The organism is Streptomyces sp. NPDC031418 (assembly GCF_055581605.1).
Window position 1 is genome coordinate 56294 of the sequence record NZ_JBVIJC010000017.1, and the last position, 55737, is coordinate 112030.

Sequence of the window (55737 nt, forward strand, 5' to 3'; positions counted from 1 at the left end):
TCCTCGACGGGGAAGCGGCGGATGGCGAGCAGGACCGGGCCCTCGTAGCGGATCAGTTCCTCCACGGCGGCCGGGATGCCCGCCGGGTCCTTGCGCAGGGCGGCGAGCTGGTCGGGGTGGTCGAGGAGGGCGAGGACGGCGTTGCCGATGAGCTGGACCGTGTTCTCGTACCCGGCGAAGAGGATGAGGAAGGCCAGCGACATCAGCTCGTCCTCGCTGAGCCGGTCGCCCTCGTCGCGTACCGCGATCAGGTCGGAGAGCAGGTCGTCGGCGGGGGCGGCCCGCTTGGCGGCGAGCAGGTGGGTGAAGAAGTCGAGCATGGCGCCGACCGACTCGCGGGCCGCCTCGGGGCGTGCCGGGTCGGGGGCGACGAGGGTGTCGGTCCAGATCCGGAAGTCCAGCCGGTGTTCCTCGGGCACGCCGAGCAGGTCGCAGATGACGGTGATGGGCAGCGGGGCGGCGTAGGAGGCGATGAGATCGGCGCTGCCGTGGGGGCCGAGCGCGTCGAGGAGCCGGTCGGCGGTACGGCGGATGGGCGCGCGCAACTGCTGGACCCGGCGCGTGGTGAAGGCGCGGCCGACCAGGCGCCGGATGCGGGTGTGGTCCGGCGGGTCCATGGTGAGGAGGTTGGCGTCGAGGGCGGGAGGCAGCGCGAAGCCCTTGTAGGTGCCGGGTGCGGCGTGCCGCTTGTCCAGGGAGAGACGGGGGTCGGCGAGCGCGGTCCGGACGTCCTCGTACCGGGTGACGAGCCAGGCGGGGGTGCCGTCGGGTCCGGTGATGCGGTGGACGGGCGCGGTGTCGCGCAGGCGCCGGTAGGCGTCGTAGGGGTGCTCGATGAGGCCGTCCGTGAGGTCCATGGCAGGGAGCCTACGGGCTCGGGTGGCGCGCTCCCGACCACGCCGCCCGGGCCATCGTCGGCCGCCAACTCCCCTGCGGCGGCGGCCACATCGGCGGTGCGCAGACCGTGCCCGGGCTAGGCCGCGATCGGCAGCGGCACCTCCCGCTCCCCCAACGCCTCGAGTGCCTGGCGCAGTTGCCGGAGGTGGCGGGGGGTGAGGCGGCCGGTGTCGTCGAGATGGACCGCGCAGGCCGTGGTGGTGTCCACGAGCCGTTCCAGGGCGTCGGCCACCGTCTCCGTTCCCTCGGTGTGCCGGGCGAGGGCGGGCAGTTCGGCGGCGGCGAGGGCGATGGCGGTGCGGGCCTCGCCGAGGGTGCGGTAGGCCTCGCGGCGCAGCGCCCAGCGCTCGGTGCGGGTGTCTCCGGACCCGCCGTCCTCGGCGGGTGCTCCGGACTCGTACTCGCCGAGGACGTGGGTGAGATAGGCGTGCGCGGCGTTCCGGGCCGTCGTGAGGCGGGCCCGGACCTGGGCGCCCCGCTCGCCCGGCATCGGCAGATGTCCGACGACCAGGACGAGCGCGCAGGCGAGCAGCGTCTCGCCGATCCGGCCGGCGGAGGCCTGCGGCTCACCGCCGACCATGACGAGGGCGAGCACCAGGACGGTGACGACGGCGGTCAGCGCGGCGAAGTGCCGGGTGGCCACCGGTACGAGCGCTCCGCACACCGCGACCAGCGCGATCAGCCCGGCCGGGCGGGGCAGCAGCGCGGCGAACCCGGCGAACACCAGGGCGCCCAGCACGGTCCCGGCGGCCCGGCACAGCACCCGGGAGACGAGCGGCCCGAGGTCGGGCTTGACGAGGAAGACGGTGGTGGCCGGAAGCCAGTACCAGTGCTGGTGGTGGCCGTACCAGCCGGTGTGGTGCAGCGCCTGGGCGATGGCGGCACTGGCGCCGAAGCACAGGGCGACGCGCAGCCCGTACTCGCGTCCGCCGACTCCGTACGCGGCCCGCGCGGCGTCCCGGAGACCGCGCGGGCGGCCGACCGGTTCGCGATCGGCGGCCGTGCCCCCGTCGAAGGCCTCGGCGGCGTGCAACAGGGCGTCGTCCAGGGCGCGCAGGGCGGGTGCGGACCGGTGCGGCGCGGGCAGCGGGCCGGTGCCGGTGTTGCCGCGCACGGCCGCGGCGAGCCGGCGTGGTCCCTCGGCGGCGCGGGGCGTGACGGGCTCCCCGGCCCAGAACAGGGCGGTGGCGGCCTCGGCGAGGGGCAGCGCGGCGGTGTACTGGGCGCGCAGCCGGCGCTCGGCGGCGGAACTGGCGTACCGGCGCAGCCGGGGTCCGGCGAGGGCGTCCTGGGCGTGGTCGAGGGCGGCGGTGAGCGCGGCCCGCCGGGCGGTGGCCTGCGGACCGCCGGCCGCGTCGAGCAACGCGGCGATCGCGTCGTACACGGCGGCGACCGCCGACCGCTCCCCGTCGAACCGGAAGTCCCCGGCGAGCGAACCGGGTGTGGGCAGGGCGAGCCGCAGCAGGAGCAGCCAGCCGGCCCCGGCGGTGAAGGCGAGGGCCCGTTGCCAGCCGCTGTCGGCCGCCGGAGTCCCGGCGCCGATGGCCGCGGTGACCAGCAGCTGGGTGCCGGCGGCGGAGGCGACCGGCCCGACGGCGCTGATGCCGCCGGCGAGCAGCCCGAGCCCGGTGAGCACCAGGGTGAGCGGTACGGCGCCGACCAGCTGACCGGCGTACGAGCCGACGAGCAGCCCCAGCGCACCGGCCAGCGCGGGCACGCCGAGCCGCTTGACGGAGGCGCGCCTGCTGCCGGGACGGTCGTTGATGCCGGCGAGCATCGCGGCGATGGCGGCGATGACGCCGTGGGAGACCCGGCCGGTGAGCACTCCGGCGAGCGCCAGCGGCCCGGCGGCGAGCGCACCCCGGGTCACCGCGTTCCATGGCACGGGTCCGCGCTGGGCACGGAGGGCATGGGTGAGCCAGAGGGGTGCGGCGGGCCGGGACACGGGGCTCCTGTTCACGGTTGGGGTCGTACGAGGGGCACGGTTCAGGTCGTACGAGGGCGGGCGGGGCCTTCGGACGACGGTGGCCGGCGGGCCGTGCTTCCACGGTAGGTCCCCTACCCGGCGGGAACGGGGCGATCATGTTTCGGAGGCGTGAAAGGTGGCGGGACGGGGTGGTTTCTTTATGAACGCAATCCTGAACGCAATCGGACGCGGTCAGCGGTGAGCCGGCTCATCGCGCCCGCCCGGCCCGCCAGCACTTCAGCGAACTCCGGCAGCGCGTGGTCGCCGACTTCCCGCTCGATCCCGACGAGTTGGAGGTCCGCCCGACGGCGAACGAGACCAAGGGGCAGAACACCTGGGTGTGGCAGACCTCCGACTGTGTGCTCGCCGGAATGCTCGTCAAACGCAACGGCATCTGGTCGGCGACCGGCCTCGCCCGGCAGCGCCTGAAGACCCACTCCGACCCCGAGGGGTTCTTCGCCGGGGGCAGACAGGCCTTCACCTACTGGCGGGCGCACCAGCTGGGTTACGCCTGTGCGGCCATCTGGTCCACGCCCGGGGCGGCGCGCCCGAGACCCGGCACACGGTCCGCGGCACCGGCACGGTGATCGTCCAGCATGCCCTGGAGCTGGACGCGGAGCCGTCGCACGTCCTGGCGGCGGTGCACCGCATCGCGGCTCGATGGTGGCCGGCGGCGAGGAACCGGCGCGGGGTACGGCGGTCCGGGGCGTCGTCGGGCCGCGGACACCCCAGGCCGCCTCCACCGCCTGGGCCTCGTCCGACCGCGGACACCGCAGGCGTCCTCCCCCGCCTGACCTCATCCCCTGCTCACGGGCGGTCGGCCCGCTCGACGAGTGCCTCGGCCCGGGCGACCGCCTCGGTCAGGGTGTCCGGCTCCGGTCCCTGGGAGAGTGCCGCGAGGATGCCGTCCACGGTGCGCAGGCCGGCGCGTTCCAGCAGCCGCTTCTCGTTCGTCACCCACTCCCCGCGGGCGGCGAGGACACCGTGGGCGGCCTGGGCGGCGGCGGTGGCGATGGCGCCGGCGGTTTCCGTGAGGCGGCCGTAGGGGGCGTGGTTCGCCTTCGCGTAGGCGAGGGTGGCACGGGCGGTGCCGTGCCAGCGCTCGCTCGCGGTCCGGCGCAGCCTCTCCGGATAGGCCGTTGGGCGGGGCAGATCGCCGGTGAGGGTCCGGTTGAGGGCGAGTTCGGCGACGAGCAGGTAGGTGGGGATCCCGGCGAGATGGAAGAGCAGCGGTTCGACCCGGAAGCGGCCCTGGTCGGCCTCGGCCAGCTCGTGCTCGACCACGTCGAGGTCGCGGTAGTGCACATCGACCCGCCGGCCGTCGATGCTCAGCCAGGCCCCGCCGTTGAAGACGCCGCCGCCCCAGCCGCCGACCTCGAAGACCTCGCCCGCCCAGCCGAGGGCGCGCAGGTCGTCCGGGTCGAAGGGGCCGCGGTAGTAGACGGCCAGGTCCCAGTCGCTGTCCGGGCGGTGGGTGCCCTGGGCACGGGAGCCGCCGAGGGCGACCGCGCGGACGGTGGGCAGGGCGGCGAGGCGGTCGGCGGTGGCGGCCAGGAAGTCCTGGTCGGGGTCGGACGGATCGGACGGCGTGCACGGCAGGGACGGCATGGACACTCCGCGGGTCGGTCGGATTCCCGCCGGAGCGTACGCCCCGGTCAGCGGTGCCGGCGGGCATTTTCCGGGCGGCGAGCCCGACGGAACGGGGGCACGGGGGCCGCTCGCAGCGGGCCGGGTGCGCGGGAAATCCGGATGCGGTCGCGGGCGATGAAGGCGATCCTCGGACGGTTGCCCGCCGTCCGTTCGAGGAGCAGCCCAGTGATCCGACGCGTCACCGCCCCCGCTCTGTTCCCGCCCCCCGTCTACTCCCATGCCTCGGTCGTCGCGGCGGGGACGAAGCTCGCGTTCCTGGCGGGGGCCGTGCCACTCGACGAGAAGGGGGAGATCGTCGGCCCCGGTGACCCGGTGGTCCAGGCCGGGCAGGTGATCGCCAATCTGACGGAGCAGCTGCGCGCCGTCGGCAGCGACCTGGCGCACGTGGTCACGACCGATGTCTACGTCGTCACCGACCAGCCCGCGGTGCTGTCCTCGGTCTGGGAGGTGGTCGAGGCCTCGGGCCTGAGCACGGGACCACACTCCTCCACGCTGCTCGGCGTCAGCTGTCTCGGCTACCCGGAGCAGCTGGTGGAGATCACGGCGACGGCCGTGGTGCCGGAGGAACGGGAACAGGGGACGCCGTCATGACCGAGGCCGTACTCCGGCGGGCCGTCGCGGCCGACGCGCCCGCCGCCGCCGATGTCTGGCTGCGGTCCTTCGCCGCGGCCCTGCCGACGGTCGTCCGGCCGCGCACCGACGACGAGGTGCGCGAGCACTTCCGTCGGGTCGTGGTGCCGCTGCGGGAGACCTGGGTGGCGGAGGCGGCCGGCGCGGGGATCGTCGGTGTGCTGGTGCTGGACGGCGAGCTGCTGTCCCAGCTGTACCTTGCTCCCGAGTGGCGGGGGCGGGGTCTCGGGGACCGGTTCGTCACGCTGGCCAAGGAGCGCTCCCCGGGCGGGCTGACCCTGTGGACCTTCCAGGTCAACAAGCCCGCCCACCGCTTCTACGAGCGGCACGGCTTCACGGCCGTCGAGTCCACCGACGGGAGCGGCAACGAGGAGCGCGAGCCGGACGTGCGCTACGTCTGGCGGCCCTGAGCGCTCCCCCGGCGAACCGCCCGCTGTGCCCTGCAACCGGCGGGCTACGGCAGCCCCGCCGCGCCCGCCGCCGTACGCAGCACCTCGCGCAGCATCTCGGCGGTGAGCCGGCCGGTGAAGGTGTTGCGCTGGCTGACATGGAAGCAGCCGAAGAGGTCCAGCCCGTCGAGCGCGACCCGGGTGCCGTGCGCGAACGCCGGGCGGGGCCGGGGCACGGTCCAGCCCGCCTCGGCGAGCGCGGGCAGCGCGGCCTGCCAGCCGAAGGCGCCGAGCACGACCACGGCTTGGAGCGTCGGACGCAGCAGGGTCAGCTCCTGCACCAGCCAGGACCGGCAGGTGTCGCGTTCGCCGGGGGTCGGCTTGTTCGCCGGCGGGGCGCAGTGCACGGGGGCGGTGACGCGGACGCCGTACAGTTCCAGGCCGTCGCCGACGCGGACCGAGGTGGGCTGCGAGGCCAGCCCCACGTCGTACAGCGCCTGGTAGAGCACGTCTCCGGAGCGGTCGCCGGTGAACATCCGGCCGGTGCGGTTGCCGCCGTGCGCGGCCGGGGCCAGCCCGATGATCGCCAGCCGGGCGTCGGCGGGGCCGAAGCCCGGCACCGGGCGCCCCCAGTACGTCCAGTCGGCGAACGCGGCGCGCTTGGTCCTGGCCACCTCCTCCCGCCACTCGACCAGCCGGGGACAGGCCCGGCAGCCCGCGATGCGCCGATCGAGCCGGGCAAGGGCGCTGCTGTCGTCCATACGGCCACGGTATGCCCGATCTCCGCCGGTCCCTTCCCTGGCACCGATGCCTTTCCCCGGCACCGGCCCCTTTCTCTTCTCCGGCAGGGGCCCCTTCTTCAACTCGGGTCGCCGGAAAACCCGTCCGGGTCGCCGGGCTCGGCGCGTTAAGGTCGGACCATGGCTTCCGAGAACGCGGACGAGAACGACAACCGTGGGACCGGCACACCGGGCGAGGTGAAGGCCGCCCCGGACGCCGCGGCCCCCGGTGCCTCCGACGGGCAGCCGCTCGACCCCAAGATCGCCGCGGCGGTGGCCGCCGCCGAGGCCGCGGGACCCGCAGCCGGTGAGACGGTCCGGATCGACAGCTGGATCTGGGCGGTACGCCTGATCAAGACGCGTTCCCTGGGCGCCGCCGCCTGCCGGGGCGGGCATGTGCATGTGAACGGCGAGCGGGTGAAGCCCGCCTACTCGGTGCGCATCGGGGACGAGGTCCGGCTGCGCCACGAGGGCCGGGAACGGGTCGTGATCGTCAAGCGCCTGATCCGCAAGCGGGTCGGGGCGCCCGTGGCCACCCAGTGCTATGTCGACAACTCGCCTCCGCCGCCGCCCCGGGAGGCCGTCGCCCCCGCCGGTCTGCGCGACCGCGGTGCCGGCCGCCCCACCAAGCGGGACCGCCGCGACATGGAACGCCTCCGTGGCCTCGCCGCCTTCGGCCGCACGACCGGGTTCACCGGCGCCGCCGGCCCCGACGGTCCGGGCGGATCCGGTGGCGGCGAGGGAACACGCCGGGGCCGCTGAGCCGGCCCGGCACGCCTCGCTCCCAGTCCTCCCGCAGCCCGTTGCTGCGCCGCGTTCTCGAAGAGTACGTTGCAGGGAGGAGTGGTGATCCGATGCGTACAGGCAGTGAACCGGCGACCGCGCGCAGTGCTCTGCGGGCCCGGTTCTGGCTGAGCGTATGGGGTGTGACCTGGGCGATCTTCGGGACAACGGCGTTCGCGCTGGCCGGCCGCCCGGGCTGGGCCGCGGCCTGCGGGGTGCTGTGGCTGGTGGCCACCGTCGACCTGACCATGATCGTCAGACATATCCGGCAGGGCCCGCACTACCAGCCGGGCCGGGACATACCGCCGTACCGGCCGCCGGACAGCGGACCTCCGTATCCCGGACCGCCACGACACCGGCACCCCTGACCGCCCCGCATGTCCGACAGACCCGCTCAGTCCTCGAAACGGGCCGCCTTGAGGTAGTCCGGGTTGGGGTCCAGCGCGGCCGCCAGCCGGAAGTGCCGTCTGGCCTGGTCGGGGCGGCCCTGCCGTTCATAGGTGCGGGCCAGCGCGAAGTGCGCGAAGGCGTTGTCCGGCTCGCGCTCCAGCACGATGGTGAACTCGAGCTCCGCCGGCCGCAGTTGCGCGGCGGCGAAGAAGGCACGCGCGCGCAGGAGGCGGGCCGCGGTGTTCTCGGGGTGCGCGGCGATGACGCCGTCGAGCAGCTTCACCGCACCCCGCGGGTCCCGTGCGTTGAGCAACTGCTCGGCGGCACGGAAGTCGATGACATGCGTCTCCGGACTGCTTCCGGTGGAACCGCTGGTCTCGGGCACGGCAGAGATCCTTCCCTCGCTGCGCCGGTTCAACGCCCCAGCGGGAACGGGTATTCCGCCCCGGACCTCTGCCCCGGACCTCTGCCCCGGACCTTCGCCCCAGACCTCTGCGGGCCTACCGCGCGGCGCCCTCGTGCGCCCGGCGGACGAGCGTGTCCCACACCTCGGCGACCCGCTTCTCCAGCGCGTCCAGCGGCACGTCGTTGTCGATCACGATGTCCGCGATCTCCCGGCGCTGTTCCCGGGTCGCCTGCGCCGCCATGCGCGCGCGTGCGTCCTCCTCGGTCATCCCGCGCAGCCGGACGAGCCGGTCGAGCTGGGTCGCGGGGCTCACGTCCACGACGACCACCAGGTCGTAGAGCGATGCGAGACCGTTCTCGGTGAGCAGGGGTACGTCGTGGACGACCACGGCGTCATCGGCCGCGGCGGCCTCCAGCTCGCGGGAGCGGGCGCCCACCAGGGGGTGCACGATCGAGTTGAGGACCGCGAGCTTGTCGGGGTCGGCGAAGACGATCGAGCCGAGCCGGGGGCGGTCCAGGCTGCCGTCGGCGGCGAGGACGTCCGTCCCGAAGGCGTCGACCACGGCCGCGAGGCCCGGGGTGCCGGGCGCCACGACCTCGCGCGCGATGCGGTCCGCGTCGATCAGCACGGCCCCGTGCTCCACGAGCAGCCGCGACACCTCGCTCTTGCCGGCGCCGATCCCACCGGTCAGACCCACTGTCAGCATGAGCGGAAGCTTAGGCCCTTTCTTTCGGATCTTGCCGGCGTCGCCCAGAAGGCGCCGGCGCGGCAGCCGACCTGATCCGAAAGAAGGACCCTAGGCCCTGCCGCCGGCGGCCGAACCGGCGGCGGTCAGTTCTCGCCCTCGCGCTCCGCCAGGAACCGCTCGAACTCGCGCCCGATCTCGTCCGCCGACGGGAGGTCCGCCGGCTCGGCGAGCATGTTGCCCCGGGTCTCGGCGCCCGCCGCGGCGTCGTACTGGTGCTCGAGGCCCTGAACGAGAGCGGTGAGTTCCTCCTCGCCCTGCCGGACCTGCCGGTCGATCTCGGTCTGTGTGCGGTGCGCGTCGGTGCGCAGGGCGTGGGCGACGCCGGGCAGGACCAGTCCGGTGGCGGCCGTGATCGCTTCCAGGGCGGTCAGTGCGGCGTCCGGGTACGGAGAACGCGCGACGTAGTGCGGGACGTGCGCGGCGACGCCCAGGACATCGTGTCCGGCCTCCATCAGCCGGTACTCGATCAGCGATTCGGCGCTGCCCGGTACCTGGGCCTCCTCGAAGGGGCTGCGGTGGCCGGGGACGAGGTCGGTGCGGTTGCCGTGCGGGGTGAGGCCCACGGGGCGGGTGTGCGGGACACCCATGGGGATGCCGTGGAAGTTGACCGAGAGACGCACCCCGAGCCGCTCCACGATCTGCCGTACCGCGACGGCGAACCGCTCCCACTCCACGTCCGGCTCGGGACCGGACAGCAGCAGGAAGGGGGCGCCGGTGGCGTCCTGGACGACGTGGACCTCGATGGCCGGGACCTCGTAGTCGGTCCAGCGGTCGCGCTTGAAGGTCAGCAGGGGCCGGCGGGCCCGGTAGTCCACGAGCCGGTCGTGGTCGAAGCGCGCGACGAGCTGGTGGGGCAGTGAGTCGAGCAGCCGGTCGACGATCAGTTCGCCGGTGTCGCCCGCGTCGATGTATCCGTCGAAGTGGTAGAGCATGACCAGGCCGGCCGACTCCTGGGCGAGCGCCATGTCGACCACGGCGAGGCCCTTCGGCTCCCATGCGTACAAACCCTGCGGATCAAGCACTGTGACCGCTCCTCCTCGTGTCCGTTCATCGACAACACGGCTTCGGGAGCAGACATTCCCGCGGACGCCCTCTTGATCAGGGAGCGGTGGTCCCCGGTCCACGGAGAGCTGCGCGGGCGGAAAAGACCGAGGGGCCGCACCTCGAAAGGTGCGGCCCCTCAGGACCAGCTATCGGCTAGGCCGAGCGGCAGGCGCTCAGCTCTGGCCGCCCGCCAGCTTCTCGCGCAGCGCGGCCAGCGCCTCGTCCGAGGCCAGCGCGCCGGAGGTGTCCGCACCCTCGGAGGAGTACGAACCGCCGGTCGCGGCCGGAGCGGCAGCCTCGCCACCCTCGGCGGCAGCGGCAGCGTCCGCCTCGCGGGACTTGACGACCTGCTGCTGGTGCTGCTCGAAGCGGGTCTGCGCCTCGGCGTACTGGCGCTCCCACTCCTCGCGCTGCTTCTCGTAGCCCGGCAGCCAGTCGTTGGTCTCCGGGTCGAAGCCCTCGGGGTAGATGTAGTTGCCCTGGTCGTCGTAGGACGCGGCCATGCCGTACAGGGTCGGGTCGAACTCGACCGCCATCGGGTCGGCACCGAAGGACTCGTTGGCCTGCTTCAGCGAGAGGCTGATGCGACGACGCTCGAGGTCGATGTCGATGACCTTGACGAAGATCTCGTCGTTGACCTGGACGACCTGCTCCGGGATCTCCACGTGGCGCTCGGCCAGCTCGGAGATGTGGACCAGACCCTCGATGCCCTCGTCCACGCGGACGAACGCACCGAACGGAACCAGCTTCGTGACCTTACCGGGCACGACCTGGCCGATCTGGTGGGTGCGGGCGAACTGCTGCCACGGGTCTTCCTGGGTCGCCTTCAGCGACAGGGAGACACGCTCGCGGTCCATGTCGACGTCGAGAACCTCGACGGTGACCTCCTGGCCGACCTCGACAACCTCGGACGGGTGGTCGATGTGCTTCCAGGACAGCTCGGAGACGTGGACCAGACCGTCGACGCCACCCAGGTCCACGAAGGCACCGAAGTTGACGATCGAGGAGACGACGCCGGAGCGGACCTGACCCTTCTGGAGGGTCGTGAGGAACGTCTGGCGGACCTCGGACTGGGTCTGCTCGAGCCAGGCACGGCGGGACAGGACCACGTTGTTGCGGTTCTTGTCCAGCTCGATGATCTTGGCCTCGAGCTCCTTGCCGACGTACGGCTGAAGGTCGCGGACACGGCGCATCTCGACCAGGGAGGCCGGAAGGAAGCCACGGAGGCCGATGTCGAGGATGAGACCACCCTTGACGACCTCGATGACGGTACCGGTGACGATCCCGTCCTCTTCCTTGATCTTCTCGATGGTGCCCCAGGCACGCTCGTACTGGGCGCGCTTCTTCGAGAGGATCAGGCGGCCTTCCTTGTCCTCCTTCTGGAGGACCAGGGCCTCGATCTCGTCGCCCACGGCGACGACCTCGTTCGGGTCGACGTCGTGCTTGATCGAGAGCTCGCGGCTCGGGATGACACCTTCGGTCTTGTAACCGATGTCGAGCAGGACCTCGTCCCGGTCGACCTTCACGATGACGCCGTCGACGATGTCGCCGTCGTTGAAGTACTTGATCGTCTCGTCGATCGCGGCGAGGAAGGCTTCCTCGTTACCGATGTCGTTGACCGCTACCTGCGGGGTGGTGGCGGTGGTCTCGGTGCTGCTCGTCATGTGGGAAAGGGCTCCGGTACGGACATTGAAGTCGTAGGTACTGCTTACGCCGGGAGCCCGTTTCGCTCTGATGAAGCCGGACAGCCAAGGAAGCGCCACTTGAGCACCGGGTGCCCGGTGGCGCCTCGAGAACCGAGGGGACATACAACAGATGCGAGCGCAGCCTGCTAGGTCTGAGGTGCGCAGGCCCGCAGCGCAACTTGTAGCATACGGGGGCAGCCGGACAGGGTCAATGCGCGACAGCGCACCCCAGGGCGGATCGCCGCATTCCCGGCGGAAAAAACGTCCCAACTGGCCGCGCAGGCCTGGGCAACCCTTCCGTGAGACACCCCCGGCGGGTTGGACGGAAGAGTACGACGAGGGAGCCGATCATCCAAGAGTCGGAGACGGAACAGCACGGCGGGCCCGAGGGGTCCGAACCGGAGGCCACCCGGCGTGACGCCGGTGTGACGGAGAGCGCGCGGGCCAATCGGGGCTGGTGGGACCGGAACGCGGACGAGTACCAGGTCGAGCACGGCACGTTTCTCGGGGACGACCGCTTCGTGTGGGGCCCGGAGGGGCTGGACGAGGTGGAGGCCGAGCTGCTCGGCCCGCCGGAGGAGCTGAAGGACCGGGCGGTCCTGGAGATCGGCGCGGGTGCGGCGCAGTGCTCGCGCTGGCTGGCCGCGCAGGGCGCCCGCCCGGTGGCCCTGGACCTCTCGCACCGCCAGTTGCAGCACGCGCTGCGCATCGGCGGATCGTTTCCGCTCGTCTGCGCGGACGCGTCCGCGCTGCCCTTCGCGGACGGCACCTTCGACCTGGCCTGCTCGGCGTACGGGGCGCTGCCCTTCGTCGCCGACCCGCGGCTGGTGCTGCGCGAGGTGCGCCGGGTGCTGCGGCCGGGCGGCCGGTTCGTGTTCTCGGTGACCCACCCGATCCGGTGGGCCTTCCCGGACGAGCCGGGCCCCGAGGGTCTGTCGGTGGCCGCCTCCTACTTCGACCGCACGCCCTACGTCGAGCAGGACGAGCAGGGCCGCGCGGTCTACGTGGAGCACCACAGGACGGTCGGCGACCGGGTCCGGGACGTCGTGGCGTCCGGGTTCCGGCTGGTGGACCTGGTGGAGCCGGAGTGGCCGGCCTGGAACACCGCGGAGTGGGGCGGCTGGTCCCCGCTGCGCGGCCGGCTGATCCCGGGGACGGCGATCTTCGTGTGCGAGCGGGACTGACCGGCCTCTGCGGATCATCGGGGGCACACGCGCGTAGGGGCCGTTTCCGCCGTCGTACGACACTGGGGGCGTGATCCGTTACGACGCCCTGGACGCACTGCCCGTGCGCTCCGCCCTGCCCGCCCTGACCGACGCCCTGGACGGCGCCGGCACCGCCGTGCTCGTGGCGCCGCCCGGCACCGGCAAGACGACGCTGGTGCCGCTGGTGCTGGCCGGGCTGGTCGGGGACGGTCCGGCGCGACGGGTCGTGGTGGCCGAGCCGCGGCGGATCGCGGCGCGTGCGGCGGCCCGGCGGATGGCGTGGCTGCTGGGCGAGCGGCCCGGCGAGAGCGTGGGCTTCACGGTGCGCGGGGAGCGGGTCGCCGGCCGGCGCACGCGCGTGGAGGTCGTGACGACCGGCGTGCTGCTCCAGCGGTTGCAGCGGGACCAGGAACTGGCCGGGGTGGACGTCGTCGTGCTCGACGAGTGCCACGAACGGCATCTGGACGCGGACACGGCGGCCGCCTTCCTGTGGGACGTACGGCAGGCGCTGCGGCCGGAGCTGCGTCTGGTGGCCGCGTCGGCGACCACGGACGCGGAGGGCTGGGCGCGGCTGCTCGGCGGGGCTCCGGTGGTGGAGGCGGCGGGGGTCGCCCATCCGGTGGAGGTGGTGTGGGCCCCGCCCGCCCGTCCGGTGCGGCCGCCGCACGGGATGCGCGTGGATCCGGCGCTGCTGGCCCATGTGGCGTCGGTGATGCGGCGGGCGCTCGCGGAGCGGGACGGGGACGTGCTGTGCTTCCTGCCCGGGGTCGGGGAGATCGCGCGCGTGGCGGGACAGCTGGGCGGGCTGGGCGACGTCGACGTGCTCCAGGTGCATGGGCGGGCGCCGGCCGCCGTGCAGGACGCGGTGCTCGCACCCGGGGAGCGGCGCCGGGTGGTGCTGGCCACGTCGGTGGCGGAGTCGTCGCTGACCGTGCCGGGGGTGCGGGTGGTGGTCGACTCGGGGCTCGCGCGGGAGCCGCGGGTGGACCACGCGCGCGGGCTGAGCGGTCTGACGACGGTACGGGCGTCGCGGGCGGCCGGGCGGCAGCGGGCGGGCCGGGCCGGGCGTGAGGCGCCGGGGGCGGTGTACCGGTGCTGGTCGGAGGCCGAGGACGGGCGGCTGCCGGCGTTTCCGGCGCCGGAGATCAAGGTGGCCGATCTGACCGCGTTCGCCCTTCAGGCGGCGTGCTGGGGCGATCCGGACGCCTCGGGGCTGGCCCTGCTGGATCCACCGCCGGGCGGGGCGATGGCGGCGGCGCGCGCCGCGCTGGCGGCGGTGGGGGCGGTGGACTCCGCCGGACGGGCCACGGAGGTCGGGGGGCGGTTGGCCCGGCTGGGGGTGCACCCTCGGCTCGGGCGGGCGCTGCTCGACACCTCCGGCGCGGGTGCCGAGGTGGTCGCCCTGCTCTCCGAGGAAGTGCCCCGGGAGTACGGCGATGATCTCGCGGGGGCCCTGCGGCGGGCGCGGCGTGGGGGTGACGCGTACGCGGAGCGCTGGGCCGCTGAGGTGCGGCGGCTGCGGGCCCTGTCGAGGGAGGTTTCCCACCCGGCGGAGCCTTCCCATCCGGTCGGGCTTTCCCACTCGCCCACGCGGGACCGTCGGCGGGACGGCGCCGGCCCGGCCGGAGCCGTCGGGGTGGCGGGTGGTGGTGAGGAGCGGCTTGTCGGAGTCGTGGCTGCGCTGGCCTTTCCCGAGCGGGTCGCCAGGCTCGACGGAGGGTCGTACCTCATGGTGTCCGGGACACGGGCCGAGCCGGTGGACGGGTCGGCGTTGCGCGGGGCGCCCTGGATCGTCGTCGCCGTCGCCGACCGGCCCGCCGGGAAGGGCCACGCGCGCGTGCGGATCGGCGCCGCGGTGTCCGAGGACGTCGCACGGGCCGCGGCCGGGGCGCTGCTGACGGAGCGGGACGAGGTGCACTGGGCCGACGGGGACGTCGTGGCCCGGCGCGTCGAACGGCTGGGCGCCGTGGAGCTGGCCGTACGCCCCCTGAAGGAGGTCGAGCCCGGTCTGGTGCGCGCCGCTCTGCTGGACGGGCTCCGGCAGGAGGGGCTCGGGCTGTTGCGCTGGGCGCAGGAGGCGGTCGGGCTGCGGCAGCGGCTGGCGTTTCTGCACCGGCATCTCGGTGCGCCCTGGCCGGACGTGTCGGACGAGGCGCTGCACGCGCGCGTGGACGAGTGGCTGGAGCCGGAGCTGGGCCGGGCCCGGCGGCGGGCCGATCTCGGGCGGATCGACGCCGGGCAGGGGCTGGCGCGGCTGCTTCCGTGGGCGAGCGGGGACGCCGCGCGGCTGGAGGAGCTGGCGCCCGAACGGATCGCCGTACCGAGCGGGTCCAGGATCCGGATCGACTACGCGGACCCCGAGCGCCCGGTGCTCGCGGTGAAGCTCCAGGAGATGTTCGGCCTGGAGGAGACGCCGGTCGTCGCGGGTGTGCCGCTGCTCGTGCACCTGCTCTCGCCCGCCGGGCGGCCGGTCGCCGTGACGGCCGATCTCGCGTCCTTCTGGAAGGACGGTTACAAGGGCGTACGGGCGGAGCTGCGCGGCCGGTATCCCAAGCACCCCTGGCCGGAGGACCCGGCGACCGCGGAACCCACGCGGCACACCAACGCGCGGCTCAGGCGCTGACCGGTTCGGCTTCCGCGCGCGGTGCGGAGTCCGCCGGGTCCCGGGGGCGCCGGCCGCGTGCCTCCAGGTACAGGGACAGGGACAACAGCAGCAGGCCGAGGAGCAGCGAGCCCCGGGGGACGTACGAGGTGAGCGTCAGGACGAGGGTGCGGTTGTGCCTGACCAGCGCGACCGTGTGCTCGATGTAGTCCTCGCGCATCTTCACGTGCCCGGCGAACGCGGTGACCCGGTCCCGGCCGCCGAGCAGGGTGCCGCCGCGCAGCTCCTCCCGGTGGATCTCCTCGCCGTAGACGGGCGCCCCGGTGACCGGTTCGACCCAGAACCGGCGGACGGTGGTGTACCAGCGGGTGGTGCCCGTCCTCGCCACCGACTCGGGGGTGATGCCCTGCACGGGCATGGCCTTCGGGAAGGGCACCTTGGTCCAGGGGACGGTCTGCTCGAAGACGTAGACGGTCAGTCCGCGGAAGGTCCGGGTGCCCTCGTAGTGGATGGGGCGGGTGGTGCGGGTCTGCGCGTCGAAGTACTCGTAGTCCCGTTTCCGGGTGAGGAAGGGCCATTTGAACTCGATGCCGTCCCGCCTGACCGGGTCGCCGTCGACCATCTCGCCGGTGGCGTGCACCGGGTCCTGGCTGTGGGCGTCGAAGATGTAGCGCTCGGGTATCCGGGAGACCATCCTGCCGTCGGGGCCCTGGACGTAGGAGAGGCCGTCCCAGACGACGACCGGCCGGCCCGCCGCCTTCCCGATCCTGCGCGCGGCCGCCGTGTCGCCCTTGAGGGTCTGCACGATGGTGACCTTGGAGACCTTCTTCGCGCGCATGGTGCCGTAGTCGAGCAGGGTGGCGTCCTTCGCCTCCAGGACCATGTCCTGGTACTGGTTCGCGGGGATCCTGGCCAGGCGCGGGAAGGCGTACCAGCGCAGCAGCGGGGACAGCGCCGCGCAGAACACGGCACAGGCGAGCAGGACCAGGCTGGCCTTGCGGCGCATTCCGGCCTCCCTCCCGGACGGGCCCGGTCACGGGTGCGCGGGCACGGTCGTCAGCAGCGGCTTGGGGGATGTGGGGCCCGTCGGCGCGCCCGTCGCGCAGATCGTGAGGACCAGGGCGAACGCGAGGGCGAGACCGGTCGCGGCGGCGATGAGGGCGCGCATGCGGGGCCTCCCGGCGGAGCGTTCCTGATGGTGTGTCAGACCCGGCACCGTAGCAACGGGCGGGCGAGATGAGAACAGCGCTGCACGCACGAACGAGGGCGCCCTCCCCGCCGGTGCGGAGAGGGCGCCCTGGAGCCGCCGGGTCAGGACGAGGCGGAGGGAGACGGGGACGAGGTCGGAGTCGGAGTCGGGCTCGGGCTCGGGCTCGCCGAGGTGTCGTCCGCGGAGACCTTCAGCTCGACGGTGAGCGTGCCGCCGCCGGGGGTGGTGATGCGGAGCAGGAAGGTGCCGGTGGTGTCGTCCGCGTACAGCTTCGGCAGGGTCAGCAGGCCCTTGGCGTCGGTCGTCAGGCCGGTCAGGGTGCGGACGGGCTTGCCGTGGGCGTCCTTGAAGTACGGGCCCTTGTCGTTCTCCGTGGGGTCGTCGGTGGACTTGATCAGGGTGGCGGTGGCCGCCACCCGGTCCGCGACGGCGCCCTTGTACGTCGCCTTCACCTGGACCTGGTCGGCGAACTCGCCGCCCGGGGTGCAGGTCAGGTCGGTGTCGCTGGTGCGGGCCAGGGTGTCGGCGACCCGCTCGGTGACGGTGGCGGTGTAGGCGACGCCCCTGACCGCGCGGCCCACGACGGTGGCGACGACCTTGAAGTCGCCGGTCTTCCGGCCCGCTTGGAGCGCCGGCGCCTTGGCCACCCCGTGGGCGTCGGTGACGGCCGTGGCGACGGTCTCGCCGCCGGTGAAGGTCGCGTCCGTGTCCCCGGCGATGGTGAACCTGACCCTGACCTTGCCGACGGACGCGCCGGCCTTGGTCTCGGCACGGGTGGCGATCTGCTCGGCGAAGGCGTCGCCGGTCCGCGCGGTGAGCTTGCCGGTGCCGGCGTCCGCCAGGTGGTCCACCGTGTCGGTGGGGGTCTGCGGGGGCGTCGGGACCGGCTTCGGGTCCGGCTTGGGATCCGGCTTCGGGTCCGGCGCCGGCTTCGGGTCCGGCTTGGGATGCGGCTTGGGGGCCGGCTTCCCGCCGTGCGGCTCCGAGGACTTCGGGGACTTCGTGTGCGGGGTGCCGCTGCCGCTGTCGCTGCGGTGGGACGGGACGTCGCCGGTGCCGTCGGGCACGGAGTGGGTGCCCTTGCGGTAGTACTCCATCCACGACAGGACGGTGTTCAGGTAGTCCTGCGAGTTGTTGTAGCTGAGGATCGCGCTGTGCAGGCCGGCCGTGCTGGACAGGTCCCAGTCGTTGCGGCACAGGTAGTGGCCGGCGGCGAGGGCGGCGTCGTAGACGTTGTTGGGGTCCTTCTTGCCGTCGCCGTTGCCGTCGCGGCCGGCCCAGGCCCAGGTGGACGGGATGAACTGCATGGGGCCGATGGCCTGGTCGTACTGGCTGTTGCCGTCGTACGCGCCGTGGTCGGTGTCCTTGATGAGCGCGAAGCCGTTGCCGTCGAGCACCGGGCCGAGGATCGGGCGGAGCGTCGTGCCGTCGGCGTCCACGCGCCCGCCGCGCGCCTGGCCCGACTCCACCTGGCCGATCGCGGCGAGGAGTTGCCAGGGCAGGTTGCAGCCGGGCTTGGCGGTGCGCAGTTCGGCCTCCGCCTTCTTGTACGCGTCGAGGACCGTGGCCGGGATGCCCGCCTCGCCGGTTCCGGTGCCGTGAGGCAGGCCGGTGGTCGGCGAGGGGCTCGGCTTGGGGCTGTGCAGCGGGGGGAGGTCCGTGTAGTACGGCGAGTTGCCGGTGGCGTTGTCGTCGGAGGTCCGGTCCGGTACGGGGGTGGAGGCGCCGGCGGTCGTCTGTCTGCCGTGGTCCTCGCCGGTCGCTCCCGGAGCCTGGGACGCGGAGAGAGCCGCTACCGCCGCCGCGGCCACCGCTGTGGTCGCCGCTCCCTTGCGCAGCCGCCTGCCGAAGTGCGCCGCCATAGAGTGAACCCCTCCCGTGGACGTCCGTGCGTCCGTCTTCCGCCTGTCTGCCTCGCTCTGGTGTGACGGTTGACGTGGTGCTGTGGTTGCCCCTGTTTCCGCGCCTCCCGCGGGGGCCCAGGTGACCCTACGACAACTTGGTTGACACGGACAGCCATTCCTGCCCGATTTTCACCAGTTGGCCAACTTGTCGTTGCCATGCATGTGTGGACCGCCGTCCCATATACCGGACGGCCCGATGATCAACGGTTGGGGGCGCGGGGCGCGTTGGCGGGCGGGGTGCTTCCGTGCGCCGGCGCGGGGTCAGGCTCCGGGGTCCGGTTCCGACGGCCGGGCAGCGGCCGGCCGCTCGCCGAGCGACGCGACGAAGACGGTCACGGTGGGCCGGGGGCGGGAGCGCGGGACGAGCGTGAGGGCGAGCGCGAGATAGCCGCGGGCCAGGTCGGCCCACTGCTGCCAGTCGGGTCTGCGAACCGCGCGGAGGGGGCGGCGCAGACCGGCGGCGGCCCGGCGGACGGTCGCGGCGCGGTCGGCCGGGATGCGGGCGGTGCTCGCGTCGGCCGCGAGGGCCGCCACCGGCGAGGCCGGCAGGGCCCACGCCGAGGCGGTGTCCGCCCAGGCCCGGGTGACTGCCTTGGGCGTCCGGCGGTGGAGCATGCGTATACCCATGCCCGCAGTGTTGCGGCTGCGGACGCCCCGGGGCGTTTTGACGGGGGCCACGTGAGTGAAGCCCCCTCCGCGGGTCCGGCCGGTTGGGAGGCGGGGGTGGCAGTCCGGCCGGTTGTGTGGTGCGGGTAGGGGTCCGGCCGGTTGTGGGGTGCGGGCGGGGCTCGGCGGGAGGGCTTGCCCACGCACCAGAGGGCCCCGCGCGGGGGCCGGGGCCCGGGGGCGGGGGCGGGGCCCGCACCCCCGGGCTGAGGCGCCGCAGGTCAGTGTGCGGCGGACTCCCAGTCCGGGCCCACGCCGACCGAGACGTCCAGGGGGGCCCTGAGCTGGACCGCGTTCGCCATTTCGCGGCGGACGATCTCCTCCGCGGCCGCCCGCTCGCCGGGGGCGATCTCCAGCACGATTTCGTCGTGGACCTGGAGGAGCATGCGGGACTTCAGGTCCGCCGCCCGCAGGGCGCTGTCCACCTTGAGCATGGCGATCTTGACGATGTCCGCCGCCGTGCCCTGGATGGGCGCGTTGAGGGCCATGCGCTCGGCCGCCTCCCGCCGCTGGCGGTTGTCGCTGTTGAGGTCGGGGAGGTACCGGCGGCGGCCGAAGAGCGTCGCCGTGTAGCCCGTGGCCCGGGCCTCGTCGACCGCCCGGCGCAGGTAGTCGCGGACCCCGCCGAAGCGCTCGAAGTAGGCGTCCATCAGGGCGCGGGCCTCCGCCGCCTCGATGTTCAGCTGCTGGGAGAGGCCGAAGGCGGACAGGCCGTACGCCAGACCGTACGACATCGCCTTGATCTTGCGGCGCATCTCCGCGTCGACCGCGGCCGGCTCGACGCCGAACACCTGGGAGGCGGCCGTGGTGTGCAGGTCCTCGCCGGAGGTGAACGCCCGGATCAGGCCCTCGTCCTCGGAGAGGTGGGCCATCACGCGCAGCTCGATCTGGCTGTAGTCGGCCGTCATCAGGGACTCGAAGCCCTCGCCGACCACGAAGCCCCGGCGGATCGCCCGGCCCTCGTCCGTGCGGACCGGGATGTTCTGGAGGTTCGGGTCCGTGGAGGAGAGACGGCCGGTCGCGGCCACCGTCTGGTTGAAGGTGGTGTGGATACGGCCGTCGCCCGCGATGGTCTTGATCAGGCCCTCGACGGTGACCCGCAGCTTCGCCTGCTCACGGTGCCGGAGCATGATCACCGGCAGCTCGTTGTCGGTCTGGGTGGCGAGCCAGGCCAGGGCGTCGGCGTCGGTGGTGTAGCCGGTCTTGGTCTTCTTCGTCCTGGGCAGGGCCAGCTCGCCGAAGAGGACCTCCTGGAGCTGCTTGGGCGAGCCCAGGTTGAACTCGTGGCCGGCGGCCGCGTGGGCCTCCTTCACGGCCTGCTGCACGGCGCCCGCGAACATCTGCTCCATCGCCTCGAGGTGCGCGCGGTCGGCCGCGATGCCGTGCCGCTCCATGCGGGCGAGCAGCGCGGAGCTGGGCAGCTCCATGTCCCGCAGGAGGTCCGCGGCGCCCACCTCCTCCAGACGGGCCTCGAAGGCCTCGCCGAGGTCCAGCACCGCGCGGGCCTGGATCATCAGGGCCTCGGCCTCCGCGCCCTCGTCCGTGCCGAAGGCGAGCTGGCCGTCGGCCGCGGCGGCCGGGGCCAGCTCGCGGTGCAGGTACTCCAGGGAGAGCGCGTCCAGGTCGAAGGAGCGGCGGCCCGGCTTGACCAGGTACGCGGCGAGCGCGGTGTCCATGGTCACGCCCTCGACGCTCCAGCCGTGCTCGGCGAAGACGCGCATGGCGCCCTTGGCGTTGTGGAACACCTTGGCGCGGCCGGCGTCGGCCAGCCAGGCGGCGAACGCGTTCTCGTCGGTCTGGTCCAGCTCGGCGGGGTCGAACCAGGCGGCCGCTCCCCCGGCCGCGGCGAGCGCGACCTCGGCGACCGAGCCGGCGCCCAGCGCCCAGGTGTCCACGGTGGCGACGCCCAGGGTGCCGGTGCCGTGCTCGGCGAGCCAGCCGGCCAGCTCGCCGCTGCCGAGGATCGCGCCGTCCAGTTCGATGCCGTCGGCGGCGACCGGGGTGGTCTCCGCCTCCTCGGAGCCGGGGTCGACGGCGAAGAGGCGCTCGCGCAGCGACGGGTTGCGGATCTCCAGGGTGTCCAGGATCATCGCGACGGCCTTGCGGTCGTACGGCGCCCGCTCCAGGTCGGCGACGGTCTTGGGCAGCTCGACCTGGCGCTCCAGCTCGGTGAGGACGCGGTTGAGCTTGACGGCCTCCAGGTGGTCGCGGAGGTTCTGCCCGGCCTTGCCCTTGACCTCGTCGACCCGCTCGACCAGCTCCGCGAAGGACCCGAACTGGTTGATCCACTTCGCGGCGGTCTTCTCGCCGACGCCGGGGATGCCCGGCAGGTTGTCGGACGGGTCGCCGCGCAGCGCCGCGAAGTCCGGGTACTGGGCGGGCGTCAAGCCGTACTTCTCGAAAACCTTCTCCGGGGTGAACCGGGTCAGCTCCGAGACGCCCTTGGTCGGGTACAGCACGGTGATGTGGTCGGTGACCAGCTGGAAGGAGTCGCGGTCACCAGTGACGATCAGCACCTCGAAGCCCGCGGCCTCGGCCTGGGTGGCGAGGGTGGCGATGACGTCGTCCGCCTCGAAGCCGTCGACGGCGAAGCGCGGCGCGTGCATGGCGTCCAGCAGCTCGCCGATCAGCTCGACCTGGCCCTTGAACTCGTCCGGGGTCTTGGAGCGGTTCGCCTTGTACTCGGTGAAGCGCTCGGAGCGCCAGGTCTTGCGGGAGACGTCGAAGGCCACCGCGAAGTGCGTGGGCTCCTCGTCACGCAGGGTGTTGGCCAGCATCGACGCGAAGCCGTAGATCGCGTTCGTCGGCTGGCCGGTCGCGGTCGTGAAGTTCTCCGCGGGCAGCGCGAAGAACGCGCGGTAGGCCAGCGAGTGCCCGTCCATGAGCATCAGCCGGGGACGGGTGCCGCCGGGGGTCTTGTCGGTCTGCTTCGGTGCTGTCTCTGCCACGTCCCCGATCCTGCCACGCCGCACTGACAGTCCGGGCCGCTCGGCTCCGGCGGCTGTGAGGGGCGCCACAGGACCGGCGGACCGGCGGCGGCCCGGAGCGCGAGTCCACCGGTGCGGTGGGCAACGGTTCCGGTCCCCGCACGCCCGCCCGGGCCCGTTGTCGGTGCCTCGTGGGAGGATCGTCGGCGTACTTCTCACACCCAGCCGAAGGGGAGCGGGCGATGGCGACGAAGCCGCCCAAGGGAGACCCGGTTCAGGACGCGCCGCAGGTCGCGGAGCCGAAGCACGCGGCCGCCGGGCTGCCGGCCATCGGGCACACCCTGCGCATCGCCCAGCGGCAGATGGGTGTGAAGCGCACCGCGCTGACGCTGCTGCGCGTGAACCAGAAGGACGGCTTCGACTGCCCGGGCTGCGCCTGGCCGGAGCCGGACCACCGGCACAAGGCGGAGTTCTGCGAGAACGGCGCGAAGGCGGTGGCCGAGGAGGCCACCCTGCGCCGGGTCACCCCCGAGTTCTTCGCCGCGCACCCCGTCGCCGACCTGGCCGGCCGGAGCGGGTACTGGCTGGGGCAGCAGGGCCGGCTGACCCACCCCATGTATCTGCCCGAGGGCGGGGAGCACTACGAACCGGTCACCTGGGAGCGTGCCTTCGACATCATCGCCGAGGAGATCGCCGCCCTCGGCTCCCCCGACGAGGCCGTCTTCTACACCTCGGGCCGCACCAGCAACGAGGCGGCGTTCCTGTACCAGCTCTTCGCGCGCGAGCTGGGCACGAACAACCTGCCGGACTGCTCGAACATGTGCCACGAGTCGTCCGGCTCGGCGCTGAGCGAGACCATCGGCATCGGCAAGGGCAGTGTCCTGCTGGAGGACCTGTACAAGGCCGACCTGATCATCGTCGCCGGCCAGAACCCGGGCACCAACCATCCGCGCATGCTGTCGGCGCTGGAGAAGGCCAAGGCGAACGGGGCGCGGATCATCAGCGTCAACCCGCTGCCCGAGGCGGGCCTGGAGCGGTTCAAGAACCCGCAGACCCCGCAGGGACTCCTCAAGGGTGCCGCGCTCACCGATCTGTTCCTCCAGATCCGCATCGGCGGCGACCAGGCCCTCTTCCGGCTCCTCAACAAGCTGGTGCTGGAGACGGAGGGCGCGGTCGACGAGGAGTTCGTCCGCGACCACACCCATGGCTTCGAGGAGTTCGCCGAGGCGGCCCGGGCCGCCGACTGGGACGAGACGCTGACCGCGACCGGTCTCACGCGCGCGGAGATCGAGCGGGCGCTCGCCATGGTGCTCGCCTCGAAGCGGACCATCGTCTGCTGGGCGATGGGGCTCACCCAGCACAAGCACGCCGTGCCGACCATCCGCGAGGTGGTCAACTTCCTGCTGCTGCGCGGCAACATCGGCCGTCCGGGTGCCGGTGTGTGCCCGGTGCGCGGCCACTCGAACGTGCAGGGCGACCGCACGATGGGCATCTTCGAGCGGCCCGCGCCGGCCTTCCTGGACGCGCTGGAGAAGGAGTTCGGGTTCGCCCCGCCGCGCGAGCACGGTTTCGACGTGGTCCGGGCGATCCGCGCGCTGCGCGACGGCACGGCGAAGGTGTTCTTCGCGATGGGCGGCAACTTCGTCGCGGCCTCCCCCGACACGGAGGTCACCGAGGCCGCGATGCGGCGCGCGCGGCTGACGGTTCATGTGTCGACCAAGCTGAACCGCTCGCACGTCGTCACGGGCGCGCGTGCGCTGATCCTGCCCACGCTGGGGCGCACCGAGCGGGATGTGCAGGCCGGCGGCGAGCAGTTCGTGACGGTCGAGGACTCCATGGGCATGGTGCACGCCTCGCGCGGCCGGCTGGCGCCGGCGGGTCCGCGGCTGCTGTCCGAGCCGGCGATCGTGTGCCGGATGGCCCGCCGGGTGCTGGGCGAGCGGAGTGTGGTGCCGTGGGAGGAGTTCGAGAAGGACTACGCGGCGATCCGTGACCGCATCGCGCGGGTGATCCCCGGTTTCGAGGACTTCAACGCGCGCGTGGCCCGGCCCGGCGGCTTCACGCTGCCGCACGCCCCGCGCGACGAGCGCCGTTTCCCGACGGCGACCGGCAAGGCCAACTTCACGGCAGCGCCGGTGGAGTTCCCCGAACTGCCCGCGGGGCGGCTGCTGTTGCAGACGCTGCGCTCGCACGACCAGTACAACACCACGATCTACGGGCTCGACGACCGCTACCGGGGCATCAGCAACGGCCGCCGGGTGGTGCTGGTGAACCCGGAGGACGCGCGGGCGCTCGGGGTCGCCGAGGGGGCGTACGTCGACCTGGTGAGCGAGTGGCGGGACGGGGTGGAGCGGCGTGCGCCCGGTTTCCGGGTCGTGCTCTATCCGACGGCCCGGGGATGCGCGGCGGCGTACTACCCCGAGACCAATGTCCTGGTGCCGCTGGACGCGACCGCCGACACCAGCAACACCCCGGCCAGCAAGTCCGTCGTCGTACGCCTGGAGGCGCGCACGGAGGACGGCCGCGAGGCACGTGCGGAGGACGGCCAGGCGCGCGCGGAGGGCCGTCTGGAACAATCGGCGACCGACTGAGCGTTTGCTCAGCGCCGCGATGTGAGAGCCGTACGACGAACGGAGCAGGGCCGATGGGTGAGCAGCAGCAGGTGAAGTTCCCGCAGGAGGTCCTCGAGGAGTACGCCGCGCTCGGTGTCGACCTCCCGGCCCTGTTCTCGGCCGGGCACCTGGGCACCCGGATGGGTGTGCAGATCCTGGAGGCCTCGGCGGAGAAGGTCGTCGGGACCATGCCGGTGGAGGGCAACACCCAGCCGTACGGCCTGCTGCACGGCGGCGCCTCCGCGGTGCTGGCGGAGACCCTGGGGTCGGTCGGCTCGATGCTGCACGGCGGCAGCTCCAAGATCGCGGTCGGTGTGGATCTCAACTGCACGCACCACCGCGGGGTCCGCTCGGGCCTGGTGACCGGCGTGGCCACGCCCGTGCACCGGGGCCGGTCCACGGCGACGTACGAGATCGTGATCAGCGACGAGGAGGGCCGCCGGGTGTGCACGGCCCGGCTGACCTGCCTGTTGCGGGATGTGCGTCCGCAGGACGGCGACCGGGCGAGCGCCTCGGCCTGACGCCCCGCACCCCGCCGCACGGGCCCGGTACCGCTCCCCAACAGGAGCCGGACCGGGCCCTTTTGGCTGGGGAATTTCTCTTTTCCGGGTGTAACACTCCGTAACGTGCGTGCAATACACACGGCCTTCTCCTCTGCAAAGATGCGCCCTTATGGATCTTTCTGGAGCGCGCGGAAATTCCGCCAAACCGGCCGAGACCTTCCTGGCCGGAAGTCAGGCGTCCACGTCGTCATAACAAGAAAGTCACAAGGAAGCGCACGGCGCTGCCCAGGTCTCCACACCGGGCTTAGAGTCACGGCCAGTCACCGCTCCAACGGGAGTTCGGTACCGGCGCGGCACCCGCTGACCCTTCAGGGGACTGGTGTGCCTGCGGAAAGGATCGATTGTGCGACAGCGTTCTCTGGTGATTCTTACCTCCGTGCTGACCACCGGAGCTCTGACTCTCACCGCCTGCGGCTCCCGCAACAGCGACGGCAAAGGCAGCGGCGACAACGGCAACGTGACGGTGACGATCGGCGTCGACGCCCCGCTGACCGGCCAGAACTCCGCCACGGGCCTCGGCATCCAGTACGGCGCGCAGATCGCCGTGGACGACGCCAACAAGAACAAGACCGTCCCCGGCGTCACCTTCAAGATCAAGGCCCTGGACGACAAGGCGATCCCGGCCACCGGCCAGCAGAACGCCACCCAGCTCGTCTCCGACAAGAGCGTCCTCGGCGTGGTCGGCCCGCTCAACTCCGGTGTGGCCACGCAGATGCAGCAGGTCTTCGCCACCGCCAACCTGGTGCAGATCTCCCCGTCCAACACCGCCCCGGAGCTGACCCAGGGCAAGGACTGGCAGACCAAGAAGTCCCGTCCGTTCAAGACGTACTTCCGCACCGCGACCACCGACGCCCTCCAGGGTGCGTTCGCCGCGGACTACGCCTTCAACGGCCTGCACAAGAAGAAGGCGTTCGTCGTCGACGACAAGCAGACCTACGGCGCCGGCCTCTCCAAGATCTTCAAGGAGCAGTTCGCCAAGCAGGGCGGCAAGGTCATCGGCACCGACCACGTCAGCGTCGGCGACCGCGACTTCTCCACCCTGGTCACCAAGATCAAGAACTCGGGTGCCGACCTGCTGTACTACGGCGGCCAGTACGACGAGTCCCAGGTGCTGACCAAGCAGCTCAAGGACGCCGGGGCCAAGATCCCGCTGTTCGGCGGCGACGGCATGTTCACCCCGACCTACATCAAGACCGCCGGCAAGGCCGCGGAGGGCGACCTGGTCACCTCCATCGGTGTCCCGGTCGACACCCTGCCCGCCGCCAAGGACTTCGTCAGCGCCTACAAGGCCAAGAAGTACCCCGGTGACTACGGCACCTACGGCTCGTACGCCTACGACGCCACCACCGCCATCATCAAGGCCGTCGGCCAGGTCGCGAAGGACGGCAAGCTCCCGGACGACGCCCGCTCGAAGGTCGTCGACGCCGTCCAGAACACCTCCTTCGACGGCATCTCCGGCAAGATCTCGTTCGACCAGTTCGGCGACACCACGAACAAGCAGCTGACCGTCTACCAGGTCACCAACGGGGAGTGGAAGTCCGTCAAGAGCGGCCTGGCCAACCCGAAGTAACGGGTCCGGCCGACTTAAGGCACCGACGGCACCACCGCACCACCAGGGCCGCGCGGCACTGACCACCGTCACCGCGCGGCCCGTCCGTTCCCTTCCCCTTGACTCTCCCCACCACATGGAGGCCATGCGGTGAACACCCTGCCGCAGCAGCTGGCCAACGGGCTGTTCCTCGGCTCGATGTACGGGCTGATCGCCATCGGCTACACGATGGTGTACGGCATCGTCCAGCTCATCAACTTCGCCCACGGCGAGATCTTCATGACGGGCGGCTTCGGCGCCCTGACGGTCTATCTCGCCCTGCCCGACGGCATATCCATGTGGATAGCCCTGCCCGCGATGCTCCTCGGCGGCGCGCTGATCGCCGTACTGATCGCCGTGGGCGCCGAGCGCTTCGCCTACCGGCCGCTGCGGGGCGCGCCACGGCTCGCACCGCTGATCACGGCCATCGGCCTCTCGCTCGCCCTCCAGCAGCTCGTGTTCAACCTCTACCCGAACGCGAAGACCGCCCGGGTGTTCCCGCAGCTGCCGTTCGGGCCGTACCACCTCGGCTCGGTCACGGTGCAGAGCGGTGACGTCTTCCTGATCATCGCCGCGCCGGTCTGCATGGCGATCCTCGCCTTCTTCGTCCGCCTCTCCCGCACCGGCCGCGCCATGCAGGCCACCGCGCAGGACCCGGACACCGCGCAGCTGATGGGCATCGACACCAACCGCATCATCGTGATCGCGTTCGCCATCGGCGGCCTGTTCGCGGCGGTCGCGGGCACGGCGTACGGCCTCAAGTACGGCTCGGTCTCCTACGACATGGGCTTCCTCGCCGGCCTCAAGGCCTTCACCGCGGCGGTCCTCGGCGGCATCGGCAACATCTACGGCGCCATGCTCGGCGGTCTCGTGCTCGGTCTCGCCGAGGCCATGGCCACCGCCTACATCTCCGACGTCCCGGGCATGCACCAGCTGGGCGGCATGAGCTGGGCCCCGGTGTGGGCCTTCGTCCTCCTGATTCTCGTACTCCTCTTCAGGCCACAGGGCCTGCTCGGCGAACGCGTCGCGGACAGGGCGTGAGCAGCATGACCGACACCACCACCCAGGCCCCCGCCGAGCGCGGTCCGATACCGCTGCCGCCCCTGGCCGCCCGGCTGCTGATCGCGGCCGGCGCCGTCGGCACCATCGCCAGCACCTTCCTCAGCTGGACCTGGACGCCCGACTTCCCCGGCGACCTGACCATCTACGGCTATCCGGCCGGTCTGCAAATCCTGGCCCTGGTCGCCGGCGCGCTGACCCTGCTGTACGGGCTCACCCTGTGGAACGTGAAGGGGCTGGGCTGGCTCAACCCCTCGGGCGCCACCACCCCCGTCGTCCTGACCAGCCTCTCCGCGTTCGCGGTCTGCTGGTTCACCGGCCTCGCCATCGCCGTCGACCTCGGCGGTCTGGTCAACCTGGAGCCGGGCGGCTTCGTGGCCATGGCGGCCTCCGCGCTCCCGCTCATCGGCGCCCTCGCCCTGCCCCACCCGGCGCCGGGCACCGGCATCAAGGGCTATCTCACCAAGCCCGACCAGCCGCACCACGGCAGCCTGTCGCCGCTCGCGGAGCGCGCCGCCGTCACCGTCGGCACCGCCCTCGGCCTGGTGGTCTTCACCTACGGCATCGGCATCAACGACGACGACAGCGAGACCTTCATCGGCTTCCTGCTGGTCCTGGTGTTCGCCGCCTGGGGCCTGGTGCACGCGGGTCTCCTCGACCGCTACGCGGCCATGTCCGCCCGGCACCGGAGCTTCGCCACCACGCTCGCCTTCGTGGCCGCCGTGATCTTCCCGTTCACCCAGAGCGACGACCACAACGCCAACATCGGCGTGAACATCCTGATCTTCGCCACCGTGGCCCTCGGCCTGAACATCGTCGTCGGTCTCACCGGTCTGCTCGACCTCGGCTACGTCGCCTTCCTCGGCGTCGGCGCCTACGCGGCCGCGCTGGTCTCGGGCTCCGAGTACTCGCCGTTCGACGTCCACTTCCCCTTCTGGGCCGCCGCGCTCACCGGCATGGCCGCCTCGCTGGTCTTCGGCGTGCTGATCGGCGGGCCCACACTGCGGCTGCGCGGCGACTACCTGGCCATCGTGACCCTGGGCTTCGGAGAGATCTTCCGGATCACCGTCAACAGCCTGGACGGCGACTCCGGACCGAACGTCACCCGCGGCCCCAACGGCATCACCCAGATCCCCGACATCAACATCTTCGGGTTCAACCTGGGCGACGCCCACCAGATCGGCTCGTTCACGCTCGGCCGGTTCGCCAACTACCTGTTCCTGATGCTGATCATCACGGCCGTCGTCGTGCTCGTCTTCACCCGCGCCGCCGACTCCCGTATCGGCCGGTCCTGGATCGCCATCCGCGAGGACGAGACCGCCGCCACCGCCATGGGCATCAACGGTTTCCGCGTCAAGCTCATCGCCTTCGCCCTCGGCGCCTCCCTCGCGGGTCTCGCCGGAACCGTGATGGCCCACGTGAACTACAGCGTCAACCCGCAGCCCTACCAGTTCGCCGGTGCCGCCCCGCCCAACTCGGCGTTCCTGCTGGCCGCCGTCGTCCTCGGCGGCATGGGCACCGTCAGCGGCCCGCTGCTCGGCGCCAGCCTGCTCTATCTGATCCCGGAGAAGCTCCAGTTCATGCAGAACTACGAGCTGCTGGCCTTCGGTGTCGCGCTGATCCTGCTCATGCGGTTCCGGCCGGAGGGCATCATCGCCAACCGCCGCCGTCAGCTGGAGTTCCACGAGACCGGCCAGCTCGACGTACCCCAGCAGGCGACGCTGTCCGACGAAGCGGCCGTCACCAAGGCAGGGGCGTGAGGAACCATGACGACACCTGTACTCGAAGCCCGTGACGTCACCATGCGGTTCGGCGGCCTGACCGCCGTCCGGTCCGTCGACTTCACGGTCAACAGCGGCGAGATCGTCGGCCTGATCGGCCCCAACGGCGCCGGCAAGACGACGTTCTTCAACTGCCTCACCGGTCTGTACGTCCCCACCGAGGGCACGGTCGCCTACCAGGGCAAGGTGCTGCCGCCCAAGCCGCACCTGGTGACGCAGGCGGGCATCGCCCGTACCTTCCAGAACATCCGGCTCTTCGCCAACATGACGGTGCTGGAGAACGTCCTCGTGGGCCGCCACACCCGCACCAAGGAGGGGCTGTGGTCGGCACTGCTGCGCGGCCCCGGCTTCCGCAAGGCGGAGAAGGAGTCCGAGGCGAAGGCCATGGAACTCCTGGAGTTCGTCGGCCTGGCCGGCAAGCGCGAGCACCTCGCCCGCAACCTGCCCTACGGCGAGCAGCGCAAGCTGGAGATCGCCCGGGCGCTGGCCAGCGAGCCGGGGCTGCTGCTGCTCGACGAGCCGACGGCCGGCATGAACCCGCAGGAGACCCGGGCCACCGAGGAACTGGTCTTCGCCATCCGGGACAAGGGCATCGCCGTCCTCGTCATCGAGCACGACATGCGCTTCATCTTCAACCTGTGCGACCGGGTCGCCGTCCTCGTCCAGGGCGAGAAGCTGGTCGAGGGCACCTCGGACGTCGTCCAGGCCGACGAGCGGGTCGTCGCCGCCTACCTGGGCGAACCGTTCGAGGGCGACCCGGGTACGGCGGAGGCCGCCGAGGTCGAGGCCGCGGAGGCCGCCGCCGACGCCGCCACCGAGAGCACGAGCACCACCGAGGGAGAGGCCCCGTGACCGCACTGCTCGAGGTCGAGGACCTCAGGGTCGCCTACGGCAAGATCGAGGCCGTCAAGGGCATCTCGTTCAGCGTCGAGGCCGGCCAGGTCGTCACCCTCATCGGCACCAACGGCGCCGGCAAGACGACGACCCTGCGCACCCTGTCGGGTCTGCTGAAGCCGGTCTCCGGAAAGATCGTCTTCGACGGCAAGCCGCTCGCCGGCATCCCGGCGCACAAGATCGTCGCCCTGGGGCTCGCGCACTCCCCCGAGGGCCGGCACATCTTCCCGCGCCTGACCATCGCCGAGAACCTCCAGCTCGGCGCCTTCCTCCGCAAGGACAAGGACGGCATCGAGAAGGACATCCAGCGGGCCTACGACCTCTTCCCGATCCTGGGCGAGCGGCGCAGGCAGGCCGCGGGCACCCTCTCCGGCGGTGAGCAGCAGATGCTGGCGATGGGCAGGGCACTGATGTCCCGGCCGAAGCTGCTGATGCTGGACGAGCCGTCCATGGGCCTGTCGCCGATCATGATGCAGAAGATCATGGCGACGATCGCGGAGCTGAAGTCGCAGGGGACGACGATTCTGCTGGTCGAGCAGAACGCCCAGGCGGCGCTCTCCCTGGCCGACCAGGGCCATGTCATGGAGGTGGGCTCGGTCGTCCTGTCGGGCAGCGGCCAGGACCTGCTGCACGACGAGTCGGTACGCAAGGCGTACCTGGGCGAGGACTGAGAAGAACGCCGGCTTCCCCGCGCCTCGGCAGGGGCGCGGGGAATCATCGGTCAGCCCTTCTTCGCGGCCTTCTTCTCCTGGCTGTCGGCGATGACCGCCTCGGCGACCTGCTGCATCGACATCCGGCGGTCCATGGAGGTCTTCTGGATCCAGCGGAACGCGGCCGGCTCGGTCAGGCCGTACTCGGTCTGGAGGACGGACTTCGCGCGGTCGACCAGCTTGCGGGTCTCCAGCCGCAGGGTGAGGTCGGCGACCTCCTTCTCCAGCTGGCGCAGCTCGGTGAAGCGGGAGACGGCCATCTCGATGGCCGGGACGACGTCGCTCTTGCTGAACGGCTTGACCAGGTAGGCCATGGCGCCGGCGTCGCGGGCCCGCTCCACCAGGTCGCGCTGCGAGAACGCGGTGAGCATCAGGACCGGGGCGATGGACTCCTCGGCGATCTTCTCGGCCGCGGAGATGCCGTCCAGCTTGGGCATCTTCACATCCATGATCACCAGGTCCGGCCGGTGCTCACGGGCCAGCTCGACCGCCTGCTCACCGTCCCCGGCCTCGCCGACGACGGTGTACCCCTCCTCCTCCAGCATCTCTTTGAGGTCGAGCCGGATCAGGGCCTCGTCCTCGGCGATGACGACACGGGTCGTCAGCGGAGGCACGTGCGACATCTCGTCGTCGGGCGCGTCTGCGGGCTGGGGCGACTCGGCGGTCACGGGGGCTCCTCGTTCAGGGGCAGGGGTACTGCTGACAAGAGCCTACCTAGCTACGGTATGGTGGACGCGCGGAGGGTCGGGGGAAACCTTGGATTCTGCGAGCCCCGGTAGCCCAATTGGCAGCAGGCAACGGATTCAAAACCCGTACAGTGTCGGTTCGAGTCCGACCCGGGGCACTTTTCCTTGGATCCCAAGGTCAGCACTTCTTGCGGGCCCCTCTCGAAGAGGGGCCCTTTTCGCGTTCACTTCGGGCTGTCGTCCTCGCCGATGTGATGCACCCGGACCATGTTGGTCGAGCCGGAGACCCCGGGCGGTGAACCCGCCGTGATGACCACGACATCGCCCTTGCGGCACCGGCCGTAGCGCAGCAGCAGCTCGTCCACCTGGGCCACCATGGCGTCCGTGGAGTCGACATGGGGGCCGAGGAAGGTCTCGGCGCCCCAGGTCAGGCTGAGCTGGGAGCGGGTGGCCGGCTCCGGGGTGAAGGCGAGCAGCGGGATCGGCGACCGGTACCGGGACAGCCGGCGGGCCGTGTCTCCCGACTGGGTGAAGGCCACCAGGAACCGCGCCCCGAGGAAGTCGCCCATCTCGGCGGCGGCCCGGGCGACCGCGCCGCCCTGGGTGCGGGGCTTGTTCCGCTCGGTCAGCGGGGGCAGACCGGCCGCCAGCATGTCCTCCTCGGCCGCTTCGACGATCTTCGCCATGGTGCGCACGGTCTCGACCGGGTACTTGCCGACGCTGGTCTCGCCGGACAGCATCACCGCGTCCGCGCCGTCGAGGACCGCGTTGGCCACGTCGGAGGCCTCGGCGCGGGTCGGCCGGGAGTTCTCGATCATCGAGTCGAGCATCTGGGTGGCCACGATGACCGGCTTGGCATTGCGCCTGGCCAGCTTGACCGCGCGCTTCTGCACGATCGGCACCTGCTCCAGCGGCATCTCCACCCCGAGGTCGCCGCGCGCGACCATCAGCCCGTCGAACGCGGCCACGATGGAGTCGAGGTCGGCGACGGCCTGCGGCTTCTCGATCTTGGCGATCACCGGGAGGCGGCGGCCCTCCTCGGCCATGATGCGCTGCACGTCCCTGGCGTCGTCGCCGCTGCGGACGAAGGAGAGGGCGATGACGTCGAAGCCGGTGCGCAGCGCCCACCGCAGGTCGTCCTCGTCCTTCGGGGAGAGGGCGGGGACGGAGACGGCGACGCCGGGGAGGTTGAGGCCCTTGTGGTCGGAGACCATGCCGCCCTCGACCACCACCGTGCGCACCCGGGGGCCGTCGACGGCGGTCACCTCCAGGCAGACCTTGCCGTCGTCGACGAGGACGCGCTCGCCGGGGGTGACGTCGGCGGCGAGACCGGCGTAGGTGGTGCCGACCTGGTGGCGGTCGCCCTCGACGCCCTCCTCGACGGTGATGGTGAAGGTGTCCCCGCGTTCAAGGAGTACCGGTCCTTCGCGGAAGCGGCCGAGGCGGATCTTCGGACCCTGAAGGTCGGCGAGGATTCCCACGCTGCGGCCGGTTTCGTCGGCCGCTTTCCGTACGCGCTGATAACGCTCCTCGTGTTCGGCGTAGGTGCCGTGGCTGAGGTTGAAACGGGCGACGTCCATTCCGGCTTCGACCAGTGCCTTGATCTGGTCGTACGAGTCGGTGGCGGGCCCCAATGTACAAACGATCTTTGCTCGGCGCATGAGTCGAGCCTATGGCTTACCCGCGGGTAGAGAATCGGCACCGTATGTCCACTCAACAGACTCTGGGTAAAGGCTTATTGACAAGTGTTGAATTGGGCGACAGCCCGCTCCTTTGAGCGATTTCCCGGTTTCTCGTTCTAGAGGTCGAACAGACGGACGTCCACGGCGTCGGCGATCGCTTTCGCGCCGGCGTCATTGACGTGCAGACCGTCGCCGCTGTCGAATTCCGGGCGGATCCGTTCGGGCTGCTCCGGGTCGGCGACGGCGGCGGCCACGTCCACCACCGCGTCGAACGGGTTCCGGTCGCTGAGCAGCCAGGCGTTGACCTCGCGCCGCGCGGCCTGGCCGGCTTCGGTGTCGTACCCCTCGTAAACCGTGCCCCGGTACGGGCCGATGGTGGAGCCGATCACGGTGAGGCCGGCGGCCCGCAGGCGCTCGGCGAGAGCGGTGAGCCCGGTGATGAGGTCGGCCGCGCCGGCACCCGCGGCGGGTGCGGGGAAGGCGCGGAAGCCGGGCATGCCGAGGTCGTTGAGGCCGATGTGGATCAGGACATGGCTCACCCCGGGCACCGCGAGGACATCGCGGTCGACGCGGCTGAGCAGACGCTCGCCGATCTCGTCGGTGAGCAGGCGGTTGCCGGCGATGCCCTGGTTGACGATCCAGCCGCGGCCGAGCCGGCGGCCGAGCTGCGCGGGGAAGCTGCCGTCCCGGCCGGGCGTGGTGCCCGTGCCCTCGATCCAGGAGTCGCCGAAGGCCACCGCGATCCGGGTGCCCTCGGGCGCCCGTACATCGGCGCCGATGCCGAAGTGGCCGGTCGGCACCTCCTCGGCGTCGCGCAGCCGCGCGGCGGACGCCTGGTCGCCGGGGGCCGCGTGGCCGGTGTCGTAGGGCACCATCGAGAAGGTGGTCAGGCCGGTGTCGCCGGGAAGATAGAGGCTGACGGCGAGTTCCTGGCCGGCGGTGACGGCACGCTCGACCGGGTCGCTGACGGTCTCCTCGCCCGCCGGGATCGTGACGGTGGCGGACCCGGCGAAGGTGAGCGGGGTGTCGGTCGCCGGGTCGATGCCGTGGCCGGCGGCGCGGGTGGCGAGGCGGGCGGCGCCGATCTCCAGGGGCTCCTTGCCGTAGCGGTTGCTGAGCGTGATCCGCACCGCCTCCCCTCCCCCGGCGAGCCGCAGATACTGACGGAGGGTCTGTCCGGCGAAGCCCCGACTCGGGGCCAGCGCGGAACTCTCGTACGGGCTGACGACGGCGGCACGGCGGGCGGCGATCCAAGTCGTGTTCATGGCAGCCCCCAACACCGTCGGGCGGCTCGTTCTTCCGGTATGGCCGGCTTTCTCACCTCCCGTCGGTCAGCGGGGTCAGCCGCTTCGCCTGCCGGGCCTGCGGAACCCGGGGTTCCTGGTGAAGTCCGAAGGTGGTGAAGGCGGTTCGGACCGGCAGCGGGTACGGCTCCTTGCCGGTGAGCGAGTTGAGGATGCTCGCGCTGCGCCAGGCGGCGAGGCCGAGGTCGGGCGCGCCGATGCCGTGGGTGTGCAGCTCGGCGTTCTGGACGTAGACCGCGCCGGTCACGGAGGGGTCGAGGACCATCCTGAACTCCTCGTCGATGCGCGGGCGTTCGCTGCTGTCCCGGCGCATGTAGGGGTCGAGTCCGGCGAGGATGCGGCCGAGGGGGCGCTCGCGGTAGCCGGTGGCGAGGACGACGGCGTCGGTGGTCAGCCGGGAGCGGCTGCTCTGCTGGAGGTGTTCCAGGTGCAGTTCGATCCGGGTGGTGGCGATCCGGCCGGCCGTACGGACCCGGACCCCGGGGGTGAGCACGGCGTCGGGCCAGCCGCCGTCCAGGGTGCGCCGGTACAGCTCGTCGTGGATGGCGGCGACGGTGTCGGCGTCGATGCCCTTGTGCAGCTGCCACTGGGCGGCGACCAGCCGGTCCCGGACGGGCTCGGCGAGGGCGTGGAAGTAGCGGGTGTAGTCCGGGGTGAAGTGCTCCAGGCCGAGCTTGGAGTACTCCATCGGTGCGAACGCCTCGCTGCGGCCGATCCAGTGCAGCTGCTCCCGGCCGGCCGGGCGGTGGCGCAGCAGGTCGAGGAAGATCTCGGCGCCGGACTGGCCGGAGCCGACGACGGTGACATGCCCGGCGGCGAGCAGGGCGGCGCGGTGGCCGAGATAGTCGGCGGCGTGGATCACCGGCACGCCGGGGGCGTCCACGAGGGGCTGGAGCGGGTCGGGCACATGGGGTGCGGTGCCCACGCCCAGGACGACGTTGCGGGTGTAGGTACGGCCCAGGGCCTCGGCCTCGCCCTCACTGTCGAGCTGGGTGAAGTCGACCTCGAAGACGTCCCGTTCGGGGTTCCAGCGGACGGCGTCGACCTGGTGGCGGAAGTGGAGTCCGGGCAGCTGCTGCGCGACCCAGCGGCAGTAGCCGTCGTACTCGGCACGGTGGATGTGGAAGCGCTCCGCGAAGTAGAAGGGGAACAGCCGGTCGCGGCCGCGCAGGTAGTTCAGGAAGCTCCAGGGGCTGGTGGGGTCGGCGAGGGTCACCAGGTCGGCGAGGAACGGCACCTGGATGGTGGCGCCCTCGATGAGCAGGCCGGGGTGCCAGTCGAAGCCGGGGCGCTGCTCGTAGAAGACGGCGTCGAGTTCGGCGAGCGGGTGGGCGAGGGCGGCGAGGGAGAGGTTGCACGGCCCGATGCCGATGCCGACCAGGTCACGGGGGGACTCGGGCTCGTGCCGTGGGGGGTGGGTCATCTGAGGGGGCTTCCTTCGACGGGTGGTTCCACAAGGTCTTCGGCGGGCTCTGCGGCGGCTTCTGCGGCGTGTTTGCCGACGAGTTCGAGGAGGTGGGCGAGGTCGGCCGGGCGGGTGTGGGGGTTGAGGAAGGTGGCCTTGAGCCAGAGCCGGCCGTCGAGGCGGGCGCGGCCGAGGACGGCCCGGCCCTCGTGCAGCAGCGTGCGGCGTACGGCGGCCACGTCGGCGTCGGCGGCCGCGTACGGCCGGAACAGGACCGTGCTGATCACCGGCCGGTCGTACAGCACGAAGCCGGGGTCGTCCTGGACCAGGGCGGCGAACTCCCGGGCGCGGGCGCAGACCTGGTCGACCAGGGCGCCGAGTCCGCGGCGGCCGAGGGTTCTCAGGGTGACGGCGATCTTGAGGATGTCGGGGCGCCGGGTGGTGCGCGGGGAGCGGGCCAGCAGGTCGGGGAGGCCGGCCTCGGTGTCGTCGTCCGCGTTCAGATAGTCGGCGCGCTGGTGCAGGGCGGCGAGTTCGCGGGGGCGGGCGACTGCGAGGAGCCCGGCGGCGACCGGCTGCCAGCCGAGCTTGTGCAGATCGAGGGTGACGGTGTGGGCGGCCTCCAGCCCGGCGAGCTTCTCCCGGTGCCGGTCGCTGAAGAGGAGGCCTCCGCCGTAGGCGGCGTCGATGTGCAGCCGGGCGCCGTGCGCGGTGCACAGCCCGGCGATCTCGGGCAGCGGGTCGATGAGGCCGGCGTCGGTGGTGCCGGCGGTCGCGGCGACCAGCAGCGGGCCGGAGAGGACGGTGAGGGCGGCGTCGAGGGTGGCGGGGTCCAGGGTGCCGCCGGGAGTCGGGAGGACGAGCGGGTCGGGCAGGCCGAGCAGCCAGGCGGCGCGCGGCAGCGAGTGGTGGGCGCCGGCCCCGCAGACCAGCCGGACGCTGCCGCCGTGCGCCTCGCGGGCGAGCAGCAGGGCGAGCTGGTTGGCCTCGGTGCCGCCGGTGGTGACCAGCGCGTCGGCAAGGCCGGCCTGCCGCGCCAGGGCCCGGGTGACCTCGGCCTCCAGGGCGGAGGCGGCCGGGGCCTGGTCCCAGGAGTCCAGCGAGGGGTTGAGGGCGCTGACGGCGAGGTCGGCGGCGGTGGCCACGGCGAGCGGCGGGCAGTGCAGATGGGCCGCGCACAGCGGGTCGGCGGGGTCGGCGGCGCCCTCGGCGAGGGCGTGCACCAGGGTGCGCAGGGCGTCGGGGTCGCCGTCGTCCGGCAGGACGTCCCCGAGGACGTCGGCGACGCGCGCGGCGACGGCCTGCGGTCCGCCCGCGGGCAGCGGCCCGCCGCGCGCCCGGCCGCCGGCGGCGAGCGCGTCCAGCACGGTGCCGAGCAGCGGCCGCAGTGCGTCGGGGCCGCCGGGGCCTGCGGCGAGGGGCGGGATGGACAACGGCTCTCCTGCGCTCATGGACCCTCCTCGGGCGGGGTGCGGGGCTCTGGGCGTACGGCCGGAGTTCCAGCTTGTACCGGTAGTGGAGCGCACGTCCCGAAAGTCCGGCGAACAGAACCCGAAAGTGGGTATTCCCGTACGGGGAAAACGCGTTGGGGCGGTGGTGTGCGTGTGGACGATCGACGTGCCCGGTGAGCGGGTGCTGGTGCGGGAGCTGGGCCCGGCGGACGAGGGGCCGCTGCTGAGGCTGTTCGAGGAGTGCGAGGACTGGTTCCTGGCGGCGACGGGGCTGCCGTCCGGGCCGGGCGATGTGCAGGGCCTGTACTACGCGCTGCCGGAGGGTGCGAGCCCCGACGACAAGGTGCTGCTGGTGCTGGAGCGGGACGGGGTGGTGGCGGGCGTGGTGGACGCCGTACGGAACCATCCGGAGCCGGGCGCGGTGGCGGTGGGGCTGTTCCTGCTGGCCCCCTGGGCGCGGGGCCGGGGGCTCGGCCGGCTGCTCGCCGCGTCGCTGCTGGCCCGCGCCGGGGACACCACGACGGTGACGGCGACGGTGCCCCCCGGCTGGCCTTCCGGCGAACGCTTCCTGGAGCGGCTGGGGTTCAGCCTGGACACCGGCTCGCCACCCCAGGAGGAGCCGGGCAACCGCCGCCCGGGCCCGCGCGAGGGGCGCGTACGCCGGGCGGTACTGCGCCGGGCGGCGGCCTAGCGGGACGGTGCCCTAGCGGGACGGTGCCCTAGCGGGGCGGGGCCCTAGCGGGGCAGCGCCCCCGGGCCCCGTGCGAAGGGCGCGTACACCGGGCGGTACTGCGCCGGACGGCGCCCTCGGGAGAGGCCGCGCAGGGCGGCACCCTGGCGGGGCGGCGTCCCCGGGAGAGGGCGCGCAGGGGCGGTCTTCCAGGAGTACGGCCGCTCACTGCTGCCTTCGCTCGCGGGCCGCGACGACGGAGTCCTGCCGCTGCACCGCCGCGGCCTCGGCCGGGCCGCGTGCCGGGCCGGGCCGCGTGCCGGGCCGGGCCGCGTGCCGGGCCGGGCCGCGTGCCGGGCCGGGCCGCGTGCCGGGCCGGGCCGCGTGCCGGGCCGGGCGGCGGCCGCGCCGGGCGGCGGCCGCGCCGGAGAGGGGAGGAGGCCTCGCCGGGCCGAGGCGGAGGCCTCCGAAGCGGGGCGACCTGGGCGCCGGAGCGGGGCGGCCCGGGCGCCGGAGCGGGGCGGCCGGGGCGCCGGCGTGCTCCGGCGCACGGGTGGGGGTTGTGCGGGGCGCTCGCGCGCGGCGGCTCGCCCCCTCCGCCCCCCGGTGCCGCAGACTCTGTCGGTGCGGGGCCGCTATACCTCCGTTCGCTCGCCGCGTACCCGTAGCGCGCGGGACAGGTCGTCCAGGCGGTCGGCGAGGGTGCGGCGGAGGGAGGGGACGGGGTCCGCGTCGCGCAGGCAGGCCTCGCCGAGCCGGAGGTTCTCGGCGTCCACGGCGTGCGCCGGGAAGCACCAGCGGCCGGCGGCGACGGCGATGGCGGGGCCCCGGCGGGCGGCGAGGCCGACCGCGTCCTCGTAGAAGCGCGGCACGTACTCCCGTACCAGGTCGGCCTGTTCGGGCTGCCAGAAGCCGCGGGCGGTGGCGGTGAACAGGTAGTTGGACAGGTCGTCGCGGGTGAACATGGCGTCCCAGGCCGCGCGCTTGGCGTCCGGGTCGGGCAGCGCGGCCCGGCAGCGGGCGGCGCCCTCCTGGCCGGTGGCGCTCGGGTCGCGCTCCAGCTCGGCGGCGATGGCGGCCTCGTCGGTGGCGCCGAGCACGGCGAGCCGGCCGAGGATGCGCCAGCGCAGCTCGGGGTCGAGTTCCGGTCCGCCGGGCACCGTGCCGTCCGCGAGCCAGGCGGCGATGGTGTCGGGGTGCGCGGCCGCGTCGACGAACTGCCGCACGGCGAGCAGGCGCAGGCCGGGGTGGTCGCCGTCCTCGGTGCGGCGCAGCAGGTCGCGGGCGAGGGAGGTGAGGGTGGCCAGGGCGGCCGGGCGGTCCTCGGGACGCAGGTACTGGTCGGCGATCTGGCCCGAGGCGAAGGCCAGGGCGCCCTCGACGACGGCCAGGTCGGTCTCGCGCGGAAGGTGGGCGCGGGCCGTCTCCAGGTAGACGGCGGGCGGGAGTTCACCGTCGCGGACGGCGTCCCGCAGGGCGTTCCAGACGAGCGCGCGGCTGAGCGGGTCGGGCAGGGCGGACAGGGCGGTGCGGACCGTCTCGAAGGAGCCGGCATCGAAGCGGATCTTGGCGTAGGTGAGGTCGCCGTCGTTGAGCAGGAGCAGGGCGGGGCGCTTGCCGATGGGGTGCGGGTCGGCCGACGGCACGTCCAGGTCGAGGCGCTCGCGCAGCACCAGCCGGCCCTCGTCGGCGAGGTCGTGGTCGTACAGGCCGGCGGTGATGCGGTGCGGGCGGCTGCCCGCGCGGTCGACGGTCAGCGTGCAGCTGCCCTCGGTGGAGGCGATCACCGGGGTGAGCGTGTCGACGCCGGTGGTGCGCAGCCAGCTGTCGGCCCAGGCGTGCACGTCGCGGTCGGTGGCCGAGGCGAGGGAGTCGATGAAGTCGGCGAGGCTGGCGTTGCCGAACTTGTGCCGGGCGAAGTGGGTGTTGATGCCGGCGAGGAAGTCCTTCTCGCCGAGCCAGGCGGCCAGCTGGCGCAGCGCGGAGGCGCCCTTGGCGTAGGAGATGCCGTCGAAGTTGAGCAGCGCCGAGGCGGTGTCCTCGACGTTCTCGGGGGCGACCGGGTGGGTGGTGGGCCGCTGGTCGGCGTCGTAGCCCCAGGACTTGCGGGTGACGGCGAACTCGGTCCAGGGGCCGGTGAAGCGGGTGGCCTCGGCGGTGGTCTGGTAGCCCATGTACTCGGCGAAGGACTCGTTCAGCCAGACGTCGTCCCACCACCGCAGGGTGACGAGGTCGCCGAACCACATGTGGGCCATCTCGTGCGCGACGACCATGGCGCGGATCTGCCGCTCGGTCTCCGTGACGGCGGAGCGGTAGACGAACTCGTCGCGGAAGGTGACCAGGCCCGGGTTCTCCATGGCGCCCGCGTTGAACTCGGGGACGAACGCCTGGTCGTAGGAGTCGAAGGGGTAGGGCTCCTCGAACTTCTCGTGGTAGCGGTCGAAGCACGCGCGCGTGATGTCGAGGATCTCCTCGGCGTCGGCGTCCAGGTAGGGGGCGAGGGAGCGGCGGCAGTGCAGGCCGAAGGGCAGCCCGCGGTGTTCGGTGCGCACCGAATGCCAGGGGCCGGCGGCGACGGCGACCAGGTAGGTGGAGACCGGCGGGGTGGGTGCGGCCTGCCAGCGGCCGTCGCCCTGGTGCTCGGTGACGCTGTTGGCGAGGACGGTCCAGCCCTCGGGCGCCGTGACGGACACCTCGAAGACGGCCTTCAGGTCGGGCTGGTCGAAGGCGGCGAAGACGCGCTGGACGTCGTCCATGAACAGCTGCGAGTAGACGTAGGTCTCGCCGTCGCTGGGGTCGGTGAAGCGGTGCATGCCCTCGCCGGTGCGGGAGTAGCGCATGACCGCATCGACGTGCAGCTCGTGCTCGCCGGCGGTGAGGTTCTTCAGGGGCAGCCGGTCCGCGTGCAGCGACTCCGGGTCGAGGGGCTGCCCGTCGAGCGTGACGGCGCGCAGTTCCGCGGGCTTCAGCTCGACGAACGTGTCTCCCTCGGCCAGCGCGGTGAACCGGATCACTGTGCGGGAGAGGAAGGTCTCGTCCCCGGTGGTGAGGTCCAGTTCGACCGTGTACCGGTGGACGTCGAGGAGCTGTGCTCGGGCTTGCGCTTCGTCGCGCGTGAGTACGGACATGCACGCCATGCTGCCCGATGGGACCGACACCGCACAGGGGCGGGTCGGTACACGGCTTATGTCCGGTGCACCGGGGCGCCCGGCGCGTGCGCCCGCCGCCCCCTTGACGCCCCGCCTTTTCGGTGTCAGTGCTGTGCGGACTGTCCGTTGACGGTGTCCTCGGCGATGCTCTCGTGGTGCCGGATCACCTCGGCGATGATGAAGTTCAGGAACTTCTCGGCGAACGCCGGATCGAGCTTGGCGCTCTCGGCGAGGCGGCGCAGCCGCTCGATCTGGCGGGCCTCGCGGGCCGGGTCGGCGGGCGGCAGCTGGTGCACGGCCTTGAGCCGGCCGACCTGCTGGGTGCACTTGAAGCGCTCGGCGAGCATATGGACGACGGCCGCGTCGATGTTGTCGATGCTGTCGCGCAGCCGCTCCAGTTCCTGGCGGACCTCGGGGTCCACGGCACCGGTGCCGGTGTTGCTGGTGGTCATGGGTGTCAACCCTATGTGCTCGGCGGCGGTCGGCCTACGGGGTGTCCGGGGACTGGATCATCGGGGGCTGGCCGGGCTCGGGGACCCGGTCGCTCCAGCCGCCCGGGACGGCACGGCCCTGCTGGGCCCGGAAGCGGACCGGGGCGAGGCCGACGCGGCGGGTGAAGAGCCGCGAGAAGTAGGCGGGGTCGTCGTAACCGACCCGGCGCGCCACGGCGGCGACGGACAGCTCCGTGGCGGCCAGGAGTTCCTTGGCGCGGCCCAGGCGGATGCCGAGGAGATAGTCCTTGGGGGTGCATCCGGCGGCCCGGCGGACGGCACTGCGCAGCTCGGCGGCGGTCATCCCGTGCCGGGCGGCGTGGTCGGCGACGCTCATCGTCGTGCAGGCGTCCCGGGCCAGCGCCTGGAGCACCTGGTCGCCGTCCGGGGCGAGATCGGCGCGGGCGCGGCGCAGGGCCACCAGCAGCTCGTGCACGGCGGCGCCGGTCTCCACCTCCAGCAGGGGGTTGCCGCGGCGGGCGGCGCGGGCGATGCGGGCGATGACCGCGCGGGGCGCGGCGGCGTCGGAGAGGGGGACGACGGGCCGGTCGGGTTCGATGTAGCCGAGTTCGGTGTACGAGGGTGTGGCGGGGCCGGCGAAGTCGACGAAGCCCTCGTCCCAGCCGGAGTCCGCGTCGGGCGCGTAGTGGTGCGGCACGCCGGGGGTGAGCCAGAGCAGCGCGGGCGCCGTGACGGTCGTACGGCGGCCGTCCGCGGCCCGGTACCAGCCGCCGCCCGCGCTGATCACCACGGCCACGTGGTGGTCGAGGGTGCGCGGGCCGACGGTGGGCAGCGCACCGTGCTGGAGGCCCACGCCGAGGCAGACCAGGCCGAGCCGGTGGTGGGCGGGGCCGGGGCTGAAGAACCGCATCCAGGTCTGGTACATCGGCGCTCCTCGCGGCCTCGGCGGCAGCGGACTTCTGTCCAAGCAGCGCCGATCTTCGTCCATGGCGGCGATCACCGGAAGGGGTGAGGCTGGGAGGCATGGGCGAGTTCACGGTCGGGGAGTCGGAGTTCCTGCTGGACGGGCGGCCGGTGCGGCTGCTGTCCGGGGCGCTGCACTACTTCCGGGTGCACGAGCGGCTCTGGCGGCACCGGCTGGCGATGCTGCGTGCCATGGGCCTGAACTGCGTGGAGACGTACGTCCCCTGGAACCTGCACGCACCGGCCCCGGGCGAGTACCGGGACGTCGCGGCGGTCGGCCGCTTTCTGGACGCGGTCGCGGAGGCGGGCCTGTGGGCGGTGGTGCGGCCGGGGCCGTACATCTGCGCGGAGTGGGAGAACGGCGGGGTGCCGGTGTGGGTGACGGGCGGGCCGGGCACGCGCGCGCGTACGCGCGACGAGCGCTATATGGCGCCGGTGCGCGACTGGTTCCGCCGTCTGCTGCCGGACATCGTGTCCCGGCAGACCGACCGCGGCGGCCCGGTGCTGCTGGTCCAGGTGGAGAACGAGTACGGCAGCTACGGCAGCGACACCGGCCATCTCCGGGAGCTGGCCGCGCTGCTGCGGGCCGAGGGGGTGACGGTTCCGCTGTGCACCTCGGACGGTCCCGAGGACCACATGCTGACCGGCGGCTCGCTGCCCGGGGTGCTCGCGACGGTGAACTTCGGCTCCCACGCGCGCGTGGCCTTCGAGGCGCTGCGCCGCCACCGCCCGCAGGGCCCGCTGATGTGCATGGAGTTCTGGTGCGGCTGGTTCTGCCACTGGGCCGGGGAGCCGGTCGTACGCGACCCGGGCGAGGCCGCCGCGACGCTGCGGGAGATCCTGGCGTGCGGGGCGTCGGTGAACCTGTACATGGCGCACGGCGGGACCAGCTTCGGCGGCTGGGCGGGCGCCAACCGGGGCGGCCCGCTGCACGAGGGCCCGCTCGGGCCGGACGTGACGTCGTACGACTACGACGCCCCCGTCGACGAGTACGGCCGCCCGACGGAGAAGTTCTGGCGGCTGCGCGAGGTGCTGGCCGAGTACGCGCCCGGGCCGCTGCCCGCCCTGCCGCCGCGGCCGCCGGTGCTGGGCTCTCCGGCCGAGGTGGCGGTGACCTCCTGGGCGGCCCTGGGCGACGTCCTGGACACGCTGGGCGGCGAGGAGGTGACCGCCGCGCTGCCGCCCTCCTTCGAGGAACTGCGGGTCACCCGGGGGCTCGTGCGCTACACGGTGGACGTGCCCGGACCGCGCCGGCCGTACCCGCTGACCGTGCGCGGGCTGCGGGACCTGGCGGTGGTGTACGTCGACGGCGAGCGGGCCGGGGTGCTCACCGAGGAGGAGCCGCGGCTGCCGGAGCCCGTGGCGGGTCCCGCGCGCGTGGAGCTGTGGGTGGAGTCCCTGGGCCGGGTGAACTACGGGCCGCGGTTCGGCGAGGCGAAGGGCGTCACCGGCGGCATCCTGCACGAGCGGCAGTATCTGCACGGGGTACGCGCGCGTGGCCTCGATCTGGATGCCTTCCGCGGTGGTGTGGACGCGGTGCCGTTCGGTGCGCCGCCCGGGCGGGGCGGGCCGGGGCTGTACCGGGGGACGGCCGTGGTCCGCGGGGCCGGGGACGCACGGCTGGAGCTGCCCGGCCTGACCCGTGGCTTCGCGTGGGTCAACGGGTTCGGGCTGGGCCGCTACTGGTCGGTGGGTCCGCAGCGGACCCTGTACGTGCCCGGGCCGGTGCTCCGGGAGGGCGCGAACGACGTGTGGCTGCTGGAGCTCCAGGACGCGGCCCCGGACCGGCCGGCTCCCCGGCTGCTGCCCGTGTGACCGGCGGTCCGCGGCGCCTACAGTGGAGGAGGGCTCCGGCGTCTTTGGGGGTGCGCAGGTGGCGAACGGCGGACCGGTCGAGCACGGGTACCCGCATCTGGAGACGGTGCGGGCCGCGATCACCGCGCTGTACCGGCGCCTGTCCCCCACCGCCGTGCAGACCTTCTCGGCCAGCGTGGTCCCCGCCGATGTGGCCTTCTGCGACACCGACGACCTGCATGTGGGCGCGCAGCGGGTGGCCCACGAGCTCGTGCGGCACTTCCGGCTGCCGGACGCGCGGCTGGTCGTCGGCTTCCGGGAGATGACCCATGCGGCGCACGTGGAACTTGCGGCGGGGCCCGAGTACTTCGTGGAGCTCAACGACCGGTTCCGCACGCACCGCCGGGACATCGGCGCCGCGCTCGCCCACGAGGTGGCGCACGTCTATCTGCACCGGCTGGACCTCGCCTTCCCGACCACGGCCGAGAACGAGATCCTCACCGACACGGTGACGGCCTACCTGGGGGCGGGCTGGCTGCTCCTGGACGCCTACCGGGAGGACGCCGTCACCTCCCAGAAGCTCGGCTATCTCACCCCCGAGGAGTTCGGCTACGTGCTGGCCAAGCGGGCGCTGCTCTTCGGCGAGGACCCGTCCGTGTGGTTCACCAGCCCGCAGGCCTACACCGCCTACACCAAGGGGCTGACCCTGGCCCGCCAGGACGGGCAGCAGCCGCCGCTGACCGGCGCCGGCTGGGCGGGGCGCCGCCGGTACGCCCATGACCGGCGGCATGCGGTGCCGATGGCGCCGGGCGCGTCCGGGACCTCGTACGCCTTCGCCCCCGGCCCCTCCGGTGAGCTGCGCGTCTCCTTCCCCTGTCCGACCTGCCACCAGCGGATCAGGGTGCCGGTGCGGGGGCGGGTCCGCGCGCGGTGCGGGTTGTGCCGGACGGTGCTGGAGTGCGACACCTAGGGGTGCGGTCTCGGCAGCTGGGGGTGCGCTCCGTAGGCGGGGGCCGGAGGGTAGGCCGCGGCCAGCAGCCGGCGTGCTTCCTGCCCGGCCTCGGCCGGTGTCCAGCGGGCCGCCTTCTCGGCGGTCGGGCCGGGGCGCCAGCCCTCCATGACGGTGATGCGGCCGCCCTCCGCCTCGAAGACCCGGCCGGTCACGCCGTCGCTGGCGGCGGAGCCGAGCCAGACGACGAGCGGGGAGACGTTCTCCGGCGCCATGGCGTCGAACCCGGCCGCCGGGGCCGCCATGGCCGCGGCGAAGGCACGTTCCGTCATCCGGGTGCGGGCGGCGGGGGCGACGGCGTTGACCTGGACGCCGTAGCGGGCCAGTTCGGCCGCGGCGACCAGGGTCAGGCCGATGATCCCGGCCTTGGCGGCGCTGTAGTTGCCCTGTCCGACCGAGCCCAGCAGGCCCGCCCCGCTGCTGGTGTTGACGATCCGGGCCTGCGCGCTCCGCCCGGCCCTGGCCTCGGCCCGCCAGTGCACGGCGGCGTGCCGCAGCGGCAGGAAGTGGCCCTTGAGGTGGACGCGGATCACCGCGTCCCAGTCGTCCTCGTCCAGGTTGACCAGCATGCGGTCGCGCAGGAAGCCCGCGTTGTTGACGAGGGTGTCGAGCCGTCCGTAGCTCTCCAGGGCGGTCCGGACCAGGGAGGCGGCGCCCTCGGTGGTGGCGATGTCGCCGGCGTGCGCGACCGCCTCGCCGCCCGCGGCCCGGATCTCCGCGGCGACGCCCTCCGCGGGGTTCACCGCGCCGGGCGCGCCGTCCGGTGCGCCGTCGAGTGCGACGCCCAGGTCGTTGACGACGACGCTTGCGCCCTCGGCCGCGAAGGCGAGGGCGTGGGCCCGGCCGAGCCCGCGTCCGGCACCGGTGACGACGACGACCCGGCCGGCGCAGATTCCGTTCATCTCGGTTCTCCTGGTGGGAGGTTGACGGTCGCGGCGGCCAGGAAGGCGGGCCGTTCCCCGCCTCCGTGCACCTCGAGGCTCGCCCCGCTGATGTAGGCGGCCGCGTCGGAGGCGAGGAAGACGGCGGCGGCGCCGACGTCGGCGGGGGTGGCCAGGCGGCCCAGCGGGACGGTGCGGGAGACGGCGGCGATGCCGTCGGGGCCGCCGTAGTGCAGCGGGGACAGCTCGGTGCGGACCATGCCGACCACCAGCGTGTTGACCCGGACCTCCGGTGCCCACTCCACCGCCATGGAGGCGGCGAGACCGGCCAGGCCCGCCTTGGCCGCGCCGTAGGCGGCCGACCCGGGCGAGGGACGCGTGCCGCTGACGCTGCCGACCATCACCACCGAGCCCCGGCTGCGCCGCAGGTGCTCGTAGGCGGCGAGGGACGCGGTCAGCGGGGTGACGAGGTTCAGCTCGATGACCTTCGCGTGCCGTTCGGCTTCGGCGTCCACGAGCCGCCGGTACGGCGTGCCGCCCGCGTTGTTGACGAGGACGTCGAGGCGGGGCAGCGCGCCGAAGAAGGCCCGGACGGCGGCCGGGTCGCGCAGGTCGAGCGGGGCGAACTCGACTCCGGCCAGGGGGTGTTCGGGCGGTCTGCGGGCGCAGGCCAAAACCTGGGCACCGGCCGCGACGCAGGCCCGGGCGATCCCGGCGCCGACGCCCCGGGTGCCGCCGGTGACCACGACGGTTCTGCCGTGCAGCGAGTTGTCCACAGGGTGCGCCGCCGGGTTTTCCACAGGCCCTCCCGCTGGTCCGCGCCGACTGCTAGCTTCGAAGCCGCACACCTAACAAATGTTTGGTGGAAAGGCGTTGAGTGCGAAGGTAGCTGATGCGTCCATGGGTGTCTCCCTCTCGTCCCCGGAAAAGGGGATTTCGCTCGTCACGGTCGACTTCCCGCCGGTGAACGCACTGCCGGTGGCCGGCTGGTCCGCGCTGGCCGCGGCCGTGCGCACGGCGGGCCGCGATCCGGGGGTCCGGTGCGTGGTCCTGGCCGCGGAGGGCCGCGGGTTCAACGCGGGCGTGGACATCAAGGAGATACAGGCGGCCGGGCAGCGGGCGCTGATCGGCGCCAACCACGGCTGCGCGGACGCCTTCGCGGCGGTGTACGAGTGCGAGACCCCCGTCGTGGCGGCGGTGCACGGCTTCTGCCTGGGCGGCGGGATAGGGCTGGTGGGCAACGCGGACGCGATCGTGGCCAGCGAGGACGCCGTCTTCGGGCTGCCCGAGCTGGACCGGGGCGCGCTGGGCGCCGCCACCCATCTCGCCCGGCTGGTCCCGCAGCACCTGATGCGCGCCCTGTACTACACCGGGCGTACGGCGAGCGCCGCCGAGCTGCACCGGCACGGCTCGGTGTGGCGGGTGGTGCCGCGTGCGGGGCTGCGGGCGGCGGCCCTGGAGCTGGCCCGGGAGATCGCCGCCAAGGACGGGCGGCTGCTGCGGATGGCCAAGGCCGCGATCAACGGCATCGATCCGGTCGACGTGCGCCGCAGTTACCGCTTCGAGCAGGGCTTCACCTTCGAGGCCAACCTCAGCGGCCTGGCCGACCGGGTCCGCGACACGTTCGGGAAGGAGGGTGCGTAGATGGCCGACAAGACGATGACCGCCGAGGAGGTGGCCGGCCGGCTGGCGAGCGGCATGACGCTCGGCATCGGCGGCTGGGGCTCCCGGCGTAAGCCGATGGCCCTGGTCAGGGCGCTGCTGCGGACGGGGATCAGCGACCTCACGGTCGTGTCGTACGGCGGTCCGGACGTCGGGATGCTGGCCGCCGCCGGCCGGATCCGCAGGCTGGTCACCGCCTTTGTCACCCTCGACTCGATCCCGCTGGAGCCGCACTACCGGGCGGCCCGTGAGCGGGGGGCCTTCGAACTGACGGAGATCGACGAGGCGATGTTCCTGTGGGGGCTGCGCGCGGCCGCGAACCGGCTGCCGTTCCTGCCGGTCCGGGCGGGTCTCGGCTCGGACGTGATGCGGGTCAACCCGGGCCTGAGGACGGTCACGTCTCCGTACGAGGACGGGGAGACGTTCGCCGCCATGCCCGCCCTGCGCCTGGACGCCGCCCTGGTGCACCTCAACCGCGCCGACCGCCAGGGCAACGGCCAGTATCTGGGCCCGGACCCGTACTTCGACGACCTGTTCTGCGCCGCGGCGGACCGCGCCTATGTGTCCTGCGAGCGGATCGTCGACACGGCCGAGCTGACCAAGGCGGCAGCCCCGCAGACCCTGCTGGTCGGGCGGCATCTGGTGACCGGGGTGGTGGAGGCACCGGGCGGCGCCCACTTCACCTCCTGCGCCCCGGACTACGGCCGGGACGAGGCGTTCCAGAAGCGGTACGCGACAGCTGACTGGCCCCGGTTCGCGGCGCGTTATCTGGCCGGGGACGAGCGCGCCTACCGGGCGGCCGTCGAGGAGGGGTCATGAGCGAGGCCGTAGCCACCGGACGCGGGCTCGTCTCCCGTGCCGAGTACTGCGTCATCGCCTGCGCCGAGGCCTGGCGGGGCGCGGGCGAGATCCTGGCGAGCCCGATGGGCCTGGTCCCGTCCGTCGGCGCCCGGCTCGCCAGACGGACCTTCGCGCCGGATCTGCTGCTGACCGACGGGGAGGCGCAGCTCGTGGGCCCGGACGGCACCGTCGAGGGCTGGCTGCCGTACCGCAGGCATCTGGAACTGGTCACCGGGGGCCGGCGGCACGTGATGATGGGCGCGAGCCAGATCGACCGGTACGGCAACCAGAACATCTCCTGCATCGGCGACTGGGCGAGGCCGGCCCGGCAGCTGCTCGGGGTGCGCGGGGCGCCGGTCAACACGCTCAACCACCCGGCGAGTTACTGGATCCCGAAGCATTCCCGGCGGGTCTTCGTCGAGAAGGTCGACATGGTGTGCGGGGTGGGGTACGACCGGGCGGCCGGTGCGCCCTACCACCGCATCCCACGGGTCGTCTCCGACCTCGGCGTCTTCGACTTCGCCACGCCGGACCGCACCATGCGGCTGGTCTCGGTGCATCCGGGCGTGACGGTGGACCAGGTCCGGGAGGCGACCGGGTTCGAGCTGGTGATCCCGGACGGGGTGCCGCAGACCCGTGAGCCGACCGCCGCCGAACTGCGCCTGATCCGCGAGGTGATCGATCCCGGCAACACCCGGGCCAGGGAGGTTCCGGCCTGATGGACACGGCACTGACCCGGCTGGTCGGGGTCCGGCATCCGGTGGTGCAGACCGGCATGGGCTGGGTGGCCGGCCCCCGGCTGGTCTCGGCGGCGGCGAACGCGGGCGCGCTCGGCATCCTGGCGTCCGCGACGATGACACCGGACCGGTTACGCGAGGCGATACGGGAGGTGCGGTCCCGTACCGACGCCCCGTTCGGGGTGAACCTGCGGGCCGACGCGGGCGACGCGGCGGACCGCGTGGAGATCATGCTGGCGGAGGGCGTCCGGGTGGCCTCCTTCGCCCTCGCGCCCTCGCGTGAGCTGATCGCCGCGCTGAAGGAGGCCGGGGTCGTGGTCATCCCGTCCGTCGGGGCGCGACGGCACGCGGAGAAGGTGGCCGCGTGGGGTGCGGACGCGGTGATCGTGCAGGGCGGCGAGGGCGGCGGGCATACCGGCGAGGTGGCGACGACCGTGCTGTTGCCGCAGGTGGTGGACGCGGTGCGGATACCGGTGGTGGCGGCGGGCGGCTTCTTCGACGGGCGGGGCCTGGTCGCGGCGCTGGCGTACGGGGCGGCCGGGGTGGCGATGGGCACCCGGTTCCTGCTCACCTCCGACTCGACGGTGCCGGAGCCGGTGCGGGCCCGGTATCTGGCGGCGACGGTCCGGGACGTCACGGTCACCCGGGCGGTGGACGGCCTGCCGCACCGGATGCTGCGCTCGGATCTCGTGGACGCGCTGGAGCGGTCGGGCCGGATACGGACCTTCGCGCACGCGGTGCGGCGGGCGGCCGGCTTCCGGCGGCTGTCGGGGCTGACCTGGCGGCAACTGGTCCGCGACGGCCTCGCCCTCCGCCACGGCAAGGAGCTGTCCTGGAGCCAGCTGCTGCTCGCCGCGAACACCCCGATGCTGCTGAAGTCCGCGATGGTGGACGGCCGTACGGACCTCGGGGTGATGGCGGCCGGGCAGGTCGCCGGGGTGATCGACGACCTCCCGTCGTGCGCGGAACTGGTGGAACGGATCATGACGGAAGCGGAGGAGGTGCTGAAGCATGTGGGCGGGCTCGGAGAGGTCCAGTGACCGCCGATCGCCTCGAAGCCCGTCCGGTGACCGCCGCCCGCCGACCTGGGCGGGCTCGGAGAGGTCCAGTGACCGCCGCCCACCTCGAAGCCCGTCCGGTGACCGCCGTCCGGCTCACAGACGCTCGATGATCGTCACGTTCGCCTGTCCCCCGCCCTCGCACATCGTCTGGAGGCCGTAGCGGCCGCCGGTGCGTTCCAGTTCGTGCAGGAGGGTGGTCATCAGGCGGGCGCCGGTCGCGCCGAGGGGGTGGCCGAGGGCGATCGCTCCGCCGTTGACGTTGACCCGGTCGGGGTCGGCGCCGGTCTCCTTCAGCCAGGCCAGGACGACAGGCGCGAAGGCCTCGTTGATCTCGACCAGGTCGATCGCGTCGATGGTCAGGCCGGTCTTCCGCAGGGCGTGCGCGGTGGCCGGGATGGGCGCGGACAGCATCCGGATGGGGTCCTCGCCGCGGACGGAGAGGTGGTGGACGCGGGCGCGGGGGCGCAGGCCGTGCGCGCGGACGGCCCGCTCCGAGGCGAGCAGCAGGGCGGCCGCGCCGTCGGAGACCTGGGAGGAGCAGGCGGCGGTGATGGTGCCGCCGTCGAGGACGGGCTTCAGCGCGGCCATCTTCTCCAGGGAGGTGTCCCGGCGCGGCCCCTCGTCCACCGCGACCCTGCCGTAGGGGACGGTCTCGCGGTCGAAGCGGCCGGTGTCGAGGGCCCGCAGCGCCCGCCGGTGCGAGCGCAGGGCGAACTCCTCCTGGTCCGCGCGGCTGATGCCCCACTGCGCGGCGATCATCTCGGCGCCGGCGAACTGGTTGACGGGCTGGTCGCCGTACCGGGCACGCCAGCCGGTGCTGCCGAGGAAGGGGCCGTCGGTCAGGCCGAGCGGAACGGCGGCCTGGCGGGAGGCGAAGGCGATGGGTATCCGGGACATGTTCTGCACCCCGCCGGCGACCACCAGGTCCTGGGTGCCGGAGAGCACGGCCTGCGCGGCGAAGTGCACGGCCTGCTGGGAGGATCCGCACTGCCGGTCGACGGTGACGCCCGGCACCTCCTCGGGCAGCCCCGCGGCCAGCCAGCAGGTGCGGGCGATGTCCCCGGCCTGCGGGCCCACCGCGTCCAGGCAGCCGAAGACGACGTCCTCGACGGCGGCCGGGTCGATCCCGGTCCGCTCCATCAGCGCCGTGAGGACATGCCCGCCCAGGTCGGCCGGGTGGGCCTCGCTGAGCCCTCCCCCGCGCCGCCCGACCGGTGTGCGGACCGCTTCGACGATATAGGCCTCGGCCATGCTGACTCCCGCAGCAGGAAGGGGTGTTGCCACCCGTGTCATTCGCGTACGGCGATCCCGTCCAGCACCATCGACAGATACTGGCGGGCGATCTCCTCGGGGCTGTGCTGTCCGCCGGGCCGGTACCAGGAGGCGGCGACCCAGACGGTGTCGCGCACGAACCGGTAGGTGAGCCGGACGTCCAGGTCGGCGCGGAAGACCCGTTCGGCGACCCCGCGTTCGAGCGTGGACAGCCAGGCCTTCTCGAACCGGCGCTGGGACTCGGCGAGGAAGGCGAACCGGTCCTGGGCGACGAGCTGTCGGCTCTCCTTCTGGTAGATCGCGACGGCGGCGCGGTGCCGGTCGATCTCCCGGAAGGACTCGGTGACCAGCGCCTCCAGCGTCTGCCGGGGGCCGAGGCCGGAGGCGAGGACGGTGTCGTAGCCGTCCCACAGCTCGTCCAGGAAGGTCCGGAGGATCTCCTCGAGCATCGACTCCTTGGAGTCGAAGTGGTAGTAGAGGCTGCCCGCGAGCATCCCGGCATGGTCGGCGATCTTGCGGACGGTGGTGGCGTTGTAGCCATGCTCGGCGAAGACCTCGGCGGCGGTGCTGAGGAGTTCGCCGCGCCGGGCCGCGGCCGCGGTCACCTGGGGCTTCTTCTTGGTCGACACGCACCCATTGTGGTCCTAGGGGTGCTGGCTGCTGACGGCGACGACCTCGCCGGTCATGTACGAGGAGTAGCCGGAGGCGAGGAAGACGATCACGTTGGCCACCTCCCAGGGCTCGGCGTACCGGCCGAAGGCCTCACGCTCGGTCAGTTCCTCGAGGAGTTCGGCGGTGGTGACCTTCACCAGGTGCGGGTGCAGGGCGAGGCTGGGCGCGACCGCGTTGACCCGCACCCCGTAGGCGGCGGCCTCGACGGCCGCGCACCGGGTCAGGGCCATCACCCCGGCCTTGGCGGCGGCGTAGTGGGCCTGCCCGGCCTGGGCGCGCCAGCCGACGACGGAGGCGTTGTTGACGATGACCCCGCCGCCGCTCTCCCGCATGGCGCGCAGGGCGGCGCGGGTGCAGCGGAAGGTGCCGCCCAGGGTCACGTCCAGGACCCGGTTCCACTGTTCGTCGGTCATGTCGGCGAGGGCCGAAGTGCCGCCGAGTCCGGCGTTGTTGACGACGATGTCCAGCCGGCCGTGCCGGGCCACGGCCGTGTCGAACAGCGTGTGCACCTGGGCCTCGTCGGTGACGTCGCAGGGCACGGCGGTGACCGCGCCGGGGAAGCGGCGGCCCAGTTCCGCCTCCTGTTCCTTCAGCCGGCGCGCATGGGCGTCGCTGATCAGCACCCGCGCGCCCTCCTCCAGGAAGCGGCGCGCGGTCGCCCCGCCGATGCCGGTGCCGGCCGCGGCGGTGATGACGGCGGTGCGGTCCTTCAGCAGTCCGTGCCCGGGCACATAGGCCGGGCTCTCGACGCCTGTCATAGGGCCACGCTAACCTACCAAACACTTGTTAGGGAAGGACGGTGACGGGGACCGTGGACCTGACCCACTCGAAGGCCGACGAGGAGTTCCGTGCCGAGGCGCGGGCCTGGCTGGCCGCCCATGTGCCGCGCACCCCGCTGCCGTCCCTGGAGACGGCGGAGGGCTTCGCCGCCCATCGCGCCTGGGAGGCCGAACTGGCCGCGGACCGCTGGTCGGTGGTGTCATGGCCGGAGCGGTACGGCGGGCGGGACGCCGGGCTGCTGCGCTGGCTGGTCTTCGAGGAGGAGTACTGGGCGGCGGGCGCGCCGGGCCGGGTCGGCCAGAACGGCGTCAGCCTGCTCGCGCCGACCCTCTTCGACCACGGCACCCGGGAGCAGCGCGCGCGGGTGCTGCCGCCGATGGCCACCGGCGAGGTCGTCTGGGCCCAGGCCTGGTCGGAGCCCGGGGCCGGCTCGGATCTGGCCGCGCTCAGCTCGAGGGCCGTACGGACGGCGGGCGGCTGGCTGCTCAGCGGGCAGAAGACCTGGTCGTCGCGGGCGGCCTTCGCCGACCGGGCCTTCGGCCTGTTCCGCAGCGAGCCGCGGGCCGGCAAGCCGCACCAGGGGCTGACCTATCTGATGTTCGACCTGCGCTCCCCCGGTGTCACCGTCCGCCCGGTGGCCCGTCTCGACGGCAAGCCGGCCTTCGCCGAGCTGTTCCTGGACGAGGTGTTCGTGCCGGACGAGGACGTGATCGGCGAGCCCGGCGAGGGCTGGCGGATCGCGATGTCCACGGCGGGCAACGAACGCGGGCTCACCCTGCGCTCCCCGGGCCGATATCTGGCCGCGGCGGACCGGCTGCTCGGCCTCTGGCGGGCGCGCGGCCGCCCGGAGCACCTGCGGCAGCGGGTGACCGACGCCCTGGTCGGCGCCCGCGCCTACCAGCTGTTCACCTACGCGGCCGCCTGCCGCTTCCTGGACGGCGCCCGGCTCGGCCCGGAGTCCAGCGTGAACAAGGTGTTCTGGTCCGAGCTGGACCTCGCGCTGCACGAGACGGCGCTCGATCTGCTGGACGGGGAGGGCGAGTTCGCGGACACGGCCTGGGCGGAGGGCTATGTCTTCGCGCTCGCCGGGCCCATCTACGCGGGCACGAACGAGATCCAGCGCGACATCATCGCCGAGCGGCTGCTCGGCCTGCCGAAGGGACGCCGCTGATGCGCTTCCTCCTGGACCCCGAGCAGCGCGCCTTCGCGGCCACCCTGGACCGGATGCTGACGGCCGCGGACACCTCGGCGGTGATCCGCGACTGGACCCGCGGCGACCGGGCGCGCGGGCGTGCGCTGTGGGCGCGGCTCGCCGAGGCGGGGGTGTTCGCTCTCGCGGTGCCGGAGGGGTACGGCGGTCTGGGCCGGCGCCCGGTGGACCTGGCGGTCGCCTTCACCGAGCTGGGGCGGCACGCGGTCCCGGGCCCGCTGGCGGAGACGGTCGCGGCGGCCGTGCTCCTGGCCGGTCCCGGCACGGCCGGGCGGTTCCTGCCCGGGCTCGCGGCAGGGACGGAGATGGCGACGGTGGCGGCGCCCGGCGGATACGCGCTGGACGGCGACGCGGCCACGCTCCGGCTGCTGCCCACCCCCGAGGGGCTGCGGCTGTCCACCACCGCAGGGCCGGTCCGCCGCAGCCTCGACCCGGCCCGCCGGCACACCCCGCTGGCCCCGGACGGGGAGCTGCTCACCGCCGGGCTGCCCCCTCCGGAGGCCCTGGTCTGGGCCCGGCTGGCCACCGCCGCCCAGGCCCTCGGCACCGGACTCGCGCTGCTGGACCGGACCGTCGCCCATGTCCGCCGGCGCACCCAGTTCGGCGTGCCCGTGGGCTCCTTCCAGGCGGTCAAGCACCGGCTTGCGGACGCCAGGACCGCCCTGGAGTTCGCCCGCCCCCTGCTCTTCGGCGCGGCGGTGTCGCTGCGCCCGGCGGACGTGGCCGCGGCCAAGCTGGCGGCCTGCGAGGCGGCGTACACCACGGCCCGTACGGCGCTGCACCTGCACGGCGCGATCGGCTACACGGCGGAGTACGACCTGTCCCTGTGGCTGACCCGGGCCCGCGCCCTGCGCTCGGCGTGGGGCACCCCTGAGGAGTGCCGGGCGGTGTTCCTCGACGACGCGCTCGGCAGACCGGCGAGCGGGTGAGCGAGGGTGCGAGGGTGCGGACATGCGACGACGCCTGCCC

The 55737-nt window shown here is 73.0% G+C and carries 49 protein-coding genes and 1 tRNA gene (1 of these 50 running past the window's edge); 24 read left to right on the top strand and 26 right to left on the bottom strand.

The features are described 5' to 3' along the window. Both ACZ5CZ_RS24880 and ACZ5CZ_RS24885 read right to left on the bottom strand, forming a co-directional pair. Nucleotides 1-857 carry the 5' portion of a cytochrome P450 family protein gene (locus ACZ5CZ_RS24880; protein WP_468946079.1) on the bottom strand. It extends 310 nt beyond the left edge of the window, so the window shows 857 of its 1167 coding nt (coding positions 1-857); its start codon is at nt 855-857; its stop codon lies beyond the left edge, outside the window. Nucleotides 858-973: 116 nt separating this feature from the next. Beyond that, on the bottom strand, nt 974-2857 hold the full coding sequence (locus ACZ5CZ_RS24885; protein ID WP_468946081.1) for an FUSC family protein: 1884 nt from the start codon (nt 2855-2857) through the stop codon (nt 974-976). Between the two features lie 263 nt (nt 2858-3120). Between ACZ5CZ_RS24885 and ACZ5CZ_RS24890 the strand changes: the two genes are divergently transcribed. After that, nucleotides 3121-3450, top strand: coding sequence for a hypothetical protein (locus tag ACZ5CZ_RS24890; protein ID WP_468946083.1), 330 nt, complete (start codon nt 3121-3123; stop codon nt 3448-3450). 220 nt (nt 3451-3670) lie between these two features. On the opposite strand, the gene ACZ5CZ_RS24895 is transcribed toward ACZ5CZ_RS24890, so the two are convergent. Further along, entirely contained in the window at nt 3671-4471 is an 801-nt protein-coding gene (locus tag ACZ5CZ_RS24895) for a nucleotidyltransferase domain-containing protein (protein WP_468946085.1), read from the bottom strand. 207 nt (nt 4472-4678) lie between these two features. Here ACZ5CZ_RS24895 and ACZ5CZ_RS24900 point away from each other — a divergent pair, with 207 nt between their 5' ends. Both ACZ5CZ_RS24900 and ACZ5CZ_RS24905 read left to right on the top strand, forming a co-directional pair. Further along, a complete protein-coding gene (locus tag ACZ5CZ_RS24900; protein ID WP_385843067.1) occupies nt 4679-5104 on the top strand; it encodes a RidA family protein in 426 nt (141 codons plus the stop codon). Beyond that, entirely contained in the window at nt 5101-5553 is a 453-nt protein-coding gene (locus ACZ5CZ_RS24905; protein ID WP_385843066.1) for a GNAT family N-acetyltransferase, read from the top strand. Before ACZ5CZ_RS24900 ends, ACZ5CZ_RS24905 begins: the two co-directional genes overlap by 4 nt. Nucleotides 5554-5597: 44 nt before the next feature. On the opposite strand, the gene ACZ5CZ_RS24910 is transcribed toward ACZ5CZ_RS24905, so the two are convergent. Continuing rightward, nucleotides 5598-6293, bottom strand: coding sequence for a uracil-DNA glycosylase (locus ACZ5CZ_RS24910; protein ID WP_385843065.1), 696 nt, complete (start codon nt 6291-6293; stop codon nt 5598-5600). Between the two features lie 159 nt (nt 6294-6452). Here ACZ5CZ_RS24910 and ACZ5CZ_RS24915 point away from each other — a divergent pair, with 159 nt between their 5' ends. After that, nucleotides 6453-7073 (top strand): RNA-binding S4 domain-containing protein, encoded by a 621-nt coding sequence (locus tag ACZ5CZ_RS24915; RefSeq protein ID WP_385843063.1) that lies wholly within the window; start codon nt 6453-6455, stop codon nt 7071-7073. 92 nt (nt 7074-7165) lie between these two features. Next, the gene (locus ACZ5CZ_RS24920) at nt 7166-7462 is read left to right on the top strand and encodes a DUF6343 family protein (protein WP_385843062.1); all 297 of its coding nucleotides are present in this window, start codon (nt 7166-7168) and stop codon (nt 7460-7462) included. Between the two features lie 26 nt (nt 7463-7488). On the opposite strand, the gene ACZ5CZ_RS24925 is transcribed toward ACZ5CZ_RS24920, so the two are convergent. The 4 genes from ACZ5CZ_RS24925 to rpsA all read right to left on the bottom strand — a co-directional run bounded on the left by ACZ5CZ_RS24925 (nt 7489) and on the right by rpsA (nt 11346). Then, on the bottom strand, nt 7489-7869 hold the full coding sequence (locus ACZ5CZ_RS24925) for a tetratricopeptide repeat protein (protein ID WP_385843061.1): 381 nt from the start codon (nt 7867-7869) through the stop codon (nt 7489-7491). 115 nt (nt 7870-7984) lie between these two features. Continuing rightward, the gene (coaE, locus tag ACZ5CZ_RS24930; protein WP_385843059.1) at nt 7985-8596 is read right to left on the bottom strand and encodes a dephospho-CoA kinase; all 612 of its coding nucleotides are present in this window, start codon (nt 8594-8596) and stop codon (nt 7985-7987) included. Between the two features lie 125 nt (nt 8597-8721). Continuing rightward, nucleotides 8722-9660 carry a PAC2 family protein gene (locus tag ACZ5CZ_RS24935; protein WP_385843058.1) on the bottom strand — a complete coding sequence of 313 codons (939 nt, stop codon included), beginning with the start codon at nt 9658-9660 and terminating at the stop codon, nt 8722-8724. A gap of 195 nt (nt 9661-9855) precedes the next feature. Beyond that, nucleotides 9856-11346 (bottom strand): 30S ribosomal protein S1, encoded by a 1491-nt coding sequence (gene rpsA, locus ACZ5CZ_RS24940; RefSeq protein ID WP_385843057.1) that lies wholly within the window; start codon nt 11344-11346, stop codon nt 9856-9858. A gap of 320 nt (nt 11347-11666) precedes the next feature. Here rpsA and ACZ5CZ_RS24945 point away from each other — a divergent pair, with 320 nt between their 5' ends. After that, nucleotides 11667-12551, top strand: coding sequence for a class I SAM-dependent methyltransferase (locus ACZ5CZ_RS24945; RefSeq protein WP_385843056.1), 885 nt, complete (start codon nt 11667-11669; stop codon nt 12549-12551). 70 nt (nt 12552-12621) lie between these two features. Further along, nucleotides 12622-15195: an ATP-dependent helicase HrpB gene (gene hrpB, locus ACZ5CZ_RS24950; RefSeq protein ID WP_468946093.1), complete on the top strand. Its 2574-nt coding sequence runs from the start codon at nt 12622-12624 to the stop codon at nt 15193-15195. Here the strand turns inward: hrpB and pgfA are convergent. The 5 genes from pgfA to polA form a co-directional block, all read right to left on the bottom strand. Further along, complete coding sequence (pgfA, locus tag ACZ5CZ_RS24955; RefSeq protein ID WP_468946096.1) at nt 15185-16180, bottom strand: cell envelope lipid trafficking protein PgfA; 996 nt, start codon at nt 16178-16180, stop codon at nt 15185-15187. The genes hrpB and pgfA overlap by 11 nt on opposite strands. Before the next feature lie 27 nt (nt 16181-16207). Next, complete coding sequence (locus ACZ5CZ_RS24960) at nt 16208-16342, bottom strand: SPW_0924 family protein (RefSeq protein WP_385843052.1); 135 nt, start codon at nt 16340-16342, stop codon at nt 16208-16210. Nucleotides 16343-16485: 143 nt separating this feature from the next. After that, nucleotides 16486-18246, bottom strand: a complete 1761-nt coding sequence (locus tag ACZ5CZ_RS24965; RefSeq protein ID WP_468946099.1) for a lytic transglycosylase domain-containing protein — start codon at nt 18244-18246, stop codon at nt 16486-16488. A 303-nt stretch (nt 18247-18549) separates the two neighbouring features. Further along, nucleotides 18550-18915 (bottom strand): hypothetical protein, encoded by a 366-nt coding sequence (locus ACZ5CZ_RS24970; RefSeq protein ID WP_385843050.1) that lies wholly within the window; start codon nt 18913-18915, stop codon nt 18550-18552. A 260-nt stretch (nt 18916-19175) separates the two neighbouring features. Next, nucleotides 19176-21902 (bottom strand): DNA polymerase I, encoded by a 2727-nt coding sequence (polA, locus tag ACZ5CZ_RS24975; RefSeq protein WP_468946103.1) that lies wholly within the window; start codon nt 21900-21902, stop codon nt 19176-19178. Between the two features lie 221 nt (nt 21903-22123). Here polA and ACZ5CZ_RS24980 point away from each other — a divergent pair, with 221 nt between their 5' ends. The 7 genes from ACZ5CZ_RS24980 to ACZ5CZ_RS25010 all read left to right on the top strand — a co-directional run bounded on the left by ACZ5CZ_RS24980 (nt 22124) and on the right by ACZ5CZ_RS25010 (nt 31049). Beyond that, on the top strand, nt 22124-24472 hold the full coding sequence (locus tag ACZ5CZ_RS24980) for an FdhF/YdeP family oxidoreductase (protein ID WP_468946105.1): 2349 nt from the start codon (nt 22124-22126) through the stop codon (nt 24470-24472). Nucleotides 24473-24525: 53 nt separating this feature from the next. Next, nucleotides 24526-25014 (top strand): hotdog fold thioesterase, encoded by a 489-nt coding sequence (locus tag ACZ5CZ_RS24985; protein WP_385843046.1) that lies wholly within the window; start codon nt 24526-24528, stop codon nt 25012-25014. Nucleotides 25015-25414: 400 nt separating this feature from the next. After that, nucleotides 25415-26626 carry a branched-chain amino acid ABC transporter substrate-binding protein gene (locus ACZ5CZ_RS24990; protein WP_468946276.1) on the top strand — a complete coding sequence of 404 codons (1212 nt, stop codon included), beginning with the start codon at nt 25415-25417 and terminating at the stop codon, nt 26624-26626. A gap of 129 nt (nt 26627-26755) precedes the next feature. Next, the gene (locus tag ACZ5CZ_RS24995; protein ID WP_385843043.1) at nt 26756-27685 is read left to right on the top strand and encodes a branched-chain amino acid ABC transporter permease; all 930 of its coding nucleotides are present in this window, start codon (nt 26756-26758) and stop codon (nt 27683-27685) included. Between the two features lie 5 nt (nt 27686-27690). Then, on the top strand, nt 27691-29463 hold the full coding sequence (locus ACZ5CZ_RS25000; RefSeq protein WP_450785795.1) for a branched-chain amino acid ABC transporter permease: 1773 nt from the start codon (nt 27691-27693) through the stop codon (nt 29461-29463). Nucleotides 29464-29469: 6 nt separating this feature from the next. Next, the gene (locus ACZ5CZ_RS25005) at nt 29470-30336 is read left to right on the top strand and encodes an ABC transporter ATP-binding protein (protein ID WP_450785735.1); all 867 of its coding nucleotides are present in this window, start codon (nt 29470-29472) and stop codon (nt 30334-30336) included. Beyond that, on the top strand, nt 30333-31049 hold the full coding sequence (locus tag ACZ5CZ_RS25010) for an ABC transporter ATP-binding protein (protein ID WP_468946109.1): 717 nt from the start codon (nt 30333-30335) through the stop codon (nt 31047-31049). Before ACZ5CZ_RS25005 ends, ACZ5CZ_RS25010 begins: the two co-directional genes overlap by 4 nt. A 50-nt stretch (nt 31050-31099) precedes the next feature. On the opposite strand, the gene ACZ5CZ_RS25015 is transcribed toward ACZ5CZ_RS25010, so the two are convergent. Continuing rightward, complete coding sequence (locus ACZ5CZ_RS25015) at nt 31100-31711, bottom strand: ANTAR domain-containing response regulator (RefSeq protein ID WP_385843302.1); 612 nt, start codon at nt 31709-31711, stop codon at nt 31100-31102. A gap of 146 nt (nt 31712-31857) precedes the next feature. On the opposite strand from ACZ5CZ_RS25015, the gene ACZ5CZ_RS25020 reads away from it, so the two are divergent. Continuing rightward, a tRNA-Leu gene (locus ACZ5CZ_RS25020) sits at nt 31858-31932 on the top strand. A 66-nt stretch (nt 31933-31998) separates the two neighbouring features. On the opposite strand, the gene pyk is transcribed toward ACZ5CZ_RS25020, so the two are convergent. The 4 genes from pyk to ACZ5CZ_RS25040 form a co-directional block, all read right to left on the bottom strand. Then, nucleotides 31999-33435: a pyruvate kinase gene (pyk, locus tag ACZ5CZ_RS25025; RefSeq protein WP_385843039.1), complete on the bottom strand. Its 1437-nt coding sequence runs from the start codon at nt 33433-33435 to the stop codon at nt 31999-32001. A gap of 137 nt (nt 33436-33572) precedes the next feature. After that, entirely contained in the window at nt 33573-34721 is a 1149-nt protein-coding gene (locus ACZ5CZ_RS25030; protein ID WP_468946113.1) for a GDSL-type esterase/lipase family protein, read from the bottom strand. Nucleotides 34722-34773: 52 nt separating this feature from the next. Further along, complete coding sequence (locus ACZ5CZ_RS25035) at nt 34774-36183, bottom strand: lysine N(6)-hydroxylase/L-ornithine N(5)-oxygenase family protein (protein WP_385843037.1); 1410 nt, start codon at nt 36181-36183, stop codon at nt 34774-34776. Next, on the bottom strand, nt 36180-37598 hold the full coding sequence (locus ACZ5CZ_RS25040; protein ID WP_468946281.1) for a pyridoxal phosphate-dependent decarboxylase family protein: 1419 nt from the start codon (nt 37596-37598) through the stop codon (nt 36180-36182). The genes ACZ5CZ_RS25035 and ACZ5CZ_RS25040 overlap by 4 nt, the downstream gene beginning before the upstream one ends. Nucleotides 37599-37767: 169 nt before the next feature. Here ACZ5CZ_RS25040 and ACZ5CZ_RS25045 point away from each other — a divergent pair, with 169 nt between their 5' ends. Then, nucleotides 37768-38307 (top strand): GNAT family N-acetyltransferase, encoded by a 540-nt coding sequence (locus ACZ5CZ_RS25045; protein WP_385843036.1) that lies wholly within the window; start codon nt 37768-37770, stop codon nt 38305-38307. Between the two features lie 614 nt (nt 38308-38921). Here the strand turns inward: ACZ5CZ_RS25045 and pepN are convergent. The 3 genes from pepN to ACZ5CZ_RS25060 form a co-directional block, all read right to left on the bottom strand. Beyond that, on the bottom strand, nt 38922-41414 hold the full coding sequence (pepN, locus tag ACZ5CZ_RS25050) for an aminopeptidase N (RefSeq protein WP_468946117.1): 2493 nt from the start codon (nt 41412-41414) through the stop codon (nt 38922-38924). Between the two features lie 125 nt (nt 41415-41539). After that, a complete protein-coding gene (locus tag ACZ5CZ_RS25055; protein WP_450785725.1) occupies nt 41540-41887 on the bottom strand; it encodes a chorismate mutase in 348 nt (115 codons plus the stop codon). 34 nt (nt 41888-41921) lie between these two features. Continuing rightward, nucleotides 41922-42812: a helix-turn-helix domain-containing protein gene (locus tag ACZ5CZ_RS25060; RefSeq protein WP_468946120.1), complete on the bottom strand. Its 891-nt coding sequence runs from the start codon at nt 42810-42812 to the stop codon at nt 41922-41924. Nucleotides 42813-42910: 98 nt separating this feature from the next. On the opposite strand from ACZ5CZ_RS25060, the gene ACZ5CZ_RS25065 reads away from it, so the two are divergent. Next, nucleotides 42911-44665, top strand: coding sequence for a glycoside hydrolase family 35 protein (locus ACZ5CZ_RS25065; protein WP_468946123.1), 1755 nt, complete (start codon nt 42911-42913; stop codon nt 44663-44665). Between the two features lie 58 nt (nt 44666-44723). After that, on the top strand, nt 44724-45614 hold the full coding sequence (locus ACZ5CZ_RS25070; protein WP_468946126.1) for a hypothetical protein: 891 nt from the start codon (nt 44724-44726) through the stop codon (nt 45612-45614). On the opposite strand, the gene ACZ5CZ_RS25075 is transcribed toward ACZ5CZ_RS25070, so the two are convergent. Both ACZ5CZ_RS25075 and ACZ5CZ_RS25080 read right to left on the bottom strand, forming a co-directional pair. Then, nucleotides 45611-46555, bottom strand: coding sequence for an SDR family oxidoreductase (locus tag ACZ5CZ_RS25075; protein WP_468946128.1), 945 nt, complete (start codon nt 46553-46555; stop codon nt 45611-45613). The genes ACZ5CZ_RS25070 and ACZ5CZ_RS25075 overlap by 4 nt on opposite strands. Then, entirely contained in the window at nt 46552-47334 is a 783-nt protein-coding gene (locus tag ACZ5CZ_RS25080) for an SDR family oxidoreductase (RefSeq protein WP_468946131.1), read from the bottom strand. The genes ACZ5CZ_RS25075 and ACZ5CZ_RS25080 overlap by 4 nt, the downstream gene beginning before the upstream one ends. Nucleotides 47335-47434: 100 nt before the next feature. Here ACZ5CZ_RS25080 and ACZ5CZ_RS25085 point away from each other — a divergent pair, with 100 nt between their 5' ends. The 4 genes from ACZ5CZ_RS25085 to ACZ5CZ_RS25100 are packed head-to-tail and all read left to right on the top strand — an operon-like array spanning nt 47435 to nt 50813. Continuing rightward, entirely contained in the window at nt 47435-48178 is a 744-nt protein-coding gene (locus ACZ5CZ_RS25085; RefSeq protein ID WP_385843868.1) for an enoyl-CoA hydratase family protein, read from the top strand. Continuing rightward, the gene (locus ACZ5CZ_RS25090; protein ID WP_468946134.1) at nt 48179-49015 is read left to right on the top strand and encodes a CoA transferase subunit A; all 837 of its coding nucleotides are present in this window, start codon (nt 48179-48181) and stop codon (nt 49013-49015) included. Beyond that, nucleotides 49012-49755 (top strand): CoA-transferase subunit beta, encoded by a 744-nt coding sequence (locus tag ACZ5CZ_RS25095; protein WP_468946137.1) that lies wholly within the window; start codon nt 49012-49014, stop codon nt 49753-49755. Before ACZ5CZ_RS25090 ends, ACZ5CZ_RS25095 begins: the two co-directional genes overlap by 4 nt. Beyond that, nucleotides 49755-50813: an NAD(P)H-dependent flavin oxidoreductase gene (locus ACZ5CZ_RS25100; protein ID WP_468946139.1), complete on the top strand. Its 1059-nt coding sequence runs from the start codon at nt 49755-49757 to the stop codon at nt 50811-50813. Before ACZ5CZ_RS25095 ends, ACZ5CZ_RS25100 begins: the two co-directional genes overlap by 1 nt. Nucleotides 50814-50927: 114 nt before the next feature. Here the strand turns inward: ACZ5CZ_RS25100 and ACZ5CZ_RS25105 are convergent, their stop codons facing one another. From ACZ5CZ_RS25105 to ACZ5CZ_RS25115, 3 genes are read right to left on the bottom strand one after another with little or no spacing between them, the layout of a single operon-like run. Continuing rightward, on the bottom strand, nt 50928-52085 hold the full coding sequence (locus ACZ5CZ_RS25105; protein WP_385843873.1) for an acetyl-CoA C-acetyltransferase: 1158 nt from the start codon (nt 52083-52085) through the stop codon (nt 50928-50930). Nucleotides 52086-52123: 38 nt separating this feature from the next. Beyond that, on the bottom strand, nt 52124-52735 hold the full coding sequence (locus ACZ5CZ_RS25110) for a TetR/AcrR family transcriptional regulator (protein WP_385843875.1): 612 nt from the start codon (nt 52733-52735) through the stop codon (nt 52124-52126). Nucleotides 52736-52750: 15 nt separating this feature from the next. After that, entirely contained in the window at nt 52751-53536 is a 786-nt protein-coding gene (locus ACZ5CZ_RS25115; protein ID WP_468946142.1) for an SDR family oxidoreductase, read from the bottom strand. Between the two features lie 53 nt (nt 53537-53589). Between ACZ5CZ_RS25115 and ACZ5CZ_RS25120 the strand changes: the two genes are divergently transcribed. Together ACZ5CZ_RS25120 and ACZ5CZ_RS25125 are read left to right on the top strand one after the other, a co-directional pair. Further along, nucleotides 53590-54729, top strand: a complete 1140-nt coding sequence (locus tag ACZ5CZ_RS25120) for an acyl-CoA dehydrogenase family protein (protein WP_468946283.1) — start codon at nt 53590-53592, stop codon at nt 54727-54729. After that, nucleotides 54729-55697, top strand: coding sequence for an acyl-CoA dehydrogenase family protein (locus ACZ5CZ_RS25125; RefSeq protein WP_468946145.1), 969 nt, complete (start codon nt 54729-54731; stop codon nt 55695-55697). Before ACZ5CZ_RS25120 ends, ACZ5CZ_RS25125 begins: the two co-directional genes overlap by 1 nt. Nucleotides 55698-55737: the final 40 nt, after the last annotated feature.

Bases quoted from the DNA above. Each gene is read 5' to 3' on its own strand.
- ACZ5CZ_RS25030 (WP_468946113.1), bottom strand. From the start codon at position 34,721: ATGAACACGACTTGGATCGCCGCCCGCCGTGCCGCCGTCGTCAGCCCG.
- ACZ5CZ_RS24895 (WP_468946085.1), bottom strand. From the start codon at position 4,471: ATGCCGTCCCTGCCGTGCACGCCGTCCGATCCGTCCGACCCCGACCAG.
- rpsA (WP_385843057.1), bottom strand. From the start codon at position 11,346: ATGACGAGCAGCACCGAGACCACCGCCACCACCCCGCAGGTAGCGGTC.
- coaE (WP_385843059.1), bottom strand. From the start codon at position 8,596: ATGCTGACAGTGGGTCTGACCGGTGGGATCGGCGCCGGCAAGAGCGAG.
- ACZ5CZ_RS25015 (WP_385843302.1), bottom strand. From the start codon at position 31,711: ATGTCGCACGTGCCTCCGCTGACGACCCGTGTCGTCATCGCCGAGGAC.
- ACZ5CZ_RS25115 (WP_468946142.1), bottom strand. From the start codon at position 53,536: ATGACAGGCGTCGAGAGCCCGGCCTATGTGCCCGGGCACGGACTGCTG.
- pepN (WP_468946117.1), bottom strand. From the start codon at position 41,414: ATGTCCGTACTCACGCGCGACGAAGCGCAAGCCCGAGCACAGCTCCTC.
- ACZ5CZ_RS24905 (WP_385843066.1), top strand. From the start codon at position 5,101: ATGACCGAGGCCGTACTCCGGCGGGCCGTCGCGGCCGACGCGCCCGCC.
- ACZ5CZ_RS25035 (WP_385843037.1), bottom strand. From the start codon at position 36,183: ATGACCCACCCCCCACGGCACGAGCCCGAGTCCCCCCGTGACCTGGTC.
- ACZ5CZ_RS25090 (WP_468946134.1), top strand. From the start codon at position 48,179: ATGGCCGACAAGACGATGACCGCCGAGGAGGTGGCCGGCCGGCTGGCG.
- ACZ5CZ_RS24970 (WP_385843050.1), bottom strand. From the start codon at position 18,915: ATGGGTATACGCATGCTCCACCGCCGGACGCCCAAGGCAGTCACCCGG.
- ACZ5CZ_RS25005 (WP_450785735.1), top strand. From the start codon at position 29,470: ATGACGACACCTGTACTCGAAGCCCGTGACGTCACCATGCGGTTCGGC.
- ACZ5CZ_RS24980 (WP_468946105.1), top strand. From the start codon at position 22,124: ATGGCGACGAAGCCGCCCAAGGGAGACCCGGTTCAGGACGCGCCGCAG.
- ACZ5CZ_RS24910 (WP_385843065.1), bottom strand. From the start codon at position 6,293: ATGGACGACAGCAGCGCCCTTGCCCGGCTCGATCGGCGCATCGCGGGC.
- ACZ5CZ_RS25105 (WP_385843873.1), bottom strand. From the start codon at position 52,085: ATGGCCGAGGCCTATATCGTCGAAGCGGTCCGCACACCGGTCGGGCGG.
- pyk (WP_385843039.1), bottom strand. From the start codon at position 33,435: ATGCGCCGAGCAAAGATCGTTTGTACATTGGGGCCCGCCACCGACTCG.
- ACZ5CZ_RS25075 (WP_468946128.1), bottom strand. From the start codon at position 46,555: ATGAACGGAATCTGCGCCGGCCGGGTCGTCGTCGTCACCGGTGCCGGA.
- ACZ5CZ_RS25085 (WP_385843868.1), top strand. From the start codon at position 47,435: ATGGGTGTCTCCCTCTCGTCCCCGGAAAAGGGGATTTCGCTCGTCACG.
- ACZ5CZ_RS24920 (WP_385843062.1), top strand. From the start codon at position 7,166: ATGCGTACAGGCAGTGAACCGGCGACCGCGCGCAGTGCTCTGCGGGCC.
- ACZ5CZ_RS24960 (WP_385843052.1), bottom strand. From the start codon at position 16,342: ATGCGCGCCCTCATCGCCGCCGCGACCGGTCTCGCCCTCGCGTTCGCC.
- ACZ5CZ_RS24985 (WP_385843046.1), top strand. From the start codon at position 24,526: ATGGGTGAGCAGCAGCAGGTGAAGTTCCCGCAGGAGGTCCTCGAGGAG.
- ACZ5CZ_RS25125 (WP_468946145.1), top strand. From the start codon at position 54,729: ATGCGCTTCCTCCTGGACCCCGAGCAGCGCGCCTTCGCGGCCACCCTG.
- ACZ5CZ_RS25055 (WP_450785725.1), bottom strand. From the start codon at position 41,887: ATGACCACCAGCAACACCGGCACCGGTGCCGTGGACCCCGAGGTCCGC.
- ACZ5CZ_RS25060 (WP_468946120.1), bottom strand. From the start codon at position 42,812: ATGTACCAGACCTGGATGCGGTTCTTCAGCCCCGGCCCCGCCCACCAC.
- ACZ5CZ_RS24965 (WP_468946099.1), bottom strand. From the start codon at position 18,246: ATGGCGGCGCACTTCGGCAGGCGGCTGCGCAAGGGAGCGGCGACCACA.
- ACZ5CZ_RS25100 (WP_468946139.1), top strand. From the start codon at position 49,755: ATGGACACGGCACTGACCCGGCTGGTCGGGGTCCGGCATCCGGTGGTG.
- ACZ5CZ_RS24915 (WP_385843063.1), top strand. From the start codon at position 6,453: ATGGCTTCCGAGAACGCGGACGAGAACGACAACCGTGGGACCGGCACA.
- pgfA (WP_468946096.1), bottom strand. From the start codon at position 16,180: ATGCGCCGCAAGGCCAGCCTGGTCCTGCTCGCCTGTGCCGTGTTCTGC.
- ACZ5CZ_RS25095 (WP_468946137.1), top strand. From the start codon at position 49,012: ATGAGCGAGGCCGTAGCCACCGGACGCGGGCTCGTCTCCCGTGCCGAG.
- ACZ5CZ_RS25000 (WP_450785795.1), top strand. From the start codon at position 27,691: ATGACCGACACCACCACCCAGGCCCCCGCCGAGCGCGGTCCGATACCG.
- ACZ5CZ_RS25065 (WP_468946123.1), top strand. From the start codon at position 42,911: ATGGGCGAGTTCACGGTCGGGGAGTCGGAGTTCCTGCTGGACGGGCGG.